This is a genomic window from Psychrobacter immobilis, assembly GCF_904846225.1.
GTDB classification, from domain to species: domain Bacteria; phylum Pseudomonadota; class Gammaproteobacteria; order Pseudomonadales; family Moraxellaceae; genus Psychrobacter; species Psychrobacter immobilis_F.
Genome location: NZ_CAJGZJ010000004.1, coordinates 173,014 through 230,684, shown reverse-complemented (window position 1 = coordinate 230,684; position 57,671 = coordinate 173,014). Strand labels below are relative to the sequence as shown.

Below are 57,671 nucleotides of genomic sequence, written 5' to 3'. Positions count from 1 at the left end.
TTTTGATAAAAAGCCGGCGATGGCATGCCTGACGCATAACCATTTAACGCATCCAATCTATCAAAGCTATAGCGAATCAACCATGACTCATCAGGGCTAGTCTTGATGGCATAAGCAGGCCGATTAATTTCGGCGTTGACTTTATTTTTGACGGCTTTTATAGCTTTTTTATTCGACTGTTCGATTAATTGCTCATGCAATAATTCAATCAACGCTAACGTATGAAAGCCACCAGTCACCACCACGATTTTGGCGGTATCCGTTGTAGCATTTTTAGAGATTGATTGCTTACTTTTAGTATCGCTGCTTTTAGGATTAGCGCCTTCATCGCGACGAAAGTGATAGCGAGCCACGATACATTTGACCATGTACTGCTCACGTACCAATGCGCTTTCCGACTCTAGCACGTCCTGCTCATAATCCAAACGTGACATGGCGCACCAGACCAATACTTTATAAAAAAACGCATGCCACTCTCGTAATTTGAGTGTTGAATCTAGCTCAAATAGATGCTCCCAAACTTCATCATGATCTCGGCAATGCAACTTGTCCGCCAGTGCTTTTATGTACTGACTGTGCGCGAGATAGCGCTCTTGCTGTAAACTCTGCGTCTCCCATGTTTGCTCAGAATTTACTCGTTCACGATGCTCAACTTGTTGTGACCATGGCAAATCAATACATTCGACATGTAGCGACTTACCTAAGAAATTTGTACTTTTAAAACGCAGCGCTACCCATTCAGGCGAATAATCACAAAAAGGAAAATAAGCAGAATACATTCGCTTGTCTCCTTTTTTTTCTTTATTGTCTTTGTCCTCTTCAAAACTGGTTTCAGACCCTTGCTCACTATCGTTGAAAATGGTAATTGCTTGGGTTTGGCAAAGAACTGCTAAAGGTGGCTTATTATCGGGATGCTGTAAATCGATGAGTAAATCATTAAAACTGGCGGGCGCTTCGATGAGAATATCAGCAGGTTGTAGCTGGCTAAGTGCTTGCTGGGTAGCATAAGCACAGGCAGGACTGTGATGGCGAACGGGCAATAAAGTAATGCCCAAATCATTGAGCGCCTTGAGCTGAGCCAGAGCGGTAATAAGACGTGGCGGTAACCGATTTTCCATAACTAAAAACACGCCTTGTTCTAAAGTTAGATTTTAATTAACAAGATTGATTAATTACTGAAGCAAATTGATTAATTATTGCTAGCAATTATTAGCAAAATTATTTTCAACAAAAGCTATTTTCAATAGAGATTATCGACCATCACTGCCAAAAGCGTTTGCCTTCTTCATAAAACGCTTTCCATGTTTTGTCTTTTTTCGCGCGCTCTTTTGCGACGTTATCCATATAAAAACGGATGCGCTTTATATCATCGGGATTGTCCTTTAGCACGACACCGATAATCTGCTTGGCAACCGCATTAGCTGACAACGATTTGTCGCCCAAATAGTACCCTTCTAATGCCGAAGCGTAGGCCACATTGAACGCTTCTGCTGATGACATGACCGCATCAGGGGTTTTGATGTTAGTACCCGATTGGGTTTGACCTTGACGCAGCTCTTGAAAGACCGTGACCAATAGATCGACGACATCCTCATTAATCGTAATCTCACTACTGATATCAGCGCCAAGATCACCAAGCTCAGTGCGTAATTGTTTCAGTATTAATGACTTCTCAAAGGCCGGATCGCTAATAGGATTTACCGTCTCAAAGTTGAAGCGGCGCTTTAATGCTGATGACACTTCGTGCACGCCTTTATCACGCAAGTTGGCGGTCGCAATAATGTTAAAACCTGCCTGCGCAAATAGCCGACCTGAGTCACCAAATTCGGGAATCATCATGGTTTTCTCTGACATCATCGATACGAGTACATCCTGAATCTCTGGCGGACAGCGAGTAATTTCCTCAAGCCTGACTATCTTGCCCTGCTCCATGGCTTGATACAGCGGTGACGGCACTAGTGATTTAGTATTAGCACCTTCTGCGAGTAATAGCGCGTAATTCCAAGAGTACTTCAGATGATCCTCGGTAGTGCCCGCCGACCCTTGCACCATCAAACCAGAATCGCCCGATATCGCTGCGCTCAACAGCTCGGACAGCATAGATTTGGCCGTACCCGGCTCACCGACCAGCATCAATCCTTGTTTGCCTAATAAAGTCACAATGCAGCGATCCGCTAAAGCATCGTCGCCATAAAACTTACGGCTGATATCCAAAGCGTCATCGCCCAAGATAAATTTACGCACCGCTTTTGGGGAGCGAATCCAGCCTGCTGGTTTTAGATTATTTTCAGTGACATCATACTGAATCAACCGCGCCAATTCGTCAGCATAACGGTGTTCAGCTGATTGTTTGAGAACATTATTACCCTCGTTACCGCTGTTATCAGTATTATTATCAGTAGCAGTGCTCATTGTTTATCCTTGATCAAAAAGCTGTCGTCTATTATTTATAATATAGATAATCGATTATAAAAAGGATATAGCGTCGCTGGTATTTATTTTTTGCAGCCTCTGTCAGCGTAGACACAGCAAGCCAAAAAAATTCATACCAGTTGCGCGGCAAAAATCCATCTTATCTATTTTATTTAGTATCGACTATTATGGTTTATAATAAAAATCAGTGGTTTATGATAAAAATCAGTCATCTCATCCACCGCTACCAAGGGGTTTTCTTTTCCCAATCAGCATCGAAGCCGCCCGTGGCATCAGCGACGGTTTTGTACTCGGCATAGCTTTCGGCTAATAGGATAGGATTGACGTCCGTTAAGGCAACATAGTCCGTATTCCATGAATAGGATTGCTTGGTTTCAAAGCCCAATTCGTATAGCACCGCTGGAATGTTTTCTTCAGGCACATAGCTGCCGCTAAACACAATGACTGCTGATAAGCCTAAGCTGTCGTAGTTCTTATAATAGCGATCAAAGGAGCCGCCATCCTCAATACTAGCGCGCTTATAACCCATTTTGGTTAGCAGTCCACGCAGCGTAAAAGTATCCGTCAAATAGCCTTTGAATTCATCGATTTGATCTTGCTCTTTTTTGAATGCTGGTAGCGCGTGATCAAATTGAGTAAATTTACCAAATAGCGACTTAACCTCATAATCTGTTAGGTGCTCGCGCCACTGATCGCACTCCTCAGCAGTGAGCAACACGCCATGCGCCAACTTAATATAACTGTCAGCTTGCAAGCTGATTTCATCATCATTAAAGTCCAACAAGCTGCCATCATCACTTGGACGGAACGACACTATTTGCTTGCCCTCACCACCCTGCTTGCCATCAACTTCGATCCATATCAAATGAGTAATCAGACGCTTCATAATAGGATGGGCGTATAGATACTCTTGCCAGTCGCTACTCATCCAAAGTCGCTCGCTACACATGGCTTCATACAAGCGCGTGGTCTGAGAGTCAACGACTTGTTTGAACTCCTTTTTGCTATTACTAAACAAGGTTTTAGCTTCTTTGATAATAGCGGCATCATCATTCTGTCTGGCTGCTGGTAGTGATTTGATGACTTTGCCCGTCTCGTTCTTTAATACAAACTTGTCTTTGTCATCGACATAGGCGCTTAGCGTACGCGTGTCATAATCGATGGTTAAAATGCCATTTTCATCGAGCCCAGCGGTAGGAATTGTTCGATCGGCAAGCTCATCGGCAGTCCAATTATTACGCTCAGCTATCGTACCCACTAGCTGCTTGGCCAAGTCTTGAATGGAGCTGGTGCGATAGCGACGTGACAGTCCGAGTAACAGCTGAATAATTAGAGGGTCATCACTTATGGCAAATACGGTGAGCATCGCAGTGATTTGAGAGGTGCGCCGATAGTGATTTTTCATGTAATCTTGCAAGATATTGACTGCCGTGCTGCCTTCTGCCCGATAAGTAAGCGCGAGCATGCCTTTGCTTTTGATGGCTGAACCCAAATAAATAGCCAGCTGTTCTTTTTTAATCTCTTCAACCATTTCATGCAGAGTGACATTGGCGTACCGAGCAGCCCAGCTGTCAGGGTCTTTTTGGCCATAGCGCTTATAGTAATCTTGGTATTGAGAAAGCCGTGCAGGTGCTTCAGCGTTAGCAATTTCCATTGCTTGCGCGAGGGTTGGATTGAGTGTGTCTTCGCTGATAAAGCTCTGTAATAGGAATAGTGACAAGCGGCGTTGGCTCTTGTTATCGAGTAGCCCTAAATAGCGTTGCAATAGACCATTCGGTGTCGGGTCTTTGAGTTTTTCGGCCAACACTACCCACCATTGAATAATTTTGGGATTGACGGTTTTGCCATTTTGCCACTGCACTGCTGGCAGACTGTCCGATTTGAACCACTCAAAGCTTTTTAAGACCTTTCCCCTTAGCCCCTTTTCAGCATCTTTTAATAAGGCGGTCGGTGACAGATATTTACTGATGTCTTCACCCATGCTCTCAAGCGCCGTCAATATACTGGCGATGACAATCTCTTTTTTCTCTTTTTTGAGCAAATCATACAACGCTTTTAATACTTCAGCTTTATGACTATCATCTCGTTCGTTAAGACGTGCCAGCCACTCCACTGCCGTCACTCGTATGGCTTGCTTGCCATTGGCCAGTGCTTCGATAGCACGCTGATGAATATCGGGTAAATGAGACAGTAGCTCTTGTGCATCATGACGCAAGCGTTTATTTTCGCCTAAGGCTAGCTCTAATATTTTAGGGATAAACTGTTTGGGAATTTGTGGAAAAGTAGCCAAAATACTAATGGCTTTACTGGGTTCAAACTCACGCCAGCGACTTTCGCTTTTATTGGGTAGTAATCCTAAAGCCTCAGATATGTAGTCCAGATGCTCCATAAAGAAAGGGACGATCTGCTCGGACTTATTGATATATTTAAGTAATAAAGGCGACCATGTGTTTTCTAGATATTCCTCAGCGATGCCACGATTTGGATTTTCAATTTGGCAGTCTTTGAGCACTTGCGCGTACTGGCGTAGCTCTATAGTCGCTAGATTCTCAGGTTTGATGTAATTCTCTAGCTGATAATTTCTGACTGAACCGCCACTTTTTGCCAATCGAACAGCGTGATGCAAACCAAATTCTGGTAAGTTTTTTAATCGATTCTTATAACCACACAGCTCAATCATATTGCCATTATCAAGACTGCTTATTTTACCTTTACCATTAAGTGCATCAATCAGCTTGTGACCATACTGCTCAGGTTTGAGCTTTTTCCACTCGTTATAGTTTTTTTGTGACCACGTATATTTATAATCAGAGGTTTTGTTTTGCTCAGTCTCTTGCTCGGCAGCGAGCTGTTTTTTCTCGAGCAGCTCTGCATAATTTTGCGCCAGTATGTCCACACAACTATACGGAATATCCTGGCTGACTATAGCCTCAAAGTCGCTCACTACGTACTCTACTTCCGCCAATTGCGCGACACTGTCTAATCGACTGAGCGCCGATTCTAGTGCTTGAATCACCGATTTCTGCTTTTCATTGGCTAACGCTTGCTCTAATATTTTGCGACTCTCAGCGCTATTATCATCACCATCAACGCCTTGCTGTGCCCCTTGTCTGGCGATAATATCGGCGATTTCGCGACGTTGTTTGGTATTGCCATTGGTCAATAACTCGATCAGATGAGGTTTGATTTGTGCTTGCTCAAACAGACTGATTTTGGCCAGTGCCAACTCGCGCACTGTTTTGCTAGTGCTAGTGGCTAAGGTGGCGACTAGATAGGGACATTGCTTGATAAAATCAGGATGATACTTGGCAAAACTGTCTATAAATTGCTCTTGCCCTTTGGCTGATAAGGCAGGAATCAGCTCATCTAACACGGCTTTGTGCTGTTGCAACAACGCTATCATGTCTGGAAATTGATAAAGCAGATGTAAGTTATCACTATAATAACTGTCCACTTCTTTACGCTCAAAGATTTGTACCAGCAATACATGATAGGCATCACTGTCATTTTTATTTTGCTCATCGGCTTTCAAAACGTCGAATAAATGTGCATGTGACCAATTATTACGATGCTTGATGTCACTTTTGTTATTTCTTTCAAGTGAGGTACTCAGTCCATCAGCGATGAGATAAGTGAACCATTCGGGACTCAGTGGTGATAGCACTTTATAATTTTTGAGTTGGGTGACAGCAGCCAAAAACTTACCATAACGGATAATTTGCTCAGGACTCATGGCTTTGAAAATTCGTTGATAAAACTTATCTCTCATTTTAATGCTTTTGGCAATTTGCTTATCTTCTTTATCAGTGGACCGGTAACTTCCCCAGTGATAGCCGATAGTGCCTGGGAAACTCATCAATACCCCAGCCTTGTCATCGCTGCGATTTTGTAATTCTAATAATATATTGGGATCGTCCGCATTGAAGATATAATCCATAATACGTTTGGGATAACTGTCATCAACGTTTGCTAATGGCGCAAGAATTGCGGTGAGTTGCTCTACGGCCAGCTTATCCTCCTTGCTACCTAAGTGAGTCATAGATTTTATTTTTTCAAACAAGCCTTTCATAAGTATTCCTTTGCTTATTTTTGTTGGTCAATTTTATATTAATAAGATTATAAGCATGATTAAAGCGTTTGAAAACTATATTATTAACTTAAATAGCGTACGTAAATGAGTGACGGTTTTTTTGTTAATAAAACACTCCGAAAACGCTACGGTACTGCTGCTATCAGTTTTTTGCCGCCTCTGTCTGCGCAGGCACAGCAAGCAAGATTGATAGCAGCAGTGCGTGATGTATCGATATTACTTTTCACTGACTATAGTCGAATGCAAATAATTTCGATACAAGGAAGCCGCGCACAGATAGTACAATTAGTACATCAAGCGGGGGTGACGATGTAGCGGATTTATAAAGATTTGACTATATGGTTTTTATCAATGCACCACTGGCGTAGCTTGGGTGTTAAAAGCAAAAGCTTTATTACTGAAATTACCGATCATCACCGCCTCAATCACTGGTCTAACCGTCTCATCCATACCTTCAACTTCAATGATAAAGTCAGCACCTGGACCACCTCTACTTTCTTCTTTTTCAACGATGTAATTGAGGGTTGCCATAGGCGGCAGCTTAATGGCGTCCTTGATATATGACTTTATCAGCTCCCCATCGGTACCGTAATAATCGATTTTATTGATATACAGTGATTTTTTTAATGTGGTGTTGCGAATACTCAAAGTCGCTGATAGCAAGACTTTTTGATTGTAACTATCAATATAAATGTCTGAATAGATGGGCACATAAAAGGTTTCTTTATAATTTAATTGACGAGAATCGACCGCCGAGGTTACTTCAAGCTCTGTAATAGGATCTTTATTATCTGCTGAAAATACTATGTTTGGATCTGTGCTTGATTCATCACAACCTGATAACAACATCAATGTCGCTATGGAGATGGTGGATATACTGAGCTTGTTCATAGCACTCCCCTTTATCAATTTAATCCATGATTCTTCATACAGATAGTATGAGTAACTTTTTCTTTATATACTTTTTTCTTTAGATACTTTCCCTTTAGATATTTTATTTTTGCATCCTGTTAGGGCCTTTTCTAATTATAAAGCTGAACCTATTATTTATTATCAGTCCTTGGGAATGTGTAGCTTATAACCGACGCCGATTTCGGTTAAAAAATAGTTAGGCCGAGAAGGATTGTCTTCTAGTTTTTGGCGTAAATTTGACATAAATATACGGACATAATGTTCTTGGTGGTTATGACCTTTACCCCAAACTTCATTGAGCAATTGTTTATGGGTTAGTACTTTTTCTGCATAACGGATCAGTACGGTCAGTAAACGGTATTCAATAGGCGTTAAATGGACATCTTCGCCATTTTTTTTGACTTGTCTCTGCACAAGATCAATGCTGATATTGCCAAGCTCTATCTGACTGGGGGTTTCGTAACCCACCTGCCAACGGCGCATATGAGCATTAACACGAGCAATTAATTCGCCCATGCTAAATGGTTTTACTAGATAATCATCCGCACCTAAATTTAGCGCTTTAATCTTATCTTGTTCATCACTACGAGCTGACAACACTAGAATAGGTAATGATGACCACGTCCTAATATCTGCAATAACATCGCATCCATCACCGTCAGGCAAACCTAGATCTAGTATGAGTAAATCAGGACGACGAGTCGCTGCTTCGATTAAGCCCCTATGCGAGCTATCAGCCGTAAAAACTTGATACCCTTCTTGCTCCATAGCTGTTTTGATAAATCGCGTAATATGGGCTTCATCTTCAATGATTAGTATGGTCTTCATAAGTGTGCTATTCGCTATTTGTATTAACCCTATGATATATCACTTATCGTGCTAAGTTAGCCAAATGTATTTGAGATACTGACGTTATCATTTTTCTGGTTTCACGCCTCGACCAACCTTTGGACTGCTTGCTCTAAAACTGATGGCTCTAAAACTGATTGCTCTAAAGTTGTCACTCACTCAACAAATCCTGTTCAGGCAAAGGTTGCCAAGAAAGCGTGATGATAAATTGTGCACCATGAGGTTGTACGTTGTTAGCACTTAGCGTGCCGCCCAGATGCTCCACTAAATCTTTACTCAAAGCTAAACCTAAGCCTAAACCCGTTGTGCTACTTTCCGAATTTCCTCGAGTAAAGCGCTCGAATATTTTCGTCTCCATACCCACAGGCAACCCCTTTCCTGTGTCTGTCACCGTTATCAGATACTGATTATTATCCAGCATTGCTTTGATACAAATACAGGCAGTGTCTGGCGTGTAATTGATGGCATTGGTGAGCAAGTTGTTTAAAATACGTGACAAAATCAATTCGTCGGTATAAATAAAGTCAATATTATGAGGAATATCTATTTCTATCTGGCGCTCTTTTAAATAGTGCTCAAGCTGACGAATATTACTGCCAACGATTTCCTCTAGGCTCACCCATTGCTTGTTTAGTTTCATGCCGCCAGACTGGAGCGATACGTAATCTAAAATATTAATCACCAAACGCTGAATAACGTTTGCTTGCTGCTCAATATCAACGGCCAGTTGCCTTTGCTCACTCACCGTTAAAGTTTGGGTGGCAAGAGAAGACGCTAAACCAGATAATACCGTTATTGGCGTTCGAATATCATGAGACAGTGCCGACAATAGTGTCCCGCGAAGCCGTTCTGACTCTACTTTTATGAGCGCAGTTTGAGCCACTTTTGCATAATATACCCGCTCTAAAGCGAGCGTTATTTGAGCAATAGCCACATCGAGGGTTCGCTGTTGTTCAGGTTGATTGAAACTCTCACTATCTGTCGGCATCAGTGCTAAGACACCGAGCACCTGAGTTGATGTGGCGAGCGCTCGATAGTGCATCTTATTAGCGGTAAGCGTATGAGTGCCTAAGCCAGCGCTTTCATTGTGATCAAATACCCATCGGGTCACAACCCAGTTGAACTCTGCAGGAATCCTACCATCAGTCATAACGACCATTTTATTATGCGTATCTGGCATTACTATGATTGCAGTACTAGCAATGTGCTGCGTTAGCCATGCGGCAGCTTGACTGATAATTTTATCGTTTTTACGAGCAGCACTGAGGTTTTGTGCCAGATAGCTCATCGATATCGCCTGCTGTTCACGTTTACGGGCAGCTTGTGCCTGAAATCGTAGTCCAACCGCGAGGTTATTGATGATTAAAGAGACGATAAGCATGACAGCAAAGGTGACTAAGTATTGGACATCACTGACATTAAACGACAGCTTAGGTTCAACGAAAAATAAATCAAAGCTTAATACGCTCAAAAACGCAGCCAATATGCCAGGCGCGCGTCCAAAGCGTACTGAGATAAAAACAATCACTAATAAGTAGAGCATGACGACGTTGGCTAAATCAAACCAGCGTGTGAGCGCCACTAAGGTAACGGTCACTAACCCGCATCCCAACACTGCCATGAGATAGCCATTACGGTTATCGACCGATGACAATTCTGCCATATTCCAAGACGGTAGCTGACGATTCTTGGTGATTTTGCTTAACTTCTTCGTTTGATTGACCAATATCAAATCTAAATTAACGTCTTGTTGTGAGATGCGCCTCACTAACGATTGACCCCAGTGATACGGTTTTGACTGATTTTGTCCAATAATAATCCGGCCGATATTGAATTGATGGGCATAGCTGGTCAAACCCTCTGCCACGGTAATAGCACTAATAATTTCAGTTTTTGCACCCAAATCATCTGCTAAACGTAGTGCCTCCAAGACTTTTTGCTTATTATTCACCGAACGATTCAACCCCCGCGGTGTATCGACATGCACCACATACCACTGTGAATGTAAACTGCTAGCCAGCCTAGCAGCATGGCGAATGAGGCGCTCACTGTGCGCGCCCGTACTGATTCCTACTAATAACTGATCGGCGGTATTCCAAATGGGTGAGATTCGAGCTTGGTTGCGGTAATCTTGCATATCGGCATCGACTAAGTCTGCGGTTCGGCGTAATGCCAGCTCCCGCAGTGCGATTAAATTACCTTTACGAAAGAAATTGTTGATAGCATGTTTGGCTTGGCTGGGAATGTATACTTTACCTTCGTGAAGACGCGCTAATAATTCATCTGCTGGCAAATCAACCAATAGCACTTCATTTGCCTGATCAAAAAACCAATCAGGCAAGGTTTCTTGAACCACCACACCCGTAATTTGATTGACGACATCATTTAAGCTCTCTAAATGCTGAACGTTTAGGGTCGTGTAAACACTGATACCTGCTTTTAGTAATTCCTCAACATCGTGCCAACGTTTGGGGTGGAGAGACCCTGAGACGTTGCTATGCGCAAGCTCATCAACCAGCAAGATATCTGGATGACTGGCTAGAGCGGCATCGATATCAAACTCTTGGAGCATCTGTCCACGATATTCAATCTCGCGTAGCGGCAGAACGGATAGCCCTTCTACCAGCGCGGCGGTCTCACTGCGTCCATGAGTTTCTACAATACCAACCAACACAGTAAGTCCATGCGTTTGTGCTTGGTGCGCAGAGGTCAGCATGTCATACGTTTTGCCAACCCCAGCCGACGCTCCAAAAAATATTTTTAACTTACCTCTATTCACCGCATGCTCTTGCTGCTTGATTTGCTGCAATAACGCTTCTGGGCTAGGGCGGTTAGTATTCATAATGACCTTCGATAGCGCTTAGATAGCTCTTAAATAAGAATAATTTAAATAAAGCGGCGTCTTTTAGTGAATCCAGTTGTTTTTATTAACACTACTGCCCTATTTAATGGAGCTCGTAGAGATGCTGTCTAATGCTAAGTTCACTGCTAACACGTTGACACGCGGCTCTCCAAGGATATTAAACTGCTTACTGTCAGTATTATCATCGATCGCTTTTTGTACTTGCTCAACGCTTATTCCGCGTACACGTGCCACTCTATTTGCTTGCCACTGCGCCGCTGCAGGTGAGATATGTGGGTCCAAGCCACTGCCCGACATCGTCACCAAATCAAGCGGAATGGGCGCTTTATTCTGTGGATCAGCCGCCTTAAGCTTTTGTACTTGCGCCTCAACACTGCTGGCAAGCTCAGGGTTTAAAGGTCCCAAATTACTACCTGATGATTGGGTAGCATCATAACCGTCACCCGCAGCAGAAGGCCTTGTCCATAGATACTGTGGTTGGTCAAACGCTTGACCGATAAGTGCAGAGCCAACCAGTTGTCCCTCTTTTTCTATTAAGCTACCATTTGCCTGATTGGGCATCGCAACTTGCCCAACGCCTGTCATCAATAATGGATAGCATAACCCTAAAATGATACTTAATAATATAAATAGCAATATAGCAGGTTTGAGCATCGGCATATGAGCAGCAGCGTTATCTAATGCGTTGCTGGTATCTGTTGCATCTTGCGATGACAGCTCAACATTAGCGTTCGTATCTGGTTGAGAATGAGTATACATAGTGATATTCCTTATGAATGATTAGACCAATTACAATACGTTAATGAGCATATCGATAAGCTTGATACCTACAAACGGTAGCAACAGTCCGCCCAATCCATATATCAATAGATTTCGGCGCAATAAGTTAATAGCAGAGTCTGGACGATATTTGACCCCTCGTAGCGCTAATGGAATGAGAAATACGATGATTAAGGCATTGAAGATAACTGCTGATAGAATTGCGCTTTTTGGGCTGCCCAAATGCATAATATTTAACACGTTCAACGCAGGATAAGTACCCGCAAAGGCCGCTGGAATAATCGCAAAATATTTAGCAACGTCATTGGCCAAGCTAAAAGTCGTCAGCGCGCCACGGGTCATCAGCATTTGCTTACCGGTTTGCACCACCTCAATGAGCTTGGTCGGATTTGAGTCCAAGTCCACCATATTTGCGGCTTCTTTGGCCGCTTGAGTACCACTATTCATAGCGACGGCAACATCAGCTTGAGCAAGTGCTGGCGCGTCATTGGTACCATCACCAGTCATTGCGACTAGTTTACCTTGGCGCTGGTAACTACGAATCAGCTCAAGCTTTTGCTCTGGTGTGGCCTCCGCCATAAAGTCATCAACGCCCGCTTCAGCCGCGATAGCAGCAGCGGTCAAAGGGTTGTCACCCGTAATCATGACAGTAGTAATACCGATTTTGCGCAATTCAGCAAAGCGTTCTTTGATACCGGATTTGACCACGTCTTTGAGCTCAATGACGCCTAATATTTGCTGACCATCCGCAACCAGCAGTGGTGTACTGCCACGGCGAGCCACCTCCTCTACTTGTTGTTCTAGATTACTGGGCTGCGTACCGCCTTGCTCTGTCACCCATTTTACAATGGCGTCATAAGCGCCCTTACGGATACGGCGTTGCTCAATATCGGTACCACTCATTCGAGTTTGCGCGGTGAATTCGATGGTTTCAAACGGCTTTGATTTCCAGACATTTTCATCGATATCAAAACGGCTTTGCGCCAGTTTAACGATACTACGACCTTCGGGCGTTTCATCAGTCAGCGAGCTAATCAAGGCCACTTCAGCCAGCAAGTGCTCGTTAATACCGTTCGATGGCAGAAATAACGACGCTTGACGGTTACCATAGGTAATGGTGCCCGTTTTATCCAGCAATAACACATCGACGTCGCCCGCCGCTTCTACCGCCCGTCCAGAGGTCGCAATCACATTGGCTTGCATCATACGGCTCATGCCTGCTACGCCAATAGCGGATAATAAACCGCCAATCGTTGTTGGGATCAGGCAGACCAGTAATGCCACTAAAATGACAATAGAGATGGGTTCGCCTTGACCTGATGCGAGCACCGCAAACTGAGAGAATGGCAACAGAGTGACGCACACCATTAAAAATATCAGGGTTAATGCAATAAGCAAAATAGTCAGGGCAATCTCATTGGGCGTTTTGGTACGTTTAGCGCCTTCTACCAAGGCAATCATTCTATCCAAAAATCCTTGTCCCGGCGCTTGGGTGATACGAATCACCAGCCAGTCAGACAAGACTTTAGTACCGCCAGTGACTGCGTTAAAATCGCCACCGCTTTCACGAATGACGGGCGCGGATTCACCAGTAATGGCGGACTCATCGACTGAGGCAAGCCCTTCTATCACCTCACCATCCGCTGGAATGATTTCTCCCATTTGTACCAAAACAATATCATCTTGATTAAGCTCAGTCGCCTGCACCATAGTAGCGGCGGAGAGTCGGTCGCTACCAGCAAGCTTACGAGCTTGCACATCTTGACGCGCCTGCTTGAGGCTCGATGCTTGCGCTTTACTGCGACCTTCTGCTAACGCTTCAGCAAAGTTTGCAAACAATAAGGTAAACCAAAGCCAAAACGTAATGGCTAAAGTAAAGCCGACTCCAGACTGTCCCTGAATCATCATGTTAATGGCTAATATGGTCGTCAACCATGAGCCGATATAAACGACGAACATCACCGGATTGCGCCACTGGACGCGAGGATCCAGCTTGAGTAGTGCTGATTTTAGCGCCGGTTTAATCAGTGCCGGATCTAACAAACCTTGTGCAGGCTTTTCGGGTAAACCAGACTCATCAGGCGCTTGTTGAGGCGGTACATCTAGTGCTTTATTATTAGAATCTATTGAAACATTCATGGTCTTTATTCCTAACATAATCATAAAAAAGGGGGCAATTCACCACTAAAAAGGCAAGTGCTTATTTATCAAATCTGTCAACTTTGGCAAATTTGCTAAAGTCTAGACAAATAGCCAGCGGCTAACCTTTCATCATCCATATATGCTCTACAATAGGCCCAAGCGCTAAAGCAGGAATGAAAGTCAATGCGCCAATCATCAGCACAGTGCCGACTAATAGACCCACAAATAATGGCGTGGTCGTCGGTAAAGTACCGCTATTGACTTCAAGTCTTGGTTTTTTGGCCAACGATCCTGCCAAAGCCAGTACTGGAATGATGACCCCAAAGCGCCCTACTAGCATCGCAAGCCCAAGCATGACGTTATAAAAGACCGAATTGGCCCCCAATCCTGCAAAAGCAGAGCCATTATTATTGGCAGCAGAGCTAAAGGCATACAGCACTTCACTAAAACCATGGGAACTAGGATTAAAAATACCTGCCTGACCGCTACTGGTCATAACACTAATCGCCGTTCCCATTAGCACCATAGTGGGCGCTGCGAGTAAGGCGATCACTACCATTTTCATCTCAAACGGTTCAATCTTTTTACCGAGATATTCTGGTGTCCGCCCAATCATAAGTCCTGATACGAATACCGCCAATATTGCAAATAACAACATGCCATAAAGCCCTGCGCCAACACCGCCAAATACCACTTCACCCAACTGCATCTGCAACATCAGACCAAAGCCGCCCATGGGCGTAAATGAATCATGCATCGCATTTACCGCACCGCACGATGCCGCCGTGGTAATGGTGGCAAATAACGATGAGGCCACAATACCAAAGCGCACTTCTTTACCTTCCATATTGCCACTGACATCCGCAGCCGTTAGCCCTGACACTTGTGACGTTAACCAAGGATTTCCAGCAAGCTCGCTGCTCACGGTTAATGAATACATACCGACGAACAATATGGTCATGGCTGCTAATATCGCCACCCCTTGCTTCAGCTTGCCGCTCATCTTACCGAGACAAAAACACAGTGAAGTAGGAATAAGAAAAATAGCGAGCATCTGAATAAAATTAGAAAAAGGCGTTGGGTTTTCAAACGGGTGGGCAGAGTTAGCGTTAAAAAAACCACCGCCGTTAGTACCCAACATTTTAATCGCTTCTTGTGACGCGACTGGCCCCAGCGCAATAGTTTGGGTGTCACCTTGTAGGGTTTGTACATCCATATAGGTCGATAAAGTTTGTACAACGCCTTGGCTCATCAATAACAGCGCGATGATGGTCGCTATGGGCAATAGGATATAAATATTACAGCGCCATAAATCGACCCACGCATTGCCAAGGTGAGCACTTTTCTTAAATACCAAGCCACGCATCAAGGCAAAAGCGACAGCAATACCCGTTGCTGCTGACAAAAAGTTCTGTAGCGACATACCAAGCATTTGCGTGAGATAGCTCATCGTGCTCTCACCGCCATAAGCTTGCCAGTTAGTATTCGTCATAAAACTGATGGCCGTGTTCATGGCCAAATCCCAAGTGACTCCGCTCATCGCTTGCGGATTGAGCGGTAGATTGCCTTGCATGAGTTGCAAGATAAATAGCGCCAAAAAGCCAATGATATTGAACAAAACAATAGCCCATGAATACTGCTGCCAATTCATCCCAGACGCCATATTGCCTTTGGCATCTCGTCCAAGCATGCCAAGCGCTGTAAAACCGCGAGATTCAAGACGAGATATCGGCGCTTGCATACGCTGCATAATATAACCGGATAAAAAATACCCCAGAATAAATAAAACGAGTAGATAAATAATTAACTGAGACAATGCCTGAACAGTCATTAGAATGCCTCCGGTTTAATCAGTACGTATAGTAAATAGACAAATAAACCTAGAGCAATAAACCCTGCAAACACTTCCATGGCACTCTCCAAAATCAATAATAACGGTCAGTTAATGAATGGCTGCAAGATTACTAAGACCTTACTGCACATTGAATAATGTCATTAGTATGCTGGGAGAGGTATAAAAGTGTTATCAAGATGCGGAGGTAGGATATAAAGAAAATATAAAGATGAGCGTCGGCTAATAGATAGACAGATTTTGAGGCGATGTATAGTCACAACACAATAAAAGCACGACCGTACTGCTGGAATGGATTTTTCGAAGCCTCTGTCTGCAACGGCACAGCAAGTGAGGAAAATTTATACCAGTAGTATCTGACGATTGATGTATCGATGTAACTTTTCACCGACTGTCTCTCATAATCCAGCATGTCTCTAAGAGGTATTCGAGGCCAACTGTATTAACAATAAATGCTAAGCGGCGCCAATCAGATAGCGCTATAATAAAAATGCAGCCAAGGAAGGTGAGCACGACGTGTGGAAATCGTTCAATCGATAAATAAGATAAGGAGATAGGCGATGTTTGAGCTTCAATCAAGATGCCAAGACATAACGTTGAAACGCTATTTCAGCTACTTAATACTGCCACTATTAGTCGTTAGTACATTGCCTAGTACACAAGCAGCGACCCCTACAAAGACCAGTTCTACCAGCACATCTGCTAGTAAAAAACCTGTCAAACTCATCACAGACGTCACCACTTATGCTGAGCGTGATTGGCGCTCAGACGATGGAAAATTCTTATTGACGATATACTCAGGGGTATGGAATCCGCATGGCACTTTATTTTATTTAAACAAAGACGACGGCGTTTCGGTCGAAGGCTTTCAAAAAGGCTTGAATATCACCTTGAAATCATATGATGCAGAGATTGGTTTAGAAGCACCACCAGAATATGCCATCGATGGTATGCTAAATTTGCGCAATAATACCTTGGTAGCAACCGTCACTCATTATCCAGAGGGCGAAGCGACTTCTCGAAAAACCACCTTTACCCCAGCAATTCCTGTCAAAACTTACCCGCAGTTTACTTTTAAATATTATGGCGTTGACAATGACCGTTGGTATCGCTCTACGATTACCCGAGTGGATGTGATTAATAAAGATACCAAGCAAGTAGTGCAGCAGTTAACGGGGTTTGAAGCAAGTGCGTATAGTACCCGATACGTGGATATGAACTATGACGGCTATTTTGATCTGGTGTTGAACACCGCAGAAGGCGACCACAGTGAAAAATATATTTACTGGCTTTATGATCCAGCAAGCAAAAAGTTTGTGCGTAATAAAACGTTGGAATCGGTGTTAGGCTATGCGAGCCGTTATCCGCATAAGAAGCTAGCACGCTTCAAGGACGACACGCTTAAACGAGTCAATGGTCAATGGAAAAAAGTACCTTGCTGCTAGGCAAGTTAGAGATACACTGCGGTACATGCATATTCGTCATGTTGAACAGCAAATCTCTCACTGATGCGCTTTAATGAAGCTGATTTAATTGATCGTAAGCTTTGCAACCTTTTGCATGACCGTTATTTCATAGCAATTATTTTTAACATATCCGCTGTTAGCGATTGCAGCTCATTTTCATTCCATTACCACAAGCTTTATTTAACCATATATCAGCTTGAGATTTATCCTGCGTCACCCCTCTACCATAGCTGTACATCGTACCGATGACGTATTCTGCCATCGCATCGCCCTGATTGGCCGCTTTGAGATACCAGTTAAAGGCTTGGGTGTAATCTCGACCTACACCATGGCCATTTTCATACATCCATGCCAAATTATACTGCGATTCAGACAAGCCTTGAGCGGCGGACTTTTGATACCACATCACCGCCTTGGCATAATCTTGTGGAATACCGCTGCCGTTCTCATACATCACTCCAAGATTATTCTGCGCATCAGCGTCGTCTTGCTCGGCAGCTTTTTGATACCATTCAAACGCTTTGGTATCACTGGTAGCAACGCCTTCGCCGTAACTGTACATGACTCCAAGGTTATACTGTGCCTCAGCATAGCCTTGATCGGCTGATTGCTGCCACCATTCCCTAGCCTTGGTATAATCTTGCTCCACGCCCTTGCCAAAGTAGTACATAGCGCCAAGAGTATACTGCGATTTTGCTTGTCCTTGCTCGGCAGCTTTCTGAAACCATTCCATCGCTTTAGTATAGCTTTTCTGAACCCCTTCGCCTTCATGGTATTTGGCACCGATATTATACTGAGCGTTTGTATCACCTTGCTCAGCGGCCTTTAAATACCATGCAAATGCCTCAGTGTAATCTTGCGCAACACCCTTGCCCGTCTCATACATCCAAGCAAGATTGGACTGAGCGCCCCCATCTCCTTGATTTGCCGCTTTTCGATACCACTCAACCGCTTTGAGATTATCTCGAGCGACACCAGTACCATTCTCATACATCGTCCCAAGATTGTTTTGAGACTTGGCATCGCCTTGTTGAGCTGCTTTTTGAAACCACTCAAATGCTTTTACATTATCTTGAGGAACGCCTCTGCCATTACTGTACATCGTTCCAAGACTAAACTGAGCATCAGTCTGAGCTTGATTGGCCGCTTTTTGGAACCATTGCATCGCTTTGCTATAATCTTGAGAAAATCCATTACCAGAATAGTATAATAATCCTAAAGAATATTGGGCATCTGCATTATCTTGAGCGGCAGATTTTTGCCACCACTCAATAGCCATTTTACGATTTTTTTTGACCCCTTCACCTTTACGATATTGCATACCAAGATTATATTGGGCGGTCGCATCGCCCTGATTGGCCGCTTGTATATAATCAAGCGTTTTGACTACATCTTGATCAAATCCCTCATCGCTAAGCTGCAGGAGTTTTAAGTTATTAATAGCTGCAGCATTACCTTGACTAGCCGCTTTTAAATACCATTCGATAGCCATCGTATAATCTTGCTCGACACCTTCGCCTTTCTGGTATAAAGCACCGACATTAAATTGAGCAATTGCATCGCCTTGACTAGCTGCTTTTTGATACCACTCAAATGCTTTATCGCTGTCTTGCTCGACCCCTATACCTTTATCATATAAAGCGCCGAGATTGTTTTGAGCCTCAGCATTGCCTTGATTGGCAGCCTTTAAATACCATTCAAATGCTTTGGCATAATCTTGCTCAACGCCTTTGCCTATATAGTATTTGAAACCAAGTCGATATTGAGAGTAAGCATCTCCTTGCTCTGCCATAGCTTGTGTTGTTGCAAAGTCTGCGGCAACTGCTGAAAATGTGAGCCCCAATGAGAAGCTTAGAATGAATACTTTATGAATGACAGAAGTTTTGAATTTAGACATGACTATTACTCCCCCGACGAAAAGCAAATATGTATCAGCTACGCTAGTGCGATTAAAAACAATAACGGGCTTCTTAATTCTAGTCATATTCGGCTTGATTAGATATTGATATTATTTTAAATACGACTAAACAAGCCATTAAAGCGTGTTTAATAACATAAAAAATATTTAGTTGGGTATTCGTTTGAGAGTTTGAATCGTGAATAGTGCGGAATTGGGAGGTGTCATCAATTAGCACAGTTATGTTGGAATAATTATAGTCGGTGAGAAGTTAAATCGATGCATCAATCGTCAAATACTACTGGTATAAATTTTCCTCGCTTGCTGTGCCGTTGCAGACAGAGGCTTCGAAAAATTGATTCCAGCAGTACTGTCATGCTTTTATTGTTTTTTAAAATAAATTAGAAGGAAATCGACTGCAAGCTATGCACTGATATGGTAAGCGAGATTGACGCTGTAGTGATTTTATAGTGGGCAGATATAGCGTTGCGACTACACGCCTCCTGCCCCTTTACTGGATGCTTCACTGTTTTCGACCAATATGGCAGCCGCGCGTTTTTTAAGTATCGCCCACTGCTCATCATCGACATAAATACCTTGTTTCCATGCGCGTTGATGAGTCTCAAACAGCTCATCCGTTGATATTTTACGATCAAAATGCTGAATCTCTTGCTCAACATTAAAATTATCGGTCGACAGCTCAATCACCATATCATTGGTATTGTAGTTATTTTGCGCGTCATCGAAATAATACAAGTCAGGATATACGAACCGTTTGTCTAACGTAAATATGGTGTGCTTGGGCGCAGTGCCATTATCCCATTTTGCCAGACAAGCGATGCCTTTTGCGGCCAATTTTACCAGCTCACTATAGGCCAGCCAGCGGTTGTGACAGTTGTGCAAATATATTTTAAAATGTTCACGATCGCCCATCTTTTCAAGCGCATAATCCATCACCGCTGGTAGGTGACAGACCAGACTGCTACCGTGCAAATCCAAGGTAAGTTTGCCATCAGCTTGATCGAGAATCTCAATCGGAACATCGCGTTCAGACACAATAAATGGACTGGCGTTGTTAAAATGTAAGATGCCGTTGAGTCCCGCCATTTGCAACTCTGCAACCATTGAGGCGATAAGATCCGCCTCTCCGACTTCTCGCGGCATGCCCAAAAACGCTTTATTGACCATCGTCACGATTTCATTATGCGATACAATCATGTCTCAGTCCTTGTTATTGTACAGATAAAGGTAGTGTCGGCAGTAAAGGAAACAGCCATTCGTCGCTATTTACTTCGTCGAACAAAGGCGCACCTTGGAATAACGTGACACGAACCCAACGATCCGAGCGTGGATCAAATTTGGTTGCCCCAAACATAGACAGCTTACAGCGTAATAAATGCATCGGTAACGCGGTTTTCTGTAAGACATTAATTTGAATATCACCCATTTTTTTGTGCCCCATCGTCCAGACACGACGAGAAATCGAACGATATTTGGGCTGAGTTAGGATAAATTCAGAAATAAGCTGTTGTGGATTTGCCGGTTGTAATGCCAAATATAAGGTATTTGCTTGTCGTCCGATATCTAGTAGAAACTCCTTATCATCGCCGTGTTCTTGTCCACGCACGCCCATTCTTGGCTCTTCTTTATCCTCAGAGCGATACCAAAACCAATAGACATTATCGGCAGCCGCAAAATCAATGCTAATGGCCCACTGATAACGCGCTTCTAATACATCAATGAGATCTTGTACCACTTTACCACTGGGCAAAGACATCGTTTCATCGGCATTAACTTGTCCTGCAAACCCGTCTACACGCTCAGGATAAAGCTCCATCATGCAAGAGATGATAACTTCTTGGCTCTCAAAGCTTAGATGATCGTTACGCTGCAAAAAGTCAGCCCACGTGATGCAGTCGTTAAGATCAGTCGTCAGGGTTTTTTGCAATATCGTTAGCTCATTAACCACCGTACTATTCAACAGGATTTGTGGCTCATTGATGGTCACTACTTCAGAGAAATGTTGAATCGCACGATTTATTAACGTTGAGAATTGATGTACTTTGTTATTATCGGCTTTAGGCTCGATATCACAGATTAATACCGCTTGCAATGCTGCTTCTCGAGTACTTAACCATTGATCGACGACACAAGGATGATTGATTAAATAAGGTGCCATTCCAAGACCAGTCGCATTACCGATACCCAAGTAACGCTTAATCTCTGGATGCAAGCTGACGGCGTTACTGCCACCTTTTTGCTTTGCCAAATAATCAACCCAATCAAGGCTAAACTCTCTCAGCAAATAGACCGCACACATCTGCGCGTGAAACGATTGATTGAAGTCTTCGCTATGATCCAGCGGTTTGAAATCATAAATACCAAACTTACCATTACCATAGACGGCGGTAGTGCGTAGGATATAACCGACTTGCGCCAACACCTCAAGATCCGGTTGCTGTCCACTAGCCAGCGCACTGACAATATGATCAAAGACGCGTACGCTTTTGTTGGCACGGGCGAGCACCATGACCATATGAGAATTGCGACCCGCTTCTTGTAGCGGTACATTGGCTTTGAGATTAGCGAGTAAATCACTATCTATTTCACCATAAACAAGAGCGAACGTGACATCCCATTTTTGCGCAATAACGCGATCATTGCGCTCTTCATCCGCAAGCTCATTACAGAATATGACCAAATGATAAACGTGCTCTGGGGTTTGCAGACGATAGATAACTTGACCATAACCGTCTTTATCCAACTCCCAAAGAGATTTGCTTAACGTCCAGTTTTCTTGATCGATTTTACGCAATAAGCTACGTACAAAGCTGATACGCGTTTGATGCATCGCACCCAATCTTTCAGAGTTCATCACCACATCAGGCGTGCGAAAGCTGACTGCATCTACTGCATATAAAGTATCGTTGGTTAGCAATGTCTGTTTCATATTCCTATCACCTTATATAATGCGTGAAGCCAGTCACAGATTGGTCAGTGTATTTAAGCCGTAACGCTCATTAACAGGATAAGACAATCAATCAGTAACTGGTATAGTAATGACCCACTTAATCGATTCTTTTGGCCGCTGTTTCTTTAGCCATTTTTTCCTCGATAATTAGGTTTTCAGTCTCAACTCGATTCGGCCGATAAAGATCTTGGTCTCGTGCCATCTGCCGCGCAATTTGTGGTCCATTCCATAGCGAGGGCAGCAGAATAAAAGACACTGGCACCGCAGTAATCACGATAAATGATTGCAAAGCCGTCACTCCTCCCGCACCAAGCGAGATTAAAACGATAGCCGTGACCCCCATCATAACGCCCCAAAACGCACGAATCATAGAGTTTGGCTCGTGCTCACCACTGATAACGACACTGATGGTATACGTCATCGAATCGCCCGTAGTGACGATAAAGATCATGGTCAAAATAATAAATAATAGCGATATAATCAAAGGAAATGGCAGCTGCTGAGTGATGGCTAACAACGCACCAGGAAGGTTGAAGCCTTCAAAGGCAGTACTGACACTACCAGGATTGGCAATCTCAAACGCAAGACCTGATCCACCAATGATCGTGAACCAAAAGCACGTGACAAGCGGCGCAATAATACAAACCGTAGTAATCAATTGACGAATAGTGCGGCCACGTGAGATGCGGGCAATAAAGATAGCCATCATTGGACCATAGCCCAAGAACCAACCCCAAAAGAATACCGTCCAGCCACCAAGCCAGCCTTCATCGCCACGATACGTCGCCATCGGGATAAAGTTCTGAACCATCGTGCCAACGCCTTGAATATATCCATTGACAATAAATTTGGTTGGCCCAAACATCAAGATAAAGACCATGAGCGCCATAGCCAATATCACATTAACACGACTCAGTATTTGCATACCGCGAGCCAATCCACTAATGGCTGAAAGCGTATAAAGCGCAATAGCAAATATAATAATAATAAGCTGGGTAATAAAAGTATCAGGAATACCAAATAACGTATTGAGGGCATAACTGGTTTGTAGGCCCAAAAATCCAATGGGGCCAATCGTACCAGCCGCGACCGCAACGATACAGCAAGCGTCGATAATCGCGCCTGTTTGACCCGTGAGCACGCGTTCGCCAAACATAGGATAAAGAAGCGTACGCGGCTTCAGCGGTAAGCCTTTGTCATAGTGCAGGTGCATAATCACAATAGCCGTCAAGCTACCGACAATCGACCACGCCAAAAATCCCCAATGCATAAAGGATTGCGAGAGTGCGTTAATGGCTCTTTGTTGAATATCAGCGGATTCACCATAAAGAGGAGGTGCGCTGACAAAATGAGCGATAGGCTCTGCTGCTGCCCAAAAAACACCACCACCAGCCAGTAGCGTACAAAATAAAATAGCCATCCACTTAAAGCCGTCCATTTCAGGCTTCGCTAGATCACCTAAAATGACATCGCCTGTACGACCTGCGCCAACCGCTAACGCAATAACAAACGTAGCTAATAATAAAATTTGCCAAAAAGGACCAAATATTTTGGCAGACCAAACAAAGCCTTCATTGATGACCGTTGCCAACTGAGCTTCTGCAAATATCGCCATCAAAACAAAGGCAATGATGAAGCCACCACTGTACCAAAATGCGGGATTTTTGAGACCAAACGTATCTGTCACATCTTGTTTATTGTGCAAATCATCGCCTACTTTGCCAACAGTGTGCGAGCGTCCTTGCTCATTATCTCGGTTAAGTCCATTTAAATCGGCCATGATGTGGCTCCATATGATAGCGTTACATTATTTAAATTAGGAGGATTCTAAACAGTTAAGCGACGGGCTTTATGCCAGACTCAAGAAAATCAAACCAATTTTGCCCAATGATTTTGCCAGCGGCATTATCATCAAAACCATGTTTTAGTAGACCGTTATAAATATTTTCCATGCCGTCCTTGCCCGCGAACCACGGCAACGTATCCGGCCAGCCTGAATTATTGGCATTGCCTTCGCCATAATCCATGGCTTTAGACCAGCGTCCATTGCGCATCCACTCCAATACGGCTTGAGGTTGATTCAGGCACAAATCACTACCAATGGCCAAATGCTCCGTACCATATTTATCGGCACAATCGGCAATCATGCTACAAAAATCATTCAACGTACAATCACTACCATTAGGCAGATGAAAAGGATATAAGCTAAAACCCAACAGCCCGCCCGCCTTGGTTAACGCGCTAATGACGGCATCAGACTTGTTGCGCAACGCATCATGTGCGGTGACCGGATTGGCATGACTGATACATATCGGGCGTGAAGAACACTCAATCGCTTCAAGCGTTGAGCGCTCAGCGCTATGCGACATATCAATAATCATCCCGACGCGATTCATCTCTGCTATCGCCTGCTGACCAAAACGCGTGATACCAGAATCGTTCTGCTCATAACAACCCGTCGCCAGTAAGCTTTGATTGTTATAAGTCAATTGCATAATAAGCAATCCCAAACGGCGCATGACGCTAATCAGACCAATCTCATCATCAATCGGTGAGCAGTTTTGCGCGCCAAAGAAGATGCCGACTTTACCTTGACTTTTTGCCGACTCAATATCAGCGACTGAATAAACAGGCAAGATGAGATCTGAGTTTTGCTCAAAGCGTGCATTCCATTCTGCAAAGCGCGTCATCGTCTGGCGGGCATCTTCGTGATAAACCAAGGTGGCATGTACCGCATGAATACCGCTGGCTTGCAGCATTTTGAAATAGTCACGATCCCAATGGCTATACTGTAGTCCGTCAATGACGATATGGTCTTGGTACATGTTAAATTCCTTTTCTACTTTCAATACAGTTAATAAACTTTTGAGAAGCCTAATACATGCCTTAGTACGCTTTTTGATAAGCCGTTTTGACAATGGTATAAAACTCTTTAGCGTACGAGCCTTGTTCGCGCGGACCAAAGCTTGACTCTTTACGACCACCAAATGGCACATGATAATCGGTGCCAGCCGTTGCCAGATTGACCATCACGCAGCCTGCTTGCACTTGCTCTTTAAACATCGCGCTACTACGTAAGCTTTGGGTAATAATGCCGCCTGTCAAACCAAAGCGAGTATCATTGGTCATGGCAATTGCCTCTTCTAGGCTGTTGACACGCATCACACAAGCCAGCGGTGCGAACACTTCTTCTTGGTTGATATCCCAGCTATTATCAGTATCAGTAAATAAGGTTGGCGACATATAATAGCCGTCATGTGGCATCTCTAAGCGCTCACCACCAAAGGCCAAATTGGCACCCAATTGCTTGGCTTTTTCAATCCAATCCAAATTTGATGCGAGCTGCTTATCATCCACGATCGGACCCATAAAGATACCGTCATCAAGCGCATGACCCACTTTTAAGGTTTTCATTTTTGCCACCACGCCCTCGACAAACGCGTCATGAATACCGTCCATGACAATCAGACGTGAAGACGCAGTACATTTCTGCCCTGAACCACCAAATGCGCCTGCAACAGCGGCATCAATGGCGACTTGCAAATCGGCATCATCAGCGACGACCAAGGCATTCTTACTGCCCATCTCTAGCTGGCAACGTACAAAGTTCGGTGCGGTTGCCGCAGCGACCTTGCGACCAGTCGCGACTGAACCGGTAAAGCTAACGGCATCAATGTCTTTTGAATGAATCAACGCGTCACCGACCGATGAGCCACCACCCAATACCAAGTTAAACGTGCCTTCTGGCAACCCTTGACGGTGAATAATTTCTGCCAACGCAACCGCACTGGCTGGCGTTAGATTCGCAGGCTTCCAGATAACGCTATTACCGTAGGCTAGCGCTGGGGCGATTTTCCAGACAGCGGTAGCCGTTGGAAAGTTCCAAGGTGAAATAATGGCGACAACACCAACCGCTTCACGCGTGACTTCAACTTTAACCCCTGGGCGCACTGAGTCAGCAAGGTCGCCCATCTGACGTAATACTTCAGCAGCGTAATAATGAAAGAATTGACCAGCACGATAAATCTCGCCACGGCCTTCCGCAAATGGCTTGCCTTCTTCGCGTGATAACAAAGTGCCTAACTCATCACAACGGGCAATCATTTCATCGCCAATCGCTTGCAAGATGGATTGCTTCTTTTCTAGTGGCGTCGCTTCCCATTTTGGCTGGGCTTGGCGAGCCGCAGCGATAGCATCTTTGACTTGATCACTGCTTGCTTGAGCGAACTCACCAATCGTTTCTGTGACATCAGACGGATTAATATTAGCGATGGTATTGTTACCTGCCTGCCATTCGCCATTGATATAAAGTGACTTTGTAGGATCTTGCTTTAAAGTTTGAGCTGACATAGTGACGTCCTCAGTTTGCTAAAATGTAAGGTATAAAATGATTTAAACAATTGGATAAATAATCTGAAAAATTAAAAAATTATTGTGGCACAGCAGCATAAACGACCAGCTCTACCAACATCTCTTCTCGCGCCAATCCAGATATGACTAGCGCTGCTCGATTTGGGAAAGGCGCGGTAAAGTATTCTGCATAGACTTGGTTGACCGTTTTTAGATACTCGCGATCCGTGACATAGATTAATACTTGTAATACCGACTCCATACTGGTATTGGCACATTCTAGCGTGTGTTTTAAATTATCCAGCGTTTGCCGCGTTTGCGCCTCTATACCACCAGCGACTACATCACCATTTTCATCGATAGGAATTTGAGCGGTATACAAGGTACCATTACTTGTGATTGCCCACTCAAGTGGAGACTTTGATGCATAAAGTGAGGTTTTAACGGCTTGTTTGGTTGAGTGAGTGGTCATTTTCATATCCTTTAAATAGATGGTTTTATCAATCCTTTATTTTCTAATTGTTATGCTACGCAATTAAATACGATAAATCTAACTAGTTAAATATTAAATATGATAGATTTAATCTATCACTAATAGTTATTACACTTCATGGTCAATGACTCTGTTAAAGTCAGTAAGATCGAATGGTAAGCAACGAGCATCAGAGTGCCTAACGTTATGAAACTACAGCAGTTACGCCATTTTTTAATCGTAGTAGAAGAAGGGGGTTTTCGCGCAGCAGCCAATCGTGCCAATCGCTCACAAGCAGCAATCTCAGCATCTATAAAGGAATTAGAGAAGACGCTGGATCAGCGTTTGTTTGAAGTCGGAAATAAAGCGACACTGACACCTTTTGGAGAAAGCTGTTTACCCAAAATCCAGCAATTCCTCAGCGTTTATCAAGGATTAGAAGACGATTTACAGGCAATCGCTTCAGGGGACAAAGGAAAGATTAGAATTGCGAGCGTGCCATCATTGGTCACGAAGCTAGTGCCTAGCGTGCTGGCTGCCTATTCAAAAAAGCATCCCGATATTGAGATTGTATTGATAGATGATAATGCGGTGGGGGTGGCAAATCGCTTGCTGACAGGAGAGGTTGATTTAGCATTGGGCAATTGTACGAGTATCAATCAAACAGACATTGATTTTACTCCGCTCATATCCGACCCCATCGGTGTGGTTTGTCTAAAAAGCAACCAGCTGAATATGGCGCTTGGTCAGTCACAAGGGCTAAGATGGCAGCAACTGATGGAGCAGCCATTTATTTATAATGGCACTTGTCGGTTACTCGAAAATACGCCTGCTGAAGCCCTAAATCGTAAAGCTCGCTATACGGTAGAAAACATCACTTCCCTATTCTCATTATTGAGAAATGACTTGGGTATCACTACCCTACCAAAACTTGCCTTTCCTGCTAACGAGCCGGAGCTGGTTTGGTTAAACTTGCTTGACCCTGCTTTAAACAGACAAATCGGTATCTTTAAACTGGCAAATAAATCAATCTCGCCGCCCGCCCAAGCTTTTTATGAGCTGTGCATCGATTATGTACAACACCATTACTTACTGTGATCCATGGAATAGGATTTTATCGTGTCCACTGTTTTAGATCTATTGCAAACCATCCCAACTTGGCACTTAATAGGCCTGTTTGTCGCTGGCATGCTCGCTTTTATTATCTCTATCATATCGGGTGGTGGCGGTGCCATATTACTGATACCTGTCACTTCTTGGATGATTGGGGCAACGGCTGCGCCCCCTGTGATTAATTTGGCCACCTTTATGAGTAACGGCTCGCGGATGTATCTATTTTGGCATGATATTGATTGGTCATTGACCAAATATTATGTGCCCAGTGCTCTCGTCGGTGCATGGCTGGCAGCATTGATATTTAGTCGTTTAGATGCAGGCTGGATTCAGTTATTGATTGGCGTATTTTTGGTGTCTACCATCTTCCAATATAAATTCGGCAAAGTCAGCAAAACGTTTGATATGCCCAAAGTAGGTTTTATGCCTTTGGGCTTTATCATTGGTTTTATGAGCACATTGGTGGGTGGTCTCGGCCCTATCCTTAACCCTTTTTATATGAATGCCGGATTAGAAAAAGAAAATCTTATCGCCACCAAAACGGCCAATTCTTTTTTTGTGGGTATTGTACAAATGATCAGCTACACTTTTTTTGGCATCATTACTGCCAAGCTTTTGGTGTATGGTCTCGTATTAGGATTGGGTGCGGTTATTGGCAATATTATTGGCAAACGCTTTTTGGCGGGCATGAGCATCAGTCAGTTTAGAATAATGCTGCTCATACTCATGGTGATCAGTGGATTGATAATGATAATAAGAAACGTCAATGTAATTTTCTAATCAGTTTTTAGGGCGTGTACTCATTTTAAAAATGGTAATAAAAATGAGATAAGTTACCGTCAAACGAGGAAAATAGCGCAAATAGCGCAAATAATGTCGGGATATTGATCAGCAATTTGACGATGTTTGGCAAAATGTAACCATTTTTAGCCCATTTAGATATCATTGTTTGAATTGAGGACACGCCCTAGTTTAACGCTCCCTGATTGTCCCTCACAGGAATCAAGGAGCATCAAATTACTTTCAACATTTATGGCGTAAATATAGAGGACAATCGTGCCGAAAGCCCTTATTTTATAATACTTAGCGTTAGTTAAGTATTCAAATGTGGCACTGGCAGCAGTTATTCCGCATCATCTAATAACTTGTTAAGCGCGTCCACCATGGCATCATCTATGATGTTGTTTTCTACGTAACTTACTATCTCATCCATGGTCGTCAGATCCATTTCTCGAATACCTAAGCTCGCTAGCTGCTCATTAATAGAGTCTAGACTGTCATTGTTTTCAGTATCATCCAGTAAATTCTCTTCGAATCTTCCTCTCACGAACCAATACATTTTTTCTAGTACGGTTGCTGTTTTGGTCAAAGTAGAATAACCGTCGCCATAAATGAATAGATTAAAATGATACGGTATCTCTACATCATTAATAAAAAAAGCACGCTGACATTCTAATGTATAGGCTTGAAGCTCTTCATTTTCGACACCTTCGTCACCTTTATTGTCTTCGTCATATTCAATCGCTTCCTCTATCAATCCGCCTAAAAGTTGATAGTCGCCTACTTTGATTTTATGATTATAAATGATACTAGAATCTGCGATGGCATCGAAAATAACAGCACTGACGTCCAAGGTATGATTATCAATATCATAAAACGCTTTTAGCGCGGGTAAAAACTCTGTCAGCTTGTCTTCAGGCACCTGAATCAGAAACTGCTGCTCGTATATTTTAATCATATCTTCAGGTGCATAGGTTTTGGCAGTATCAGTCTCATTTCTACCAGTAGACTGCAAAGGTAAAAAGTTATACGGGTTATTATCGGTCATTTGGAATTGCCTTTTTATTTGGTCAACTTTGTTAAATATCTATGGTTACAAGTCTTTAAAAACGTCTAAACACATCTCTATTTTTTCAATATTATAGCGCCTCAAAACCTGAGCATTAAAACTATTGTCTTAAAAACTATTGTCTTAAAAACTACTGTCTCAAAACTACTGCCTTAAAACTGGCGCATTAATACCTATTAGCTATAGTCGACACTATCCTGCGTGACTGAGGCAAATTTTTCTTGCTTACTTTGCCTTTGCAGACAAAGGCATATATCAGACCCAACCTTCTTCTAAAAGATTCTCAGTATTACTGACTTTAAATTCATGATATAAATTAAAAAACACCATTGGGTCTTCAACGTTATCGAGTAACTCGCGTTTATTGAGCGCCACAAACATAGCCAGTGCATAAGCCGCCGAATGGATAGATTTCTTGGGATTAAACTCAAGATCGGTAAAAGCCTGATATTGCATCACGTCTTCATGCAGCTGAGTATTTTGTTTTAGCGCATTCACATACAGCCAATCATAAAACGTGGTTAATGGCTCGACGCTCCATTCCATACCAAAATAGTTATAGCCAATAAGTTCACCCGAGGTTATTAATCGCTCGTCTTTTTTGGCCTGTCTTGGCGGCGCACTGAGCAAATCAGTATAAGGGCCACCGTCCTCAAAAATCATACTGCTTTGAAAAGCATTTTCGACACTGTACTGACTACCATCATCATTCGTAAGCTTTAAGCTCAATGGACTTAGCGGAAAACTTAACTTATTGCCAGACTTACTGGAAAGCTCTAAAACGTGATTGAAGCCATATTTTTTGCGAATAACTTGATGCAGGTCATTGATGGATTTTTTCTTTTGCCTACTCGCGAACCCCACATGCCGCTCAAACCTCACCATGTCCGTTTTTACCAAATTGTCACTATTGACTCTAGGCATGAATACAGGTCTGTGTTCTACAGCGTCTGGTGTTTGTTGCATCGGGTTCTGTCTTTGTTCCATAGCGATGTGCCTTATATCAATGGTCTTGTATAAATGTTCTGTAGTAATGGATCTCTCTCAATATATGCTGCATTGATATAGTGAATTCATTTTAAAACGGATACAGTGCGACTGAGATGAATTTTTCGCCGCCTCTGTGATAGCAGCAAGCAAGGAAAATTTATACTAGTTGCACGTAATTATTAACGTATCGATTTTATATTGAACAGACTATATTGAGTAGATCTCTATCGGGGTTTAGGGCTCGATTGAAAAAACCACCGTCTCATTTCCCTCTTGCCATGGTTGAAACTTAGTCATGGCTTGCGCAAATAATGGGGAATCTAACCAGCTTTGCAACCACTGTTGCAGCTTTGGATAAGGCAAGCTGTCAAAAACATCACGATCCACATGGGCAAATTGACGGACAAAAGGCATGATGCCAATATCAGCAATGGTGATGCTATCGCCCAATAAATAATGGTTTTTAGTCAGTAGCGCCTCTAAAGTCTGTAAAAAGGCTTCACCGCGCTGCCGATACTCGGTCTGAGTCATCTCAAGATGCCGGTCGGCGTATTTATAGCGATCCAGCCAATGTTTAAACTCATTATCATTTTGCGCGATTAAAGTGTTGGCTTGAGGCAAGACATTTGTAACCAATAGCCCTTGCGAATCATTCTGCTCAAGCGCCCATACCATTATGTCTCGGCTTTCTTCAATCACAGTTCCATCATTCAGCTGTAACACTGGCACCGTGCCTTTTGGGCTAATCGCTAGCATCTGATCCGGTTTGTTTTTTAGCGTAATCTCTCGCAGCTCGACAGGCAACTCAGCAAATAAGAGACCAAGACGGGCGCGTATAGCATAAGGACAACGACGAAAAGAGTACAGGCAATGCAGTGCAGCAGTCATGGTCATCACTTAACTTTAAAATGAAGGCTGCTATCTTACTACTAATCGCCTCCTATTCAAAATGGCAAAGGCAACTGGCTATATAGTAATTCACTTCACAGGCGATAAAGTAATGCCGCTAAAGAGTGAGATCGAACGCTAGAATCTCTTCAATGAACTTGGCTTCGATAGCAGATAAGGCGCGATGCTTGTGCCAAAAAATATATACCGGTACATCAGCAATGCCATCTTTTGGGGGCAAGCGTCTGAGTTTCGATTCTAGATGAGTCGCAGCAACAAACTGATCGGGCAAAGCGCCTATCCCATATCCAGTATAGATCAGCCGAACCAACTCATCTAAATTATTGGTATAGGCACTGACGCGACCCGTAAAATCATGCGCGGCTTTAAATACCGTTATTGGCGAAAGAACATCACCAATCGCTTCACTATTAAACACAATAAAACTTTCTTTTAGCAGACTGTTAAAATCCAATTCTTTCACTGAAAACAAAGGATGGTGATATCCACAATATAGATAATAGCGTTGATTAAAGAGTAGGTTTTGATTGAGTGTATCGGATGTGTTCTTCGCTAAACAAATACCAATAGCAGGATTTTTTTGCTTTAAATCATTCAAAATATCCATGCTTGATTTAACGGTCAAATCCAATGTGATATTTGGATACTTCTTTTTGAAATAGACCAAAAAATCATTATACTTTGGATTGTGAAGTCTACTAGCGACCAACAGTTTAATATTACCTTCTAAGAGATGTAAGTTAATGCCTTTCATCGCTTCAATAGAAGTGATTTCTGTAAATATCATCTGAGCGACTTGCAGACAATAGCGACCAATCGGTGTGAGCTCTAGCGGCTTGGTATTACGAATAATAAGCTGGCTCTCGAGTTGCTCCTCAAGTTTTTTAAGATTTTGGCTGACGGCTGATTGGGTAATATTGAGACGATCAGCCGCTGCACTAATACTCCCCTCTTCATATATAACAATTAATACATGAAGTAATGTCCAATTCAAACTGTCCGCTAATTTCCGCTGTATCATGGTAATTTCAGCACTTATATTCTAAGTAAGTTGATAATAAAGAAATAGGAGATGTCTGCACAGGCACAGGCACAGGCACAGCAAGCAAGCAAGCAAAATTGATAGCAGCAGTGCGTGATGTATCGATATTAATTTTCACTGACTATATATATTTTTCGCACGTATCTCATTATTTCCTTTGACTCATCATACAATATAGTAAAGAAGATCGGGTCTGTATCAGCATTTATTTATAAGATATCTTAGGGCATGTCCTCAATTCAAGCGATTGTATCTAAATGGATCATGCTTATGTTAAATGAAGCAATAAAAATGAGGACACGCCTTAGCATGTCCTCATTGCGTTCAATCGTAATATATCTTCGCTGATAGCCACCGATGATAGTGTCAGTTTATGGCACTAATTCATCAGGATCGGTAATCACATGCAGCAATACCGTCTTGCGCTCTTTCGTGACGATTCTCAGCGCATTGGTCACATTAGTGACGATGTCCTGGTTATTATCGACTCTTATACCATGTGCACCAAAAGCATTGGCCAGCGCTGCAAAATCTGGATTCTGCAACTGCGTGCCAGACACCCGATCAGGATAATGGGCTTCTTGGTGTTGACGGATAGTACCAAATTGCTGATTGTCCATTAAAACAATTAAAACAGGCGCGTCATAACGAATGGACGTGGATAATTCCGCCTCATTCATCATGAATTCGCCATCACCCGTGACCACTATCGATAGACGCTCAGGCGATTCTAATGCAGCAGCAATTCCCGCTGGCAAGCTGTAGCCCATCGCACCATTTCTGGTACTCAACTGACTTGGAAAAGTATGTGTAGGCAAATAACGCTGCGCCCATAAACAATGATTGCCAGCGCCAAAACTATAGACCGCATCGGTCGGTAATTGCTCAATCAACGCTTTGATAACTTGCGTCATACTGGCATAGGTCTGATCAGTATTTGCTTGCTCGGCATTGTCAGTTGCTACGAGCATTTCTGGGAACGCACAGTCTTTTCTTTGCTGTTCATGACAATACTTGAACCAAGTATCACGCGATTTTGAGCTTGCTAGTGACGATTTGCTAATCGCTTTTACAAAGGTAATAGGACTGGCGACGATATGCTCAGTCACTGAACCGCTGTGACCACGCAAACTGGTGTCTAAATTAACAATATAATTAGGCTTATCAAAGGATTGACGCAATTTATAACCATCACTAGCGACATCACCCAAAACTGTACCTATCGTCAGCACGACATCAGCGGCCTCAATCAATGCGGCACAATCATCCGAGCGCCCGTAACCTAGATAACCAGCATGCGCAGGAGAGTCAAAAGCCACTCTGTCTGAGGCGCGCCAATCATGGATGACTGGGATGTGATTGTCCTCTGCAAATTGAGTCAATTGTGCAGAAGCTTCGGCTGTCCAATTTTGTCCCCCTGCAAAAACCAGGGGTTTGTCAGCGTTTGCTAAGGCATCCACTATGACGGCAAGCTTATCATCAGCAACACAGCCTTGGGCAACAGGTATGATTGGATGTAATTGTCCGTGAAATTCTTGTTGGATAATATCTTCTGGTAGTCCGACGACGACAGGGCCAGGTCTGCCTTCTAAAGCAGCATGAAAGGCTTTGGCGACAATCTCTGACGCTCTTGAGACTTCGTCTAATATCAGCACCCGTTTGCATTGGCTAGAGAACCATTGATTGGGATCAAACTCTTGGAATGACTCGCGGTTTCTGTCTGCAACAGGAATCAGTCCGACAAATAATATGAGCGGCACACCATCTTGCCACGCGGTATGAATACCTGTGTAAGCTTGCGCAGCGCCCGGCCCACGAGTCACCATAGCGATACCCGGCTGACCCGTAAATTTGCCATGAGCATCTGCCATATAGGTACAGGCGGCTTCGTGACGACACACCACTGTCTGAATATCAGCATTATACAACCCGTCTAATACTGACAGATAGCTTTCACCTGGGACGACATAGGTTCGGCTGACCCCATGTAATTGCAAACTGTCTACAATCGCTTGACCACCATGGATAATGTTGCTCATTATTACTCCCTCAATTTTTATTATATTAATTAAAGTTATGCTTCTTTATCAGCACATCAATCTATTAATCAGCAGCGACTTTATTCAGCAGCAATGACGGTCACTTCTACCAGCAGGTCAGGATGCGCCAATACCGACTCACCGCAGGCGCGAGCAGGTGGCTGGGTATCATCAAACCACTGATCCCATACCGTATTCATAGCCGCAAAGTCATCCATACCTTTTAGCCAAACGGTGGCTGATAGAATTTTAGATTTATTACTGCCCACTTCTTCTAACAGCTTTTCGACTTTATCCAAACATGTCAATGTTTGAGCAGCTACATCTTCGTCAATGCCGCCCACTTGACCTGATAAATAAATAGTTTGATTGTGAATGACGATTTGGCTCATACGCTGGTTACTATGAAGTTTTTTCATGTTGATTTATCCTTGTGGTTTTTAAAATGGTATTAAAAATAATGAAATTTAAGAGTAACTCGTTAAAATATTTTTATTGAGCGTTAGAAAACCGCTGCGCACTAAAAGGTTCTACAGCAACCGTTAGCGGTTTGTTATGTATCAGCTCCTCGACGATACGCCCCGTAATCGGCCCTAATGTAAAGCCTTGATGACCATGACCAAAGGCAAACCATAAATGATCATGATTACCAGCAGCGCCAATCACAGGCTTCATATCAGGCATACATGGTCGTGAGCCACACCATACTTCGTCCTCTACTGCGTCATTAAGTGGTAGCACTTCTTTCGCAAAACGTAGTACCTCATGCAGTTGCCCCAACTCTTTTGGTGCCTCCATGGTCGTCATTTCAGCGCCAGTGGTGACGCGAATACCCTGCTGCATTGGCCCCATGACAAAGCCTTTATCCATATCGACCAGACTGTGATTGATGGTGTTTTGTGGCGTTGTCTTAAAATGCTGATGATAGCCGCGCATCGGAAATAAAGGCAAATCATATCCCAAAGGCTTTATCAATTGGTTAGACCAAGGGCCTGCCGCAATGACTAGATCATCACTATAAAAAGTCTCATGATCAGTCACCACTTGCCAGCCATCACCATCTGCTCGTATTTCCTTAACCGCACACTCACCTATTGATCCATTCATGCTTTGAAAGCTTTTTGCATAGGCTTTTACCAATGCGCCAGGGTTTGATACTTGCCAAGCATTTGACCACCGAATAGCACCAACAAAGTCATCAAAATTGCCATTAGGCTCTAGTACCTTCAAGGCATCAATAGTCAAGACTTCGTGCTCAATACCTTGTTCTAATGAGTTTTTTGCGTTTGCAATGGCAGTTTCAAGCTTGTCTTTAGATCGATGCATCTCAATCCAACCATCGCGTCTGATCAAATCTTCAGCACACGCTGCCGTAATCATTTCTTGATGTTCGCTCGTACAATGCTCAATCAGAGTCTTCCACTCTTTTTCTATTTGCTTAACAGCAGATGGCGCGGAAAACTGCCAATACTTTAATAATGCCTGATGGTAGCGGATGACAGCAGGCCAACGGTAGCGTATATCCGTATTTTGATTGGGTAATACTCTAATTAATTCTGCAAGATGCCTTGGAAAAGGATGAACATGAATGGCTTCTCGCTGAATCAATCCAGCATTACCATAAGATGTTTCTGACCCCGGCGACTTTTTATCCAATAACAAAACCTGAGAGTCGTGCTTTTGCAGATGCCAAGCAATAGATGTCCCTACCATGCCAGCGCCAATAACAATCACTTCATATCGCATACCATACTCCTTTATTTCCGCTGTTCTTTTTGTTAGAGCTTTGGTCGTTCAGCCATAAATATTTGACCTTTGAACGTCTTATACAGCGCACAAAGCAATACATACATACCGAGAATACCGAGAGCAGGATACAAGGTGCCGACCAAGGTGCTGAATGGAAAGAGTGAAGCCAGTAAAGACAGCACCACGACGACCACGGTCAGGATACGGAACTTTGACGTTTCTGTATCAGAATCAAAGAAGCGAATAACGAAACCGTAAAGGTTAGAAACTGCTGTCGTGAACACGGCAACGACGAGCACAATGCTGAATAATAATCCTGTCGTTGGACCGATACCGCGTGCTATCTCCAAAAATGGTAGCTCATAACTCATGACGTTTTCGAGGTCTGATAATAGCGCCATAATAATGAATAACAAGCAAATACCCAATGTCATACCACCGATGACACCGGCCATTCTGACGGTTTTTAGATTTGGTTCTTTATTACCGATGGATGCAAAAGTAGATACCCCAGGAATGACATTGTATGAGACATAAACGATTGCTGACGTCCACCAAAAAGTAGTCGCTGTGTCAGGCTGAAGCGTTTGAATAGTGGCATCTACGGTTGCCAATTGATCAGAGTAATTAGTGAAGGTAATGACAGAGATGACCACCACGGCCAAAATCATTAAGGGAGATATGATTCCCAACGCCCTAACAGAAGAAGTAAAACCAAAGATTACGGTCGATAGTGTCATTAAGGCAATAATTATCTTGCCAGCAACAGACGGTAAACCCCAGTATTGTTCGATAGCAGCACCGCCACCTGAGAACATGATACTAATCACCCCGAACATAAAAAATAGAAGAATATAATCGGCGAAAAAACCTATTTTTTTACCACATAAATAGTTGAGAACCACACGGTGACTATTGGTTTGAAGCTGATGACCCAATTCCATAAATACCGTACCGTACCATGCCAGCATGATCATCGTAATCACAGCACCCAGCATGCCAATAAAACCGTAACCTGCAAAGAATTGCAGCACCTCTTGCCCACTGGCATAGCCTGCACCGATGACCGCCCCGACATACACACCGGCATAACTGATCGCTTTGATAATTGAAACGCTCATACTAAACATCCTTGTTGTTGTGAGTTAATCGAATCATTACCCTCGTAAACCCTTTGCGTAGGTAGCGATTAAACATTTATGACTCATTAAGCATTATTTTTTAATCTGGAATAAATCCAGACAAAAAAGCCTATAGATTTTCGTTGAGCTTTTCGATGCAATACTCTCTACGAATAGGATTAATAGTTCCTTTAATTTTTCATTTAATCGTTCAAGCGCAACGCTAAGTCAGTGACATCAAATGAATAGACTCAAACATTCAAATGTTGTAACTTTCATCATTCGTCGCTAATGACACAAAAACAATCATTAAAATTGAGACTGGGAAACCCACAAATATCGGATGTAGACCAAATGGATGTCCGAGAATTTGCCAAGTGACAGCGACAATTAAACCGACCCACATGGCCACTACGCCACCTAAACGAGTCGCTTTTTTCCAAAACAATCCAGCAATAACGGGCGCCAATAAGCTTGCCACCAACATCGCTGCGCCTGTCACCCATAAACTGACTAATTTTGGGATGTACAATGCCAATAGTAGAGAAAAGACGGAAACTATTATTACTGAAAGACGGCTATACTTTAACAAGCGGACATCGAGATCAGACGTCTCTTTTAGTCTTGGTTTAATGATATCGTTTATGATTGAAGAGGCACCAGACATACAAAAAGAGTCGGCTGAAGAGATAACCGTTGCAAGTAGTGCAATAACCATCACGATCACCATTGGAAAACTAAAGACGTTTCCAATAATAGTATAGTAAGTGAGGCTTGAATCAATTTCTCCTAGATTCAGACCGAAACGCCCCATAACACCCGTTGAAATAATAAAAACACCAGTTATGAAGGTTAAAATGATCGAAATCCAATACCCGTTTTTAGCAATTTTGGCGCTTCCAGCTGCCCAAAATCTTTGCCATAAATCTTGTCTAACGAACTGATAAGCCCCGATCGTTAATAAATAAACAAAAACCTCAGACGGCGAAATACCCAGAAGACTTAAAAATTCACTTTGATTGGCAAGTGCCGCTTGTTCGGATACTCTTTCTAAACCACCAGACGCGATAATGACCACGACAAACAATACAAAAATGCCGACCGTCTGTATCGTTCCATGAAAAGCATCTTGCCAAATGACTGACTTCATTCCACCGTAATAGGTCTTTAGTGTCAGCAGCACCCAACTGATAAAGATACCCGTGATAATATTTAGACCCATGGTTAAATTAAGTACCGTGGCGATGGCGCCAAACTGCATGCCTGTTAACGCACAATTAGCCACTAACACGCTGACCACGGTTGGAATTCTGGCGCCCTCACCAAATCTCAAAACAGTGAAATCTGCAATCGTTACCATTTGATACTTTTCGCCAAGCGCCCTAATTCTAGTGAGAAACAGCCCAAGCATGAGTAGCCCTGAAATCAAGATTGCCAGGTTTAACCACTGCTGGCCCATGCCATATAAAAAGCCGTTTTGCATAAAACCTAATAATGTCGCACCACCAACCGCCGTCCCTACAAAAGTTAAAATCAGAGGGAAAATTGATACAGACCTTCCAGCAACGTTATAATCATCATAGGTTTTGATACTTGTTTTATTAATATAAAACGAGACGCCAAATAAAAATAAGAAATACACGACAACTAAAGAGCCTAAAATCAAACTTTCACTTGGACTGTACATACCTAGCTCCTTATTGTTTATGTTCTATCTGTTTAATTCCTTTTCACAGATTTCTCTGATTCATCAGCTCTTCTTTGATAGCCCTTCTTTAACAATCTCAGTGACTTCATCAGCAATCAATTCAGTCCAGACAAAAAAGCCTGTAGATTTTCGTTGAGCTTTTCGATGCAATATCCACCTTCAACTAAAACAATCACGGGTTTGTCCAGCGCTTTGATCTTTTGTGCTAAGGTTTTAAAGCCTTCGGTACTAACCTGACATTTGGCCTGTGGGTCATCTTCATATACATCGAATCCTAAAACATGGACGATAACATCGGGGTTAAATAACTTTAAGGTTTCGATTGATTGATCGACATAATGAAAGAATCCCGCTTCATCGGTACCGTGCGGCATCGGAAAGTTGATGTTATAGCCTTCGCCTTCGCCATGACCTCTCTCGTGTTCATGACCAGCAACCACCGGATAAAAATTGATAGGACTGCCATGTACAGAGGTGTATAACACATCTTTGCGGTCATAGAATATTTCTTGAATACCCTGACCGTGATGCATATCAGTATCGATAATGGCGATTTTTTTGAATTTTTGACGGAGATGCTCAGCGATGATTGCCGCATTATTTAAATAGCAAAAACCACCAGCAGCGCTTTTACGCGCGTGATGACCAGCGGGTCTGGTTAGGCATACTTGCACATTATTTTGATTGGGGTTTTGATGGTCTTCGTCGTTTAATAAGGCGTCGGCTGCGTTAAGTGCTGTTTGAGCAGACCAGTAAATAGACGTCCATGAATGCTCACCAATAGGCGCACTACCATCCGCTTGATACTTAGCGGCTTTTGCCAAAATACCTAGACCATCATTATTAGGGACATAAACGGTCGTTTGAACTTCCTCGCCCATTTCTTCATCGACAGCCATCCACTCATTGTAGGCGTTCTTTAAAAAATCAACGTATCCCAAATCATGGACTGCTAAAATGGGCTCAATTCCAATATCTTTGGCAGTTATCACTTCTAAATTTAATGCTTCTGGTGCTTTTAAAAGCTCCGTCAAACGCTCAGGCTTTTCCTGTGGTTGACGCATTTTTCCTCGAGAAAAGTAGCTTTGTGGATGATGAAGCATTTGCTTTTCGTGACTATATATTTTCATGTTGTACATTCCTTTGTCCGTGACCCATTTCATTTTTACTTATCAATGTCAATATTCGCTATCTAACGCAAATAATTAATAAAGAAAACCCTCATCTATATTAAAAATATTAATAAAAACATAGGTTCAAATAAGGGATTTAATGATTTTTGGCCTAAATATGGTGTTTTTAGTCTTCATTTAATATATTAGGCGCAATGGACACAGTCAAACGATATAAAATAATAGCACTTATAAGTACAGCTAATACCTTGAAAATTACCGAGTCACAAAGCTCAACATTTATCATTCCAATTGACCCGCTAATCCCATAAATTGGTAGGCACAATAAATGAATTAGAATCTGAGAAAGCACAGATGAGAACGCTATAATCAAGGAAGATAAGCGGAATAAGAAAGGTAAAAGGGATCGTCTGACAGCTGCGTTGGCTCATAAGACAGGTGATATGGCGCTTAAGAGTACAAGCTAGCTAGAAATTTATGGTTAATTCAGATATCGGCAGCCAGTATGGTAGTGGCGCCTATTAAGATAGGATGGTTCGATACAGCGTTAATAAGTGTTAAAGATGAACACTATAAAGTCCGTGCATTCGGATAAATGCAAGGGCTGTGTGGGTAGTCAGATTGTGTCAAAAAAAGCTTAAAAAACGCCTAAACCACTTAATAATAATTGACCACCAGCAAATATTAGCAGTATGCCAAAAGCACGTTTGAGCATTAATGCAGGCAGTTGGTGCGCAAGCTTAGCGCCAATCTTTGCGGTGATGAAACTAGCGACAGAAATACATAAAAAACCTGTGATATGAACGAAACCTATCGTGCCATCGGGCAAATTGGTCACGTTTTTGCCAAACCACGCAAACCCTGCTGCACCCGCTAAAGCAATCGGCAAACCACAAGCGGCGGCAGTACCGACTGACTGCTTCATTGACAGTCCTGCCCAATTCAAAAACGGTACCGTTAAGCTACCACCGCCAATACCAAATATAGACGAAGCCAATCCTATGCTAGTACCAGCGCCAAACTGAACACCAATGCGTGGTAACGGTTTGCTCGCTTGCTCTTTGTTAGAAAAGAACAGCATTTTTAAGGCGATTAATAGTGCTCCAACGCCAATGATGGCTTGCAAAGCGTCACCATCAATCATATCCGCAACACCAGCACCTACGAGGCTACCAATCACCAAGCCTAATGCCATATTACGCCAGATATCCCAGCGCACACCGCCACGCTTATTATGAGCAGTGAGAGAGCTGATTGAGGTCACAACGATGGTGGCAAGAGACGTACCGACAGCCATATGAGTAACCACTTCAGGTGAGAAATGGTACGCGGTAAAAATCCATACCAAAACGGGTACAATCACCATACCGCCGCCCACACCGAACAAGCCAGCACAAACGCCCGCAAATGCTCCTGCAATAACGAACCACACGTATAACAACATCGAACCTGCCTTTTATTTGCGTATCTTTTATTTACTTATATTTTATCGTGCCTGTCTTTTATTATGCTCGCTTTATTTATGCTTCGATATCCACTCTATTAAGCCATCAGCATGACGAAAGTCATCCCAACTTCGGCAAGGTATGTGCGGCATCACATTATTGATCATTTTAGATAAGGCATTGCCCGGCCCTATCTCAATAATCATGCTGGGCTGATATTCTTTGATATTTTCCATACAAGCATACCAATCGAGGGCATGATCAATTTGACTCGATAGAATTTGTAGGCCTTGAGTGGCATTGTAGTATTTTATACCGTCGGTTGCACTGATAATAGGAATCTGCATTCTCGATGAAACCATTGAATCCGTATACTCACGAAACTTCTCGGCAGCGCTTTGCATCAGTTTGGTATGCGAGGGAACGGACACTTTTAACAATTGGGTGTTTCGTGCGCCCAATGCTTTTGCCAACGTATCAGCCTGATTCAGATTGTCCGTATGCCCACCGATAATAAATTGATCTTCATTAATTTTAATGGATAAATGCGTGTCTGTTTCTAGGAGAAGATTGCTAAGCTCACTATTATGCAGACCTTGTATCGCAAGCAATCCACTAGATTCTGAGACTTCCTCTTCCATGAATGTGGCTCTTTGATTAATGAGCGTCAATCCCGCCTCAAAATCCAATTGAGCGCTACAGCAAAAGGCATTAATCTCACCCAAAGAGTAGCCCGCAAAAGCGCTTGGTTTTTCAATGAACTGGCGAAGATGTTGCCAGCGATAATATTGCAGCGTATAAATAAAGGGTTGCGCGATTTTATTATTGAATAATGCTGCGCTAGCAAAACTAGTGTCAGCATGATTATCTGAAACTTTATCAAAATAGCTTGCAAACAGTTTTGGCATCACCGTTTTTAACAGTGACTGCTCATGGTCGCTGGTGACATTTAGCACCTCTTCTATATGTCGCTCGCTTTGTAAACCTTGGCCGCTAAATAGGATGATTAAATTCATTTTCAACCTTATAAAAGAAAATCGTAACTGCCAATAAATCCGCACTACCACCTGGGCTAAGATTACGTTGAATAAAATAGTGATTGACCGTCTCTACCGCTTGACGCCAATGGGGCTGATGGACACCATCTGCCTGCAAAAACTGTGTTGCCATCGTTTGGGCATAGGTTAAATCAGTCATGCCGCCGCGCCACACCAGATTGGTATCTGATAAGCTAGCAATCAACGTCATCAAGGTTTGCATCGCCGCTTTTTCAAAATCTTGAGTACGATAAAGAATATCATAAAAACAAGGCAGCGCTAGGTTTTGAATGATTTGAAAACCAGTGGCCACCATTTCAATCGCGCCCGTTACGCCATATTTTTTATACATTTGCTGTCCATGACTGCCCGCTTTGCGCTCAAGGCGATGCGTTAAATCATACTGCCAGCTTTTGACGATTTGCGCACAGATATTTTGGGTGGTTAATGACTGGTTCTCTTGGATACATCTGCCTATTGCCGCACTGGCGAACCCTAAATTAAATATCGCCCCTTTATGTGTATTGATATTATGAGTGGCTTGGCGCATCTTTGTTTCTTGGCAAATACCGGCATTTTTTATATCGTCGAAAGCACTATTGTTATAGCCAAATTCGCTTAGCGTCGCAAAATATCCTCGCAGAGAATGGATGCTAGCGATAAACGTATCGTAGTTCATATCTGAATGACTACCATTACCTGAAGGACAAACCAGTCCCGGTTTGTTTTCAAGATTAATTTCTTCATACAACGCGTCGAGCGCAAAATCATCGATTTGCTGCCAAATGGCGGGCTTGGCCGATAAATTATCGTTGGATAAGACTTCGCTTGCGGGCGCTAATAAAACATTCACACTCATAGGGTTTCCATCCTAGTAATACGTCCATTGTTTGCAGCTCAACCTCATAAATCGTTTTAACAACCACAGTCGATATCTCAGATGTTAAGGCGTGAATCAGCTCATTAAACGACACATCGTCATGTCCATTTAATCTGACCTCTCCATCAATCCTTAAATCGATCGTAGACTGGGCCATTTGCTTAAAGGCATCAATCACTATCAATATTTCTGCCAGCTTATCCATATCATTAACTACGATTAAAACATCTAAGTCTGAGGTGGGCGTCACAAAAGTCAAGTGGCTAAAATACTGATTGGCGAAAGAGCCGTAAGCATAGACATCAGCCATTAAATCGCGACATTGCGTGACAAAATGCTGCGTCTGTTTTTGAATATCATTGGGTAAACTGGGTATCAGTTTTTCAAGCGCTAAAGGCAAAGTGGTGACGGTAGGCGACGCAGATAACTCGAGGGCCAGCCGATATTTGCAGTGGTTTTCTATATGACTGGTCGCCACTTTAAATGGCTGATGAGGAGTTTGACGACATATGGTGAAAGGCTGCTTGGCATCAATGATGTCATCAATCGCTTGAACGACAGATAAGGGCACAGAAGCATTCAATAGCGTGAATGCCTCTTTTGATTGTAAGTAGACCAAGTCATGACGATGCATGCAAACCACCTATCTGTCTATATCTATAATCAGTGAAAAGTCATATAGATATATTACGCACTCAAAACGGCATCTACAATCTCATTGCATAGCAAACGACCGTCTCTTTGTTTGGCGACATCACGACGATTGTCTGTCAAAAAATCCTCAAGATGGGCTTGCTGAGCCTCAATGGCATTTTCGACCAAATGCTCATCAAGATCGACCCAAATTTCATCGACCGCGCCCATTTTATAGAAGTTTTCGACACCAGGAGCAAAGATGGCTGACGTCTGCGATAAAGACTGAAGCTTTTCCAGCGGTATCTTGGTGACCCTCGACATGGCTTTTAGATCCATAACTTTAACTTGACTAGATTGCAGCGCAAATATTTCGTTGGCCATCAGACCGTAAGATAAGAATCCGCCACTCACCGCTTCTCCCAAGATAATGGCTAAGTTGGGATGCCCGCTACGTCTTAGCAAATCGACACAAGCGGCCAGATGAGCAAAGGTTCTGTTTAAACAAAGCAACTCATCAGCGCGAGACGAGTCTTGTCCTTGGGTATCGACAATAAATACAATCGGCGTTTTTTTACCTTCAGCGATGACTTTTAATACTTCATCGGCAAGCGTCATCGCAATGGCATGATTGATGGCAGCGGAGTCAACCGTGCCTATAATTTCAACTTTGCCTACTTTGGTTTTTGCGCTGCCTCGTATCACCCAATTATCAATCTCATACTCAAGTTCATTGGGAAATAACTCAGCTAAAATAGTTTGTGTTTGCATGATATTATCCTTGTTTGATGGCTCTAACCTGTTGGGCGCTCAGCATAGAAATAGATTCAGGATCTTTTATGTTCATAGCATCCCAAATGGCAATGCTGTCTTTTTCACCAAACCATTGATCATATTGCTGCTGCAAGCCAGCTTGTTGCTGCTGCAAATAGACCAGATCCACATTGGCGACAGATAGCTGAATGCCATCTGCGACTGCCTGAGTAATCTCGTCAACATCGTCTTCGACCAACACTTGCACATGACCGAGCAGATAGCGTGTCTTACCGCCCGTCACTCGCCATACCAATGCACGGTCTTTTGAATCAAACTCTTCCACGCCTTTGAGGGTTTCAATTACCTCTGGCCCTGAAAGCGCCAAACGACCCTCTTCTGTCATGATAATATGCGTGCTTAAACAAGAGCAAATACCCATACCACCAAATGCGCCATTGCTACCGCCGATGACCGTAACAATAGGTATACCAGCATTACGAACTTTGAGCATCGCTCGCATGATTTCAGAAATGGTGATCAAACCTGCATTGGCTTCATGCAAACGCACGCCACCTGAATCCACCAAAAATACAATGGCTTTTGGCTTTTCTTCGAGTGCTTTGAGCAACATGCCAACGATTTTTGCGCCATGCATTTCTCCCACAGCGCCGCCCATAAATCGTCCTTCTTGGGCAATGATATAAACACCATCACCTTTGATTTTGGCTTGTCCAATAATCACGCCATCATCAAAACTGCCAGTAATGTCTAGTGAGGCAAGATTGGGACTGGTCGGAACGCTTCCGGGTTTAAGGATTTCTACAAAGCTGTCTTTATCTACGATGCCAGTAATGCGGTTACGAGCGGTCTTTTCATAGAAACTATTTTGAATGTGCGAATGCGCTTTGTTGGCGTGATTTTCGTTTACATAATTGTCGTTTGAGTGCCCTTCGCTTAAGTTCTTATCGTTTAAATGCTCTTTGTTTAAATTACTCATGTGTCTCCCCCTCCAAAATATTAATCGCTTGGCTTAGGCGCAAACTCACAACGGCAGGGGTCGCACCCATATCATTAATGTCGAACTGCAAGCCGCCCACGGCATAACGATCCACAAATTCTTGTATCACTGCTTTCCAAATATGGTCAAAGCCCGTGACGGAGGTATTGATAATAAATTTACTATGCGCGCTATCTTCTAAAGAGGACACGAGTATCTCTAGATTGCCCGAGCCGACCACGCCACAAATGACTTCTTTCATCGTCACATCGAATGGCTGCGAAGGTAATTCAAAATTAAGTATGTTCATGGTTATATCCTTAGCAATGTTGTTAGCCTTTTTAAGACCTTATTACCAATTTCTGAAACGACTTGGCGGTGCATAAGTGCCGTTCGACCATCTGACCAAATCTTTGACAGACTTTGCCGCCAATAAGTCTCTATTCGCTTTTGAGATGTCGATACCAAGGTCTTCTGGACGCTGAATAATGCCGCGCTGGCGTAACTCCTTGACCTTTTCATGATCTCGCGCCATGCCAATAGCGGTATAACCTGCGACCCCGCGAATCGCTTGCTCTCGATCTTCTGGCGTACGGCATAACAATAAATTGGCGATACCTTCTTCGGTCACAATATGCGTCACATCATCACCAAATATCATGATAGGCGGGAAATCGCTGCCCATTTTTTCTTGTAGCTGCCACGCATCAAGCTCTTCAACAAAGACAGGATTCATGTTTTCGCGAAAGGTTTCTACCAGCTGTACCACTAATTTACGACCTTTAATCACGCGTCCATCAGTCGCTTCCTGACCTGCTTTTAGATAGCCGTAACTAGAATGTCGGCGTCCATGAGGGTCTGAACCCATATTGGGCGCGCCACCAAATCCTGCGATGCGGTCGACTGTCGCGGTTGAGCTGTTGCCTTGCAAATCAATTTGTAAGGTTGAACCAATAAACAAATCACAAGCGTACAATCCTGCCGTTTGACTAAATGCCCGATTGGAGCGCATATTGCCATCACTGCCCGTAAAGAATATATCAGGGCGACCTTCAATATAGTCATCCATGCCCACTTCTGAGCCAAAACTATGGATACTTTCGACAAAACCACTTTCGATAGCAGGAATCATCGTCGGATGCGGATTGAGTGCCCAGTTGGTACATATTTTACCTTTGAGATTTAATTCTTCGCCATAGGTTGGTAGTAACAGCTCGATTGCAGCTGTATTAAACCCAATGCCATGATTGAGACGCTTGATCTGATAAGGCGCATAGATACCTTTGATAACCATCATCGCCATAAGTATCTGCACATCAGTAATCTGGGCGGGATCACGCGTAAATAGTGGCTCGATATAATTGGGCTTTGGCGCGACAATCACAAAGTCCACCCAATCTGCTGGAATATCAACGCGAGGGACGCTATCTACTAACTCGTTCACTTGCGCGATCACAATACCGCTTTTAAATGCCGTCGCCTCTACAATCGCTGGCGTATCTTCGGTGTTTGGACCCGTATATAAATTGCCATCTGCATCGGCAGAATGTGCGGTAATTAGACAGACATTGGGTATCAAGTCGATGAAATATCTGCCATACAACTCTAAATAAGTATGAATCGAGCCGATCTTAATTTGCTGATTTTGCACCAATTTTGCCAATCTTAATGCTTGTGGCCCTGCAAAAGAGAAATCGACTTTACTAGCAATGCCTTTTTCAAAGATATCGATATGACTGGGTAATGCCAATACCGATTGCAGAATATGCAACTCATTCAACACCTCAGGATCGCATTCAGAAAGACTTTCAGACAAAAAATCAGCCTGCTTTTGATTATTACCTTCTATACAAACTTTATCTGCGCAAGCAATCACCGTTTCAAGCAATTCAACCGCTCTGTCATTAGGAACTAATTTCTCTAATCCTTTATCTTTTGCGGCAGTGAGTTTTTTCAGCCGTTTTTGTTTTTGTAGATCCCATGTTTTTTCATTACTATTCGCTTTCATAAGACTTCCTTTATTGACTTATTAAAATAGTGCGTTTAATGTTAAGAAAAATATAGATGGTCCTAGTAAAGCACCTAGCCCTGTGTAAAAAGTAGCGACCAAAGCACCATAGGGAACCAGTCTGACATCAGTACCTGCCAGTCCAGCGGCTACTCCACTAGTCGTTCCTACTAAACCACCAAAAATCATGGCTGAGCGAGGGCTTCTAAGATACATAAATCGAGCAAGCAGAGGCGTTGCAATCATAAAAAATACCGCCTTGATCAAACCAATGGCGATAGATAAAGCAATCACATCAGAGCTTGCTCCAATTGCCGTTCCTGTAATAGGTCCCACGATATAAGTCATCGCTCCTGCACCAATGGTGGTCATAGAGACAGCGTCTTTATACCCTAATGACCATGCGACACCAGCCCCTACCACAAAGGGTATAACGCAACCTAATATCAAGGCCACAATACCAATTTTCCCAGCACGTTTTATCTCTTTTACATCTACCTCAAAAGCCGTGGATGCAATAGCAAGATCTCGAATCATGGCGCCACCTAGCAGCGCAAATCCAGAGAAAAGCTCTATATCGGAAATACCTTTTTCACCGCCAGTGTATAGGCCTGCAAAATAAGCAGCAATCAAACCAAGGGTGATAGCAATTGCAGACGACTGTAGTTTGTTTTTGGTTAGATACTTGGATAGTATTTGAGAAAAGAGCATCACAAGGCCTGTGACTGCAAGGGCAGTGACAAAGGCATTTTTAGTGAGGGTTTGTATAATTAAGTCCATTTAATTACTCCATTGCGCTGTTAAATTAGTGGTTTCCGTTCTCTTATGACATGATAATAATACTGATGAAACACTCATAATTGTTCACGAGGTTCTTCAGTCTCATCCCAAGTAAAGGTGTCGTAATCATTGCCAACATTATTGAGTAAACGTACGACAAAGACAGTTGCAGTAAGCGCAATAACAGAGACAATTGCTGCTACCATTCCACCAGATAATGCAGCGACCACGTTTTGTCCTGCTGCCATAGCAACAACGATAGGAATATACATGCCTGCCCAATATAGAACACCAAATTGAGTCGCCTTAGGAAGGTAGCCTCTTTTGGCAAGCATCTCTTTACCAACAATGAGTAAAATCATAGCGATAGCGACACCACCGATATTGGCGTCAACGCCTAATAACTTCCCTAATAGCCCACCGAGAAAAACGCCGAGTAGATAACTAACTGCTAATAAAGCAGTGCCATATATGATCATGATAACCGTCCTTGATTATGGTTAAATTCCTTTTAATACCGATTAATTAGCGAAGGAAATCGGCATAAACTTATCTTTTTTAATCCCCTAGTACCACATCGCCTTGATAGAAATCCTGTCTTTTAGAGCGACGTTGTAACCCAGTTATTTGATATAATCTAAAACAATTTATTAGAAAGCGCAATGAAATTGTATTTATTATCGATATATTTTGTATACAAAAAGGCAAGTTATGAGTTTAATTGGTGATTTACCGCTGTTTTTGCAAATCAGCAAAAAAATAGAAGACGATATTATATATGGGCATTTCCCGCCTGGAACGAAGCTGAACGAAGCTGAACTTTGTGAAAGATATGGTGTGTCAAGAACCCCCATTCGCGAGGCATTGAAGCTTTTGTCGTCTGAAGGCTTAGTAGAAATCCGTCCACGTAGAGGCGCAATCGTTCCTACTTTAGATATAGTCACGCTATGTGAGATGTTTGAGGTCATGGCACAGCTCGAGGGAATGTGCGGCAGATTGGCGGCTAGAAGAATCAATGAGACAGAAAAAGCAGAGCTTTTAGCGTTGCACAATCGTTGTGAGGCGTATCTGCTAGAGGACAATTCAGAAGATTATTATGAAGCCAATAGAAAGTTTCATTTTTTTCTATATCAGCTGAGCCATAACGGTTTTTTGATAGAACAAGCCAGCAATTTGCACAATCGATTGCATCCCTATAGGCGCTTGCAACTGCGGGTCAGCAATCGAATGGGACATTCTTTTAAAGAACATCAAGACATCTTGGATGCGATCATCAATCATGATGAGGATTTGGCTGAAAACAGATTAAAAGCGCACGTCTCCGTTCAAGGGCATAAGTTTACAGATCTAATTGCGACCATGAATATTAATGACAGTGCGAAAAATTAATAATTCGGATAAGCGCTGGCCTTTGCCTTGAATTAATGGATATTATTCGTCAGACAGCACTGCCAACTTACTCAACTTTAAATGCTTGAATAAAAAAAGCCTCATCATAAAATGAGGCTTTGCGGTATTTGAGAGTTTATCAATAAATAAAGCAGTCACATCATCAAAGACTTGACACGCTACTAGATTTTGGCAATCCATACTCTACTCTATCGACCACTTTATTATTCTGCTCAGTAATCAGACGATAGCCTTTGATTATTCCCTCATAAGGCAAATGGCCTTCATACTGCCGATAATGCTCACAAATATTATCCTTTACGAGCACATCACGCGCCGCTTCATTTAGGTCAGCAAATCCATGTGGCAAATGTACATTGGCCAAACGTAACGCCTCGACACGAGACATCCAATTGGCATCATTGAACTCAAACTCAACATGCGCTCGTAAGCTGTATTTTGGTAAAGGATTGGGGGAATGAGCCAAATCGTATTTAATCTGAGCGATGTCTTCGGCAAATGGCTCATGAGGTATTTCGAGCACCTCAAACAGTTTTATTAAAAATTCATCAGCCGTGAAGTATTTATCGCTATAGCTGCCATCAAGCCCAAGATGTTTGTTCGACAAAACATGACGCAGGCGGTCACAGGCAGGCATAGTATGCTTTAGAGGGTAACGCATGGCTTTGATAATATCTTGCGAACGCAGCTCAAGCGTGTCTATTTGATTAATCGCATATTGTGCTAGAGGATGACGTGGATGGTAACGACGAGTATAGGGGGATTGGTTGACAGTGTAATTCATAGTATTAAACACCTTAGGCTCCTGTAACTCCGACGAAAAAGTATGAAATAAGCCCAAACAGGCAAATAAATTGGCACAAATGAGGTGTCGGAGTACAGGCTCACGCGCTTTACCAGAATTTTTTTATATCGTGCTGGAAGTTGCAAGGTTTGTCGCCGCCGTTAGATTATAATAACGGATGGCGATACAAAACTGTTAAACCCACGATAGGTTACTCAATGATGATAGCACATCAGACGATAAAAAATAAATACTGTTACTGATGCTCTTTTTTAAAAAATGTGATGGTTTGTTATTAGCATAGTTTTGTTCTTAGCATGTATAGTGATCGGAAAGTTAAATCGATACATCAGCACTGCTGGTATCAATATTACTTTTCACTGGCTATCATCTTAACTCTTTCTGAAATACCTACGCTTGGTATCAAAAAACTACTTTAATTTATACCCTTGACTTGGTATCTTGCCCTTCATTCTTATATCTCCTGATATCTCTTACCCCACTTTTAAGCTAATTTTGTTGTATTAGCCTCTTCTTTTTTTGTATTGGATTTTATGAAACACAATCTTGAGGTGAGCTCAGACGCTCGCCGAACTCAGTATTTTCAAGTATTTTTGATGGGCGTTAGCGCATTCATTATGAATACGACAGAATTCGTCCCTGTGGCATTGTTAAGCGATATTGCCCAAGATTTTTCTATCACCACGGCAGAGACGGGCTGGATGTTGACGCTTTATGCGTGGATTGTCGCGGCGATGTCGTTGCCATTGATGCTATTGACCAGTCGATTTGAGCGCAAACGTTTGCTTTTGGGCTTATTTGTAGTGTTTATTGCGAGCCACGTATTATCCGTGTTTGCATGGAGCTTTGATGTACTCCTGATCAGCCGCGTTGGAATTGCTTTATCTCATGCGATATTTTGGTCAATTACGGCAGCGATTGCCATACGCGTGGCACCAGAAGGGAAAAAAGCGATGGCGCTTAGTGTGCTGGCGACGGGTACGTCATTGGCGATGGTACTGGGCGTGCCATTAGGGCGTGTGATTGGTCAATGGTTTGGCTGGCGAGCAACCTTTGGCGGTATTGGCGTCATCGCTCTCATCGTCTTTATTCTGCAAGCGAGACTGTTGCCTACTCTGCCTAGTATGTTTGAGGGGTCTTTTAAAAAAATCCCAGAGCTACTCAAAAACCCATTATTGGTTTGCCTGTATTTGCTCATCTTGCTAGTTTTTACGGCGCATTATACTGCGTACTCTTATATCGAGCCTTTCATGCGTCAGGTCGGCTCAATCAGTGAAAACTCAGCCACTTTCGTGCTGCTCTTGTTTGGTATCGCAGGCATTGCAGGCAGTGTGATTTTTAGTCGTTGGGGTGATCGCCTCAATACTAAGCTGATGCTAATGTCGACGATACTGATGCTCGGGTCGATGCTCGTGCTATTGATTGCTGTGACCTCGATATGGGCGCTTAGCTTTATTGCTCTACTGTGGGGAGCTGCGCTTATGCTGCTGATTATCACCATGCAAGCCAAAGTCATCATGGTGGATGTCAATGCACAAGACATGCTGATGTCGATGTTCTCAGGTATTATCAATTTAGGCATTGGTGCTGGCGCTTTGTTCGGCGGTTATGCTGTGACGCATATCTCTATATCGAGCGTGGGTTATGTTGGGGCGGCTATCGCTAGTGTCGCGCTGCTACTGATGCTGTTTATGATAAAACGCTTTCCTGAGCTGAGCAAAAGACTTGGCTAGGGCGTGTCTTCATTTCAAAAATGATCATAAAAATGGGATAAATTGCCGTCAAACAAGGAAAATAGCGCAAATAATATCGGGATATTAATTAGCTATTTGACGATGTTTGGCAAAATTTAGCCATTTTTAGCTCATTTAGATAGTATCGTTTGAATTGAACACACGTCTTAGCTAAAGCCAATCAATATTATATAAAGCAAAATGCCAGCCACTTAGATGGGCTGGCATTTTGCTTTTTGGTTTATTTAAACAGAGTAAACTTAACAATAGGCTATTTAATAATCTACCTTGCCACGTAGTACTTTGGTCTTACCGCGCTGGGTTTTTTGATCGACGCGTTTGCGTTTGGCATTTCTACTTGGTTTGGTCGGCTTACGAGTTTTATTGACGTAAGTGGCTTTGGTAATAAAGCTTTGCAAGCGCTCAAACGCATCGATTTTGTTGCGCTCTTGCGTACGAAATTGCTGCGCTTTAATAATGAGCACGCCTTCTTTGGTAATTCTACTGTCTTTACTGTCCAATAAACGCCGTTTATTTACATCGCTCAGACTAGAAGCATGGATATCAAAACGTAAATGAATCGCAGAGGAGACTTTATTGACGTTTTGCCCGCCTGCGCCTTGTGCGCGTATGGCGCTAATCTCGACGTCGCTATCGTTAAGGCTGATGGTATTACTGATAAAAATCATAAAGTGCTTTTATAAATTATTAATAAGTATGATGGATGATAAACCATTATCTGCTTACCTGCTACTTTGCCAATCACGGCTTCAATAATTGTCGAGAGCGCTCAATCACTGGGGCATCGACCATTTGGCCTTCTATTTTAAACACCGCCTGACCACTTCGCTCATACTCTTCTATCACACGCTGAGCAAATGATAATTCTTTTTCGGTCGGTTGCAAGGATTGCTGAACGATGGTGACTTGCTTGGGATGGATACATAGCATCCCTGACATTCCCATTTGTGACCACAACTGTACGCGGGTACGTAAACCTTTTTCATCATTAAAATCAGGATAAATGGTGTCGATAGGCGCTGCTAGCTGGTGAATTTTCGACGTTAAAATTAACTGATAGCGAATCTGATTAGCGACTATCTCCGCCGATGGTGTTCCTACTTGCACTCGTAGATCATTGCACAGGTCTAAAAAACCATAGCTGAATGCGGCAAGACCAGTGGCTTTTGCCATGCTGTCCATTTGGTATAGACCAAATGCGGTTTCTATTAACGCAATGACAGGCAGGCCAGTACGCTGATGCACACGTTCAATATCTGCTGCTCGTTCTGTTTTGGCCAGTAGCACGCCAGCGAGCTTGGGCATCTGCTGACATAGTGCGATGTCTTCGAAAAATGCCTCAGTCCCTGTTTGATTGATACGTACCCAAATCGGCTGATAAATTTGCTTCTCATTTTGATTAGTACACTGACGATCATAGTGTTTTTTTAACGCCTCTCGCGCTTGTGCTTTATCCTCTTGAGCAACGGCGTCTTCCAAATCAATAATCACCGCCGCTGCACCACTGGCAAAGGCTTTGTCTACTCGGTCGATCCGAGTTGCTGGGACAAAAAGCCATGTTGTATTATTCATAAAATCTCTATCATGGGATACTTGCATGTTTAGATCTGCCCTCAAATATGAATACATACTATAGCTAAATAAAAAACCGCATGCCATTTATAAGCATACGGTTCTAAGGCGTGTCTTCAATTCAAACGATACTATCTAAATGAGCTAAAAATGGCTAAATTTTGCCAAACATCGTCAAACAGCTCATTAATATCCCGATATTATTTGCGCTATTTTCCTCGTTTGACGGCAATTTATCTCATTTTTATGACCATTTTTGAAATGAAGACACGCCCTAGAGATGACTCTATTTTTTATAGACGAGATATTAACTAGGCAAGCATGCCGCCATCAACCACTACCGTTGCGCCTGTGGTATAACTCGAAGCGTCCGATACAAGATACAATACCGTGCCAGCCATCTCATCAGGATCAGCCACGCGTCCTAGTGGAATAGCATGTAATGCCATTTTTAAGACTTTATCATTGGTCGTCAAAGCAGAGGCAAATTTCGTGTCGGTTAAACCTGGTAATAACGCATTGACGCGAATATTTAATGGGCCACACTCTTTAGCAAAGGCTTTGGTCATACTGATAACCGCCGCTTTGGTGATTGAGTAAATGCCTTGCTTGTCACCCGCCACCAAACCGTTAACAGATGCTGTGTTCAAAATCACCCCGCCGCCCTGCTCGCGCATCATTTTGCCAGCTGCCGTCGACATAAAGAAATAACCGCGAATATTGACTTCAACGGTCTTATCAAAAGCAGCCAAATCTGTGTCTAATATATGCCCATAATAAGGGTTTGCGGCGGCATTATTGACTAAAATATCGATCTGACCAAATTCGCTCTTGATGTGCTCAAAAATCGCATCAATCTGTGCCATCTCGCCTACATGGCAAGCAAAGGCGCTGGCTTTATGACCATCAGCGATGATGCTATCGGCAACCGCTTGGCAAGCGTCAATCTTACGGCTAGAGACAATAACGTGCGCGCCTCTTGAAGCCAATAGACGGGCGATAGACTCACCAATACCGCGACTAGCTCCTGTCACCAACGCGATTTTGCCTGTTAAATCAAATAAATCTTTCATCATAACTCCTTATGCTTTTTTAAATTAACGCTTCAATTTTAAGATTTTTATCGTCAATATATAATAAGTTATAGTCAAAAAACTGCAAATCTATTACAAGGCAGCTGAGCGCAGATAGTACGCATAGTACATCGCGCGAGGCTAACACCGTAATAATTCAGCAGTTATTTGACTATCAAGCCAACATTCCACCATCAAGGGTAAAAGCATGACCATTCATAAAGGTGCTCTCGTCACTGGCCAGCCACGCAATTGCGCCAGACACTTCATCAACTTTGCCCAAACGGCGCAGTGGGCTGGCTTTTATAGTAGCCTCCTGTGCGCGCTCACTCATATTTGCCATGGTATTGCGTACCATTGGCGTATCGATAAAGCTTGGACATACCGCATTGAAACGAATATTGACACGTGCATATTCATGGGCAGCCGACTTGGTTAGACCCATCACGCCATGTTTAGCAGCACTATAAGCCGATAGCATAGGCGCTGAACGCAAGCCTGCAATAGATGCCACGTTAATTACATGACCGCCACCATTGGGTGCCATACAAGCGACGGCAGCGCGCATACAATGCCACACTCCTTTCAAATTGACAGCGATATTGCGATCAAAATCCTCATCACTTAGCTCATGCATGGGCGCAGGCTGATGGTCGATACCTGCATTATTTACCACGACGTCGAGACCACCAAGCGTCTCCATCGCAAAAGCAAATAACGTGCGTACTTCATCGCCGCTCGTGACATCCACTTTTTTAAAGATAATACTATTGCCAGCATCTTGTGCTTGTTTGGCAACGGCTGCTCCCATCTCCTCTGCCAAGTCACCAATCACCACTTTGGCACCGCGACTTGCTAGCAGCAGTGCGCTGGCGGCTCCGATACCAGACGCACCACCTGTGATTAATATCCGTTTGCCAGCCACATTGCTCGCCACACCTGATGCAATTCCATTTGTATTCAGTGTCATGATTTATCCCTCTACCTTAAGTACCAGTTTTCCGAAGTTTTCACCTTTAAACAACATCATCAACGTATCAGGAAACGTCTCGATACCTTCAACGATGTGATCCTTTACTGTCATATCACCTGACTCAATCCAACCAGCAATATCTTTCATTGCCGTCGGGTATTCTTTAATATTGTCAAAAACCACAATGCCTTCCATACGCGCCCGATTGACCAATAATGACAAATAGTTCGATGGACCTTTCACCTCTGTCGTGGTGTTGTATTGGCTAATGGCGCCGCAAATCACGATACGTGCATGCAGATTAATTTGCGTCAATACGTCATTTAAAATATCGCCACCAACGTTGTCAAAATACACATCGACGCCTTTTGGACAGGTTTCTTTTAACGCTTTTTTTACATTCTCATTCTTGTAGTCGATTGCCGCATCAAAGCCCAATTCATCGACTAAGAATTTACATTTTTCGCTACCGCCCGCGATGCCAACGACGCGGCAGCCTTTGATTTTGGCAATTTGTCCAACCAAGCCGCCCACTGCACCAGCCGCACCAGAAACGACGACCGTCTCACCAGCTTTCGGCTCGCCCGTTTTTAATAAACCAAAGTAGCCCGTCATCCCCGGCATACCGAGTACACCTAAATAATAAGACAACGGTGCAAGATTTGGATCGACTTTATATAATCCAGTACCATCACTGACCGCATATGATTGTACGCCATTGTGACCCGCCACATAGTCACCGACTGCAAACGTCTCATGCTTGCTTTCAATCACTTCACCCACAGTACCCGCACGCATGACATCGCCAATTTTTACTG

The 57,671-nt window shown here is 43.1% G+C and carries 49 protein-coding genes (2 of these 49 only partly in view); 6 read left to right on the top strand and 43 right to left on the bottom strand.

The features are described 5' to 3' along the window. The 3 genes from JMX48_RS05085 to JMX48_RS05075 form a co-directional block, all read right to left on the bottom strand. Positions 1–1,118 carry the beginning of a DUF5682 family protein gene (locus JMX48_RS05085; RefSeq protein WP_201535096.1) on the bottom strand. Its footprint begins 1,639 nt before the window's first position, so 1,118 of the gene's 2,757 nt are visible here — the first part of the coding sequence; its start codon is at positions 1,116–1,118; its stop codon lies off the left edge, out of view. Positions 1,119–1,260: 142 nt separating this feature from the next. Continuing rightward, positions 1,261–2,412 carry an AAA family ATPase gene (locus tag JMX48_RS05080; protein WP_201535094.1) on the bottom strand — a complete coding sequence of 384 codons (1,152 nt, stop codon included), beginning with the start codon at positions 2,410–2,412 and terminating at the stop codon, positions 1,261–1,263. Positions 2,413–2,656: 244 nt separating this feature from the next. Beyond that, the gene (locus JMX48_RS05075; RefSeq protein WP_201535091.1) at positions 2,657–6,502 is read right to left on the bottom strand and encodes a DUF4132 domain-containing protein; all 3,846 of its coding nucleotides are present in this window, start codon (positions 6,500–6,502) and stop codon (positions 2,657–2,659) included. Positions 6,503–6,607: 105 nt separating this feature from the next. On the opposite strand from JMX48_RS05075, the gene JMX48_RS05070 reads away from it, so the two are divergent. Continuing rightward, entirely contained in the window at positions 6,608–6,838 is a 231-nt protein-coding gene (locus JMX48_RS05070; RefSeq protein WP_201535089.1) for a hypothetical protein, read from the top strand. A gap of 33 nt (positions 6,839–6,871) precedes the next feature. On the opposite strand, the gene JMX48_RS05065 is transcribed toward JMX48_RS05070, so the two are convergent. The 7 genes from JMX48_RS05065 to kdpF all read right to left on the bottom strand — a co-directional run bounded on the left by JMX48_RS05065 (position 6,872) and on the right by kdpF (position 15,980). Further along, positions 6,872–7,414: a DUF3124 domain-containing protein gene (locus tag JMX48_RS05065; RefSeq protein ID WP_201535086.1), complete on the bottom strand. Its 543-nt coding sequence runs from the start codon at positions 7,412–7,414 to the stop codon at positions 6,872–6,874. Positions 7,415–7,576: 162 nt separating this feature from the next. Continuing rightward, the gene (locus tag JMX48_RS05060; RefSeq protein ID WP_201535084.1) at positions 7,577–8,263 is read right to left on the bottom strand and encodes a response regulator; all 687 of its coding nucleotides are present in this window, start codon (positions 8,261–8,263) and stop codon (positions 7,577–7,579) included. A gap of 172 nt (positions 8,264–8,435) precedes the next feature. After that, on the bottom strand, positions 8,436–11,126 hold the full coding sequence (locus tag JMX48_RS05055; RefSeq protein ID WP_201535082.1) for a DUF4118 domain-containing protein: 2,691 nt from the start codon (positions 11,124–11,126) through the stop codon (positions 8,436–8,438). Positions 11,127–11,225: 99 nt separating this feature from the next. Further along, the gene (gene kdpC, locus JMX48_RS05050) at positions 11,226–11,906 is read right to left on the bottom strand and encodes a potassium-transporting ATPase subunit KdpC (RefSeq protein ID WP_201535080.1); all 681 of its coding nucleotides are present in this window, start codon (positions 11,904–11,906) and stop codon (positions 11,226–11,228) included. Between the two features lie 30 nt (positions 11,907–11,936). Beyond that, positions 11,937–14,066: a potassium-transporting ATPase subunit KdpB gene (gene kdpB, locus JMX48_RS05045; protein ID WP_227687903.1), complete on the bottom strand. Its 2,130-nt coding sequence runs from the start codon at positions 14,064–14,066 to the stop codon at positions 11,937–11,939. 121 nt (positions 14,067–14,187) lie between these two features. Next, on the bottom strand, positions 14,188–15,900 hold the full coding sequence (gene kdpA, locus JMX48_RS05040; RefSeq protein ID WP_201535079.1) for a potassium-transporting ATPase subunit KdpA: 1,713 nt from the start codon (positions 15,898–15,900) through the stop codon (positions 14,188–14,190). After that, positions 15,900–15,980 (bottom strand): K(+)-transporting ATPase subunit F, encoded by an 81-nt coding sequence (gene kdpF / locus JMX48_RS14235; RefSeq protein WP_193032053.1) that lies wholly within the window; start codon positions 15,978–15,980, stop codon positions 15,900–15,902. Before kdpF ends, kdpA begins: the two co-directional genes overlap by 1 nt. 501 nt (positions 15,981–16,481) lie before the next feature. Between kdpF and JMX48_RS05030 the strand changes: the two genes are divergently transcribed. Next, positions 16,482–17,366 (top strand): XAC2610-related protein, encoded by an 885-nt coding sequence (locus JMX48_RS05030; protein WP_201535075.1) that lies wholly within the window; start codon positions 16,482–16,484, stop codon positions 17,364–17,366. A gap of 157 nt (positions 17,367–17,523) precedes the next feature. On the opposite strand, the gene JMX48_RS05025 is transcribed toward JMX48_RS05030, so the two are convergent. From JMX48_RS05025 to JMX48_RS04995, 7 genes are all read right to left on the bottom strand, one after another. Continuing rightward, positions 17,524–19,284 (bottom strand): SEL1-like repeat protein, encoded by a 1,761-nt coding sequence (locus tag JMX48_RS05025; protein ID WP_201535073.1) that lies wholly within the window; start codon positions 19,282–19,284, stop codon positions 17,524–17,526. A gap of 492 nt (positions 19,285–19,776) precedes the next feature. Continuing rightward, positions 19,777–20,502, bottom strand: a complete 726-nt coding sequence (locus tag JMX48_RS05020; protein ID WP_201535070.1) for a DUF3726 domain-containing protein — start codon at positions 20,500–20,502, stop codon at positions 19,777–19,779. Positions 20,503–20,515: 13 nt separating this feature from the next. Further along, complete coding sequence (locus tag JMX48_RS05015; RefSeq protein WP_201535068.1) at positions 20,516–22,234, bottom strand: hypothetical protein; 1,719 nt, start codon at positions 22,232–22,234, stop codon at positions 20,516–20,518. A gap of 118 nt (positions 22,235–22,352) precedes the next feature. After that, on the bottom strand, positions 22,353–24,035 hold the full coding sequence (locus JMX48_RS05010; protein ID WP_201535065.1) for a BCCT family transporter: 1,683 nt from the start codon (positions 24,033–24,035) through the stop codon (positions 22,353–22,355). Positions 24,036–24,090: 55 nt separating this feature from the next. Continuing rightward, positions 24,091–25,080, bottom strand: coding sequence for a membrane dipeptidase (locus tag JMX48_RS05005; protein WP_201535063.1), 990 nt, complete (start codon positions 25,078–25,080; stop codon positions 24,091–24,093). Between the two features lie 61 nt (positions 25,081–25,141). Beyond that, positions 25,142–26,605 (bottom strand): aldehyde dehydrogenase family protein, encoded by a 1,464-nt coding sequence (locus JMX48_RS05000; protein ID WP_201535061.1) that lies wholly within the window; start codon positions 26,603–26,605, stop codon positions 25,142–25,144. Between the two features lie 79 nt (positions 26,606–26,684). Then, complete coding sequence (locus JMX48_RS04995; RefSeq protein ID WP_201535059.1) at positions 26,685–27,077, bottom strand: RidA family protein; 393 nt, start codon at positions 27,075–27,077, stop codon at positions 26,685–26,687. 207 nt (positions 27,078–27,284) lie between these two features. Between JMX48_RS04995 and JMX48_RS04990 the strand changes: the two genes are divergently transcribed. Together JMX48_RS04990 and JMX48_RS04985 are read left to right on the top strand one after the other, a co-directional pair. Further along, positions 27,285–28,175 (top strand): LysR family transcriptional regulator, encoded by an 891-nt coding sequence (locus tag JMX48_RS04990; RefSeq protein ID WP_201535057.1) that lies wholly within the window; start codon positions 27,285–27,287, stop codon positions 28,173–28,175. Positions 28,176–28,196: 21 nt separating this feature from the next. After that, a complete protein-coding gene (locus JMX48_RS04985) occupies positions 28,197–28,970 on the top strand; it encodes a sulfite exporter TauE/SafE family protein (RefSeq protein WP_227687902.1) in 774 nt (257 codons plus the stop codon). A 343-nt stretch (positions 28,971–29,313) separates the two neighbouring features. On the opposite strand, the gene JMX48_RS04980 is transcribed toward JMX48_RS04985, so the two are convergent. The 20 genes from JMX48_RS04980 to madL form a co-directional block, all read right to left on the bottom strand. Continuing rightward, positions 29,314–30,018, bottom strand: coding sequence for a hypothetical protein (locus JMX48_RS04980; protein ID WP_201535055.1), 705 nt, complete (start codon positions 30,016–30,018; stop codon positions 29,314–29,316). 276 nt (positions 30,019–30,294) lie between these two features. Continuing rightward, a complete protein-coding gene (locus JMX48_RS04975) occupies positions 30,295–31,005 on the bottom strand; it encodes a DUF6977 family protein (RefSeq protein WP_201535168.1) in 711 nt (236 codons plus the stop codon). Between the two features lie 258 nt (positions 31,006–31,263). After that, positions 31,264–31,923 carry a glutathione S-transferase gene (locus JMX48_RS04970; RefSeq protein ID WP_265088763.1) on the bottom strand — a complete coding sequence of 220 codons (660 nt, stop codon included), beginning with the start codon at positions 31,921–31,923 and terminating at the stop codon, positions 31,264–31,266. Between the two features lie 112 nt (positions 31,924–32,035). Continuing rightward, positions 32,036–32,959, bottom strand: a complete 924-nt coding sequence (locus tag JMX48_RS04965; protein ID WP_201535053.1) for a LysR family transcriptional regulator — start codon at positions 32,957–32,959, stop codon at positions 32,036–32,038. Positions 32,960–33,351: 392 nt separating this feature from the next. Continuing rightward, a complete protein-coding gene (locus JMX48_RS04960) occupies positions 33,352–35,019 on the bottom strand; it encodes a thiamine pyrophosphate-dependent enzyme (RefSeq protein WP_201535050.1) in 1,668 nt (555 codons plus the stop codon). Between the two features lie 80 nt (positions 35,020–35,099). Further along, positions 35,100–35,438, bottom strand: a complete 339-nt coding sequence (locus JMX48_RS04955) for a RidA family protein (protein WP_201535046.1) — start codon at positions 35,436–35,438, stop codon at positions 35,100–35,102. A gap of 73 nt (positions 35,439–35,511) precedes the next feature. Beyond that, positions 35,512–36,765 carry an NAD(P)/FAD-dependent oxidoreductase gene (locus JMX48_RS04950; RefSeq protein ID WP_201535043.1) on the bottom strand — a complete coding sequence of 418 codons (1,254 nt, stop codon included), beginning with the start codon at positions 36,763–36,765 and terminating at the stop codon, positions 35,512–35,514. A gap of 32 nt (positions 36,766–36,797) precedes the next feature. After that, positions 36,798–37,889, bottom strand: a complete 1,092-nt coding sequence (locus tag JMX48_RS04945) for a beta-carotene 15,15'-monooxygenase (RefSeq protein WP_201535040.1) — start codon at positions 37,887–37,889, stop codon at positions 36,798–36,800. Between the two features lie 259 nt (positions 37,890–38,148). Then, on the bottom strand, positions 38,149–39,576 hold the full coding sequence (locus JMX48_RS04940) for a sodium:solute symporter family protein (protein WP_201535037.1): 1,428 nt from the start codon (positions 39,574–39,576) through the stop codon (positions 38,149–38,151). Between the two features lie 116 nt (positions 39,577–39,692). Continuing rightward, on the bottom strand, positions 39,693–40,727 hold the full coding sequence (locus JMX48_RS04935; RefSeq protein WP_201535035.1) for a histone deacetylase family protein: 1,035 nt from the start codon (positions 40,725–40,727) through the stop codon (positions 39,693–39,695). A 640-nt stretch (positions 40,728–41,367) separates the two neighbouring features. Next, entirely contained in the window at positions 41,368–42,174 is an 807-nt protein-coding gene (locus JMX48_RS04930; protein WP_201535033.1) for a sulfite exporter TauE/SafE family protein, read from the bottom strand. 72 nt (positions 42,175–42,246) lie between these two features. Next, positions 42,247–43,191, bottom strand: a complete 945-nt coding sequence (gene mdcH, locus JMX48_RS04925) for a malonate decarboxylase subunit epsilon (RefSeq protein ID WP_201535031.1) — start codon at positions 43,189–43,191, stop codon at positions 42,247–42,249. After that, positions 43,169–44,071, bottom strand: coding sequence for a triphosphoribosyl-dephospho-CoA synthase MdcB (mdcB, locus tag JMX48_RS04920; RefSeq protein ID WP_201535029.1), 903 nt, complete (start codon positions 44,069–44,071; stop codon positions 43,169–43,171). The genes mdcH and mdcB overlap by 23 nt, the downstream gene beginning before the upstream one ends. Next, entirely contained in the window at positions 44,019–44,726 is a 708-nt protein-coding gene (gene mdcG, locus JMX48_RS04915; protein WP_201535027.1) for a malonate decarboxylase holo-[acyl-carrier-protein] synthase, read from the bottom strand. Before mdcG ends, mdcB begins: the two co-directional genes overlap by 53 nt. Before the next feature lie 53 nt (positions 44,727–44,779). Beyond that, positions 44,780–45,496, bottom strand: coding sequence for a biotin-independent malonate decarboxylase subunit gamma (gene mdcE, locus JMX48_RS04910; protein WP_201535025.1), 717 nt, complete (start codon positions 45,494–45,496; stop codon positions 44,780–44,782). 4 nt (positions 45,497–45,500) lie between these two features. After that, a complete protein-coding gene (locus tag JMX48_RS04905) occupies positions 45,501–46,478 on the bottom strand; it encodes a biotin-independent malonate decarboxylase subunit beta (protein ID WP_201535022.1) in 978 nt (325 codons plus the stop codon). Then, positions 46,471–46,788: a malonate decarboxylase acyl carrier protein gene (gene mdcC / locus JMX48_RS04900; protein ID WP_201535019.1), complete on the bottom strand. Its 318-nt coding sequence runs from the start codon at positions 46,786–46,788 to the stop codon at positions 46,471–46,473. The genes JMX48_RS04905 and mdcC overlap by 8 nt, the downstream gene beginning before the upstream one ends. Positions 46,789–46,830: 42 nt before the next feature. Beyond that, complete coding sequence (mdcA, locus tag JMX48_RS04895; RefSeq protein WP_201535017.1) at positions 46,831–48,486, bottom strand: malonate decarboxylase subunit alpha; 1,656 nt, start codon at positions 48,484–48,486, stop codon at positions 46,831–46,833. 21 nt (positions 48,487–48,507) lie between these two features. Next, positions 48,508–49,266, bottom strand: coding sequence for a malonate transporter subunit MadM (madM, locus tag JMX48_RS04890; RefSeq protein ID WP_201535015.1), 759 nt, complete (start codon positions 49,264–49,266; stop codon positions 48,508–48,510). 74 nt (positions 49,267–49,340) lie between these two features. Continuing rightward, positions 49,341–49,745, bottom strand: a complete 405-nt coding sequence (madL, locus tag JMX48_RS04885) for a malonate transporter subunit MadL (RefSeq protein WP_201535013.1) — start codon at positions 49,743–49,745, stop codon at positions 49,341–49,343. Between the two features lie 232 nt (positions 49,746–49,977). On the opposite strand from madL, the gene JMX48_RS04880 reads away from it, so the two are divergent. Beyond that, positions 49,978–50,655: a GntR family transcriptional regulator gene (locus tag JMX48_RS04880; protein WP_201535012.1), complete on the top strand. Its 678-nt coding sequence runs from the start codon at positions 49,978–49,980 to the stop codon at positions 50,653–50,655. A 163-nt stretch (positions 50,656–50,818) separates the two neighbouring features. On the opposite strand, the gene JMX48_RS04875 is transcribed toward JMX48_RS04880, so the two are convergent. Beyond that, positions 50,819–51,460 (bottom strand): hypothetical protein, encoded by a 642-nt coding sequence (locus JMX48_RS04875; RefSeq protein WP_201535011.1) that lies wholly within the window; start codon positions 51,458–51,460, stop codon positions 50,819–50,821. 554 nt (positions 51,461–52,014) lie between these two features. On the opposite strand from JMX48_RS04875, the gene JMX48_RS04870 reads away from it, so the two are divergent. Continuing rightward, positions 52,015–53,214, top strand: a complete 1,200-nt coding sequence (locus tag JMX48_RS04870) for a sugar transporter (protein WP_201535010.1) — start codon at positions 52,015–52,017, stop codon at positions 53,212–53,214. Positions 53,215–53,489: 275 nt separating this feature from the next. Here JMX48_RS04870 and arfB read toward each other — a convergent pair whose 3' ends face one another. From arfB to JMX48_RS04845, 5 genes are all read right to left on the bottom strand, one after another. Then, the gene (arfB, locus tag JMX48_RS04865) at positions 53,490–53,903 is read right to left on the bottom strand and encodes an alternative ribosome rescue aminoacyl-tRNA hydrolase ArfB (protein ID WP_201535009.1); all 414 of its coding nucleotides are present in this window, start codon (positions 53,901–53,903) and stop codon (positions 53,490–53,492) included. A 73-nt stretch (positions 53,904–53,976) separates the two neighbouring features. Next, positions 53,977–54,807: an HpcH/HpaI aldolase/citrate lyase family protein gene (locus JMX48_RS04860; protein WP_227687901.1), complete on the bottom strand. Its 831-nt coding sequence runs from the start codon at positions 54,805–54,807 to the stop codon at positions 53,977–53,979. Positions 54,808–55,118: 311 nt separating this feature from the next. Continuing rightward, positions 55,119–55,883: an SDR family oxidoreductase gene (locus JMX48_RS04855; protein ID WP_265088762.1), complete on the bottom strand. Its 765-nt coding sequence runs from the start codon at positions 55,881–55,883 to the stop codon at positions 55,119–55,121. 172 nt (positions 55,884–56,055) lie between these two features. Next, the gene (locus JMX48_RS04850) at positions 56,056–56,850 is read right to left on the bottom strand and encodes an SDR family NAD(P)-dependent oxidoreductase (RefSeq protein ID WP_201535003.1); all 795 of its coding nucleotides are present in this window, start codon (positions 56,848–56,850) and stop codon (positions 56,056–56,058) included. Between the two features lie 3 nt (positions 56,851–56,853). Further along, a protein-coding gene (locus tag JMX48_RS04845; protein ID WP_201535000.1) for an NADP-dependent oxidoreductase crosses the window boundary here: on the bottom strand, positions 56,854–57,671 show its 3' portion. The gene runs 190 nt beyond the window's last position; only the last 818 of its 1,008 coding nucleotides appear in the window; its start codon lies beyond the right edge, outside the window — the gene reads right to left on this strand; it ends in the stop codon at positions 56,854–56,856.

What these genes read in the sequence shown, in the direction of transcription:
- JMX48_RS05080 (WP_201535094.1), bottom strand. Translation starts at nt 2,412, where the DNA reads ATGAGCACTGCTACTGATAATAATACTGATAACAGCGGTAACGAGGGT.
- JMX48_RS05075 (WP_201535091.1), bottom strand. Translation starts at nt 6,502, where the DNA reads ATGAAAGGCTTGTTTGAAAAAATAAAATCTATGACTCACTTAGGTAGC.
- JMX48_RS05070 (WP_201535089.1), top strand. Translation starts at nt 6,608, where the DNA reads ATGAGTGACGGTTTTTTTGTTAATAAAACACTCCGAAAACGCTACGGT.
- JMX48_RS05065 (WP_201535086.1), bottom strand. Translation starts at nt 7,414, where the DNA reads ATGAACAAGCTCAGTATATCCACCATCTCCATAGCGACATTGATGTTG.
- JMX48_RS05060 (WP_201535084.1), bottom strand. Translation starts at nt 8,263, where the DNA reads ATGAAGACCATACTAATCATTGAAGATGAAGCCCATATTACGCGATTT.
- JMX48_RS05055 (WP_201535082.1), bottom strand. Translation starts at nt 11,126, where the DNA reads ATGAATACTAACCGCCCTAGCCCAGAAGCGTTATTGCAGCAAATCAAG.
- kdpC (WP_201535080.1), bottom strand. Translation starts at nt 11,906, where the DNA reads ATGTATACTCATTCTCAACCAGATACGAACGCTAATGTTGAGCTGTCA.
- kdpB (WP_227687903.1), bottom strand. Translation starts at nt 14,066, where the DNA reads ATGAATGTTTCAATAGATTCTAATAATAAAGCACTAGATGTACCGCCT.
- kdpA (WP_201535079.1), bottom strand. Translation starts at nt 15,900, where the DNA reads ATGACTGTTCAGGCATTGTCTCAGTTAATTATTTATCTACTCGTTTTA.
- kdpF (WP_193032053.1), bottom strand. Translation starts at nt 15,980, where the DNA reads ATGGAAGTGTTTGCAGGGTTTATTGCTCTAGGTTTATTTGTCTATTTA.
- JMX48_RS05030 (WP_201535075.1), top strand. Translation starts at nt 16,482, where the DNA reads ATGTTTGAGCTTCAATCAAGATGCCAAGACATAACGTTGAAACGCTAT.
- JMX48_RS05025 (WP_201535073.1), bottom strand. Translation starts at nt 19,284, where the DNA reads ATGTCTAAATTCAAAACTTCTGTCATTCATAAAGTATTCATTCTAAGC.
- JMX48_RS05020 (WP_201535070.1), bottom strand. Translation starts at nt 20,502, where the DNA reads ATGATTGTATCGCATAATGAAATCGTGACGATGGTCAATAAAGCGTTT.
- JMX48_RS05015 (WP_201535068.1), bottom strand. Translation starts at nt 22,234, where the DNA reads ATGAAACAGACATTGCTAACCAACGATACTTTATATGCAGTAGATGCA.
- JMX48_RS05010 (WP_201535065.1), bottom strand. Translation starts at nt 24,035, where the DNA reads ATGGCCGATTTAAATGGACTTAACCGAGATAATGAGCAAGGACGCTCG.
- JMX48_RS05005 (WP_201535063.1), bottom strand. Translation starts at nt 25,080, where the DNA reads ATGTACCAAGACCATATCGTCATTGACGGACTACAGTATAGCCATTGG.
- JMX48_RS05000 (WP_201535061.1), bottom strand. Translation starts at nt 26,605, where the DNA reads ATGTCAGCTCAAACTTTAAAGCAAGATCCTACAAAGTCACTTTATATC.
- JMX48_RS04995 (WP_201535059.1), bottom strand. Translation starts at nt 27,077, where the DNA reads ATGACCACTCACTCAACCAAACAAGCCGTTAAAACCTCACTTTATGCA.
- JMX48_RS04990 (WP_201535057.1), top strand. Translation starts at nt 27,285, where the DNA reads ATGAAACTACAGCAGTTACGCCATTTTTTAATCGTAGTAGAAGAAGGG.
- JMX48_RS04980 (WP_201535055.1), bottom strand. Translation starts at nt 30,018, where the DNA reads ATGACCGATAATAACCCGTATAACTTTTTACCTTTGCAGTCTACTGGT.
- JMX48_RS04975 (WP_201535168.1), bottom strand. Translation starts at nt 31,005, where the DNA reads ATGCAACAAACACCAGACGCTGTAGAACACAGACCTGTATTCATGCCT.
- JMX48_RS04970 (WP_265088763.1), bottom strand. Translation starts at nt 31,923, where the DNA reads ATGACCATGACTGCTGCACTGCATTGCCTGTACTCTTTTCGTCGTTGT.
- JMX48_RS04965 (WP_201535053.1), bottom strand. Translation starts at nt 32,959, where the DNA reads ATGATACAGCGGAAATTAGCGGACAGTTTGAATTGGACATTACTTCAT.
- JMX48_RS04960 (WP_201535050.1), bottom strand. Translation starts at nt 35,019, where the DNA reads ATGAGCAACATTATCCATGGTGGTCAAGCGATTGTAGACAGTTTGCAA.
- JMX48_RS04955 (WP_201535046.1), bottom strand. Translation starts at nt 35,438, where the DNA reads ATGAAAAAACTTCATAGTAACCAGCGTATGAGCCAAATCGTCATTCAC.
- JMX48_RS04950 (WP_201535043.1), bottom strand. Translation starts at nt 36,765, where the DNA reads ATGCGATATGAAGTGATTGTTATTGGCGCTGGCATGGTAGGGACATCT.
- JMX48_RS04945 (WP_201535040.1), bottom strand. Translation starts at nt 37,889, where the DNA reads ATGAGCGTTTCAATTATCAAAGCGATCAGTTATGCCGGTGTGTATGTC.
- JMX48_RS04940 (WP_201535037.1), bottom strand. Translation starts at nt 39,576, where the DNA reads ATGTACAGTCCAAGTGAAAGTTTGATTTTAGGCTCTTTAGTTGTCGTG.
- JMX48_RS04935 (WP_201535035.1), bottom strand. Translation starts at nt 40,727, where the DNA reads ATGAAAATATATAGTCACGAAAAGCAAATGCTTCATCATCCACAAAGC.
- JMX48_RS04930 (WP_201535033.1), bottom strand. Translation starts at nt 42,174, where the DNA reads ATGTTGTTATACGTGTGGTTCGTTATTGCAGGAGCATTTGCGGGCGTT.
- mdcH (WP_201535031.1), bottom strand. Translation starts at nt 43,191, where the DNA reads ATGAATTTAATCATCCTATTTAGCGGCCAAGGTTTACAAAGCGAGCGA.
- mdcB (WP_201535029.1), bottom strand. Translation starts at nt 44,071, where the DNA reads ATGAGTGTGAATGTTTTATTAGCGCCCGCAAGCGAAGTCTTATCCAAC.
- mdcG (WP_201535027.1), bottom strand. Translation starts at nt 44,726, where the DNA reads ATGCATCGTCATGACTTGGTCTACTTACAATCAAAAGAGGCATTCACG.
- mdcE (WP_201535025.1), bottom strand. Translation starts at nt 45,496, where the DNA reads ATGCAAACACAAACTATTTTAGCTGAGTTATTTCCCAATGAACTTGAG.
- JMX48_RS04905 (WP_201535022.1), bottom strand. Translation starts at nt 46,478, where the DNA reads ATGAGTAATTTAAACAAAGAGCATTTAAACGATAAGAACTTAAGCGAA.
- mdcC (WP_201535019.1), bottom strand. Translation starts at nt 46,788, where the DNA reads ATGAACATACTTAATTTTGAATTACCTTCGCAGCCATTCGATGTGACG.
- mdcA (WP_201535017.1), bottom strand. Translation starts at nt 48,486, where the DNA reads ATGAAAGCGAATAGTAATGAAAAAACATGGGATCTACAAAAACAAAAA.
- madM (WP_201535015.1), bottom strand. Translation starts at nt 49,266, where the DNA reads ATGGACTTAATTATACAAACCCTCACTAAAAATGCCTTTGTCACTGCC.
- madL (WP_201535013.1), bottom strand. Translation starts at nt 49,745, where the DNA reads ATGATCATATATGGCACTGCTTTATTAGCAGTTAGTTATCTACTCGGC.
- JMX48_RS04880 (WP_201535012.1), top strand. Translation starts at nt 49,978, where the DNA reads ATGAGTTTAATTGGTGATTTACCGCTGTTTTTGCAAATCAGCAAAAAA.
- JMX48_RS04875 (WP_201535011.1), bottom strand. Translation starts at nt 51,460, where the DNA reads ATGAATTACACTGTCAACCAATCCCCCTATACTCGTCGTTACCATCCA.
- JMX48_RS04870 (WP_201535010.1), top strand. Translation starts at nt 52,015, where the DNA reads ATGAAACACAATCTTGAGGTGAGCTCAGACGCTCGCCGAACTCAGTAT.
- arfB (WP_201535009.1), bottom strand. Translation starts at nt 53,903, where the DNA reads ATGATTTTTATCAGTAATACCATCAGCCTTAACGATAGCGACGTCGAG.
- JMX48_RS04860 (WP_227687901.1), bottom strand. Translation starts at nt 54,807, where the DNA reads ATGAATAATACAACATGGCTTTTTGTCCCAGCAACTCGGATCGACCGA.
- JMX48_RS04855 (WP_265088762.1), bottom strand. Translation starts at nt 55,883, where the DNA reads ATGATGAAAGATTTATTTGATTTAACAGGCAAAATCGCGTTGGTGACA.
- JMX48_RS04850 (WP_201535003.1), bottom strand. Translation starts at nt 56,850, where the DNA reads ATGACACTGAATACAAATGGAATTGCATCAGGTGTGGCGAGCAATGTG.